52 protein-coding genes (1 of these 52 only partly in view) are annotated in these 56,751 nt (G+C 71.6%); 24 read left to right on the top strand and 28 right to left on the bottom strand.

The genetic code is table 11. The annotated features are described in order from the left end of the window. On the top strand, positions 1-431 hold a 431-nt coding region (locus ACFPP6_RS12030; RefSeq protein ID WP_382040161.1), incomplete at its 5' end, for an acyl-CoA carboxylase biotin carboxyl carrier protein subunit. Positions 432-542: 111 nt separating this feature from the next. Further along, positions 543-1,145 carry a TetR/AcrR family transcriptional regulator gene (locus ACFPP6_RS12035; protein ID WP_382040163.1) on the top strand — a complete coding sequence of 201 codons (603 nt, stop codon included), beginning with the start codon at positions 543-545 and terminating at the stop codon, positions 1,143-1,145. Between the two features lie 156 nt (positions 1,146-1,301). Here the strand turns inward: ACFPP6_RS12035 and ACFPP6_RS12040 are convergent, their stop codons facing one another. Further along, positions 1,302-2,378 carry a DeoR/GlpR family DNA-binding transcription regulator gene (locus tag ACFPP6_RS12040; RefSeq protein WP_382040166.1) on the bottom strand — a complete coding sequence of 359 codons (1,077 nt, stop codon included), beginning with the start codon at positions 2,376-2,378 and terminating at the stop codon, positions 1,302-1,304. A 121-nt stretch (positions 2,379-2,499) separates the two neighbouring features. Continuing rightward, positions 2,500-3,948 (bottom strand): NAD(P)H-quinone dehydrogenase, encoded by a 1,449-nt coding sequence (locus tag ACFPP6_RS12045; RefSeq protein ID WP_382040169.1) that lies wholly within the window; start codon positions 3,946-3,948, stop codon positions 2,500-2,502. A gap of 165 nt (positions 3,949-4,113) precedes the next feature. Between ACFPP6_RS12045 and ACFPP6_RS12050 the strand changes: the two genes are divergently transcribed. The 3 genes from ACFPP6_RS12050 (at position 4,114) to ACFPP6_RS12060 (ending at position 7,549) form a co-directional block, all read left to right on the top strand. After that, a complete protein-coding gene (locus ACFPP6_RS12050; protein WP_030369994.1) occupies positions 4,114-4,551 on the top strand; it encodes a gamma-glutamylcyclotransferase family protein in 438 nt (145 codons plus the stop codon). Positions 4,552-4,666: 115 nt separating this feature from the next. Next, complete coding sequence (locus tag ACFPP6_RS12055; RefSeq protein ID WP_179082353.1) at positions 4,667-5,488, top strand: purine-nucleoside phosphorylase; 822 nt, start codon at positions 4,667-4,669, stop codon at positions 5,486-5,488. Between the two features lie 384 nt (positions 5,489-5,872). Further along, positions 5,873-7,549: a phospho-sugar mutase gene (locus ACFPP6_RS12060; protein WP_382040173.1), complete on the top strand. Its 1,677-nt coding sequence runs from the start codon at positions 5,873-5,875 to the stop codon at positions 7,547-7,549. 110 nt (positions 7,550-7,659) lie between these two features. On the opposite strand, the gene ACFPP6_RS12065 is transcribed toward ACFPP6_RS12060, so the two are convergent. After that, positions 7,660-8,220 carry a PH domain-containing protein gene (locus tag ACFPP6_RS12065; RefSeq protein ID WP_382040176.1) on the bottom strand — a complete coding sequence of 187 codons (561 nt, stop codon included), beginning with the start codon at positions 8,218-8,220 and terminating at the stop codon, positions 7,660-7,662. Between the two features lie 148 nt (positions 8,221-8,368). Here ACFPP6_RS12065 and deoC point away from each other — a divergent pair, with 148 nt between their 5' ends. Genes deoC through ACFPP6_RS12080 form a run of 3 tightly spaced genes read left to right on the top strand, consistent with a single transcriptional unit; the run spans position 8,369 to position 11,665 of the window. Next, positions 8,369-9,352 carry a deoxyribose-phosphate aldolase gene (gene deoC, locus ACFPP6_RS12070; RefSeq protein WP_382040978.1) on the top strand — a complete coding sequence of 328 codons (984 nt, stop codon included), beginning with the start codon at positions 8,369-8,371 and terminating at the stop codon, positions 9,350-9,352. A gap of 5 nt (positions 9,353-9,357) precedes the next feature. After that, complete coding sequence (locus ACFPP6_RS12075) at positions 9,358-10,788, top strand: aldehyde dehydrogenase family protein (RefSeq protein WP_382040179.1); 1,431 nt, start codon at positions 9,358-9,360, stop codon at positions 10,786-10,788. Continuing rightward, complete coding sequence (locus tag ACFPP6_RS12080; protein WP_382040182.1) at positions 10,781-11,665, top strand: aldehyde dehydrogenase family protein; 885 nt, start codon at positions 10,781-10,783, stop codon at positions 11,663-11,665. The genes ACFPP6_RS12075 and ACFPP6_RS12080 overlap by 8 nt, the downstream gene beginning before the upstream one ends. Before the next feature lie 75 nt (positions 11,666-11,740). On the opposite strand, the gene ACFPP6_RS12085 is transcribed toward ACFPP6_RS12080, so the two are convergent. Then, the gene (locus tag ACFPP6_RS12085; protein ID WP_382040184.1) at positions 11,741-12,214 is read right to left on the bottom strand and encodes a hypothetical protein; all 474 of its coding nucleotides are present in this window, start codon (positions 12,212-12,214) and stop codon (positions 11,741-11,743) included. Between the two features lie 47 nt (positions 12,215-12,261). Between ACFPP6_RS12085 and ACFPP6_RS12090 the strand changes: the two genes are divergently transcribed. Then, positions 12,262-12,966 (top strand): ATP-binding protein, encoded by a 705-nt coding sequence (locus ACFPP6_RS12090; protein WP_382040186.1) that lies wholly within the window; start codon positions 12,262-12,264, stop codon positions 12,964-12,966. Positions 12,967-13,154: 188 nt separating this feature from the next. Here the strand turns inward: ACFPP6_RS12090 and ACFPP6_RS12095 are convergent, their stop codons facing one another. Continuing rightward, positions 13,155-13,907 carry a SigE family RNA polymerase sigma factor gene (locus ACFPP6_RS12095; protein WP_168091958.1) on the bottom strand — a complete coding sequence of 251 codons (753 nt, stop codon included), beginning with the start codon at positions 13,905-13,907 and terminating at the stop codon, positions 13,155-13,157. Positions 13,908-14,100: 193 nt separating this feature from the next. Between ACFPP6_RS12095 and afsQ1 the strand changes: the two genes are divergently transcribed. The 5 genes from afsQ1 to ACFPP6_RS12120 all read left to right on the top strand — a co-directional run bounded on the left by afsQ1 (position 14,101) and on the right by ACFPP6_RS12120 (position 17,913). Beyond that, on the top strand, positions 14,101-14,778 hold the full coding sequence (gene afsQ1 / locus ACFPP6_RS12100) for a two-component system response regulator AfsQ1 (protein ID WP_382040189.1): 678 nt from the start codon (positions 14,101-14,103) through the stop codon (positions 14,776-14,778). Between the two features lie 38 nt (positions 14,779-14,816). Next, on the top strand, positions 14,817-16,322 hold the full coding sequence (locus ACFPP6_RS12105) for an ATP-binding protein (RefSeq protein WP_382040981.1): 1,506 nt from the start codon (positions 14,817-14,819) through the stop codon (positions 16,320-16,322). Continuing rightward, positions 16,319-16,900 (top strand): hypothetical protein, encoded by a 582-nt coding sequence (locus ACFPP6_RS12110; RefSeq protein ID WP_382040192.1) that lies wholly within the window; start codon positions 16,319-16,321, stop codon positions 16,898-16,900. Before ACFPP6_RS12105 ends, ACFPP6_RS12110 begins: the two co-directional genes overlap by 4 nt. A 119-nt stretch (positions 16,901-17,019) precedes the next feature. Further along, positions 17,020-17,574, top strand: a complete 555-nt coding sequence (locus ACFPP6_RS12115) for a VanZ family protein (protein WP_382040983.1) — start codon at positions 17,020-17,022, stop codon at positions 17,572-17,574. 117 nt (positions 17,575-17,691) lie between these two features. Beyond that, positions 17,692-17,913 carry a PspC domain-containing protein gene (locus ACFPP6_RS12120; protein ID WP_058045947.1) on the top strand — a complete coding sequence of 74 codons (222 nt, stop codon included), beginning with the start codon at positions 17,692-17,694 and terminating at the stop codon, positions 17,911-17,913. A 135-nt stretch (positions 17,914-18,048) separates the two neighbouring features. Here ACFPP6_RS12120 and ACFPP6_RS12125 read toward each other — a convergent pair whose 3' ends face one another. Both ACFPP6_RS12125 and ACFPP6_RS12130 read right to left on the bottom strand, forming a co-directional pair. Then, positions 18,049-18,459, bottom strand: a complete 411-nt coding sequence (locus tag ACFPP6_RS12125; RefSeq protein ID WP_382040195.1) for an ATP-binding protein — start codon at positions 18,457-18,459, stop codon at positions 18,049-18,051. A 185-nt stretch (positions 18,460-18,644) separates the two neighbouring features. Next, a complete protein-coding gene (locus ACFPP6_RS12130; protein WP_382040198.1) occupies positions 18,645-19,760 on the bottom strand; it encodes an adenosine deaminase in 1,116 nt (371 codons plus the stop codon). 103 nt (positions 19,761-19,863) lie between these two features. On the opposite strand from ACFPP6_RS12130, the gene ACFPP6_RS12135 reads away from it, so the two are divergent. Next, positions 19,864-20,670: an alpha/beta hydrolase family protein gene (locus tag ACFPP6_RS12135; RefSeq protein ID WP_382040201.1), complete on the top strand. Its 807-nt coding sequence runs from the start codon at positions 19,864-19,866 to the stop codon at positions 20,668-20,670. A gap of 6 nt (positions 20,671-20,676) precedes the next feature. On the opposite strand, the gene ACFPP6_RS12140 is transcribed toward ACFPP6_RS12135, so the two are convergent. Next, positions 20,677-21,681, bottom strand: a complete 1,005-nt coding sequence (locus ACFPP6_RS12140; RefSeq protein ID WP_382040203.1) for a LysR family transcriptional regulator — start codon at positions 21,679-21,681, stop codon at positions 20,677-20,679. Between the two features lie 44 nt (positions 21,682-21,725). On the opposite strand from ACFPP6_RS12140, the gene ACFPP6_RS12145 reads away from it, so the two are divergent. Then, positions 21,726-23,024, top strand: coding sequence for an MFS transporter (locus ACFPP6_RS12145; RefSeq protein WP_382040206.1), 1,299 nt, complete (start codon positions 21,726-21,728; stop codon positions 23,022-23,024). Positions 23,025-23,097: 73 nt separating this feature from the next. Here the strand turns inward: ACFPP6_RS12145 and ACFPP6_RS12150 are convergent, their stop codons facing one another. From ACFPP6_RS12150 to ACFPP6_RS12210, 13 genes are all read right to left on the bottom strand, one after another. Then, complete coding sequence (locus ACFPP6_RS12150; RefSeq protein WP_382040209.1) at positions 23,098-23,958, bottom strand: hypothetical protein; 861 nt, start codon at positions 23,956-23,958, stop codon at positions 23,098-23,100. An 11-nt stretch (positions 23,959-23,969) separates the two neighbouring features. Then, positions 23,970-24,533 carry a papain-like cysteine protease family protein gene (locus ACFPP6_RS12155; RefSeq protein ID WP_382040211.1) on the bottom strand — a complete coding sequence of 188 codons (564 nt, stop codon included), beginning with the start codon at positions 24,531-24,533 and terminating at the stop codon, positions 23,970-23,972. Between the two features lie 262 nt (positions 24,534-24,795). Next, positions 24,796-26,079, bottom strand: a complete 1,284-nt coding sequence (locus tag ACFPP6_RS12160; protein WP_382040214.1) for a thymidine phosphorylase — start codon at positions 26,077-26,079, stop codon at positions 24,796-24,798. A 95-nt stretch (positions 26,080-26,174) separates the two neighbouring features. Continuing rightward, entirely contained in the window at positions 26,175-26,570 is a 396-nt protein-coding gene (locus tag ACFPP6_RS12165; RefSeq protein WP_382040217.1) for a cytidine deaminase, read from the bottom strand. Then, a complete protein-coding gene (locus ACFPP6_RS12170) occupies positions 26,567-27,859 on the bottom strand; it encodes an ABC transporter permease (protein ID WP_382040219.1) in 1,293 nt (430 codons plus the stop codon). The genes ACFPP6_RS12165 and ACFPP6_RS12170 overlap by 4 nt, the downstream gene beginning before the upstream one ends. Beyond that, entirely contained in the window at positions 27,856-28,962 is a 1,107-nt protein-coding gene (locus tag ACFPP6_RS12175; RefSeq protein ID WP_382040222.1) for an ABC transporter permease, read from the bottom strand. Before ACFPP6_RS12175 ends, ACFPP6_RS12170 begins: the two co-directional genes overlap by 4 nt. Continuing rightward, positions 28,959-30,641: an ABC transporter ATP-binding protein gene (locus ACFPP6_RS12180; RefSeq protein WP_382040986.1), complete on the bottom strand. Its 1,683-nt coding sequence runs from the start codon at positions 30,639-30,641 to the stop codon at positions 28,959-28,961. Before ACFPP6_RS12180 ends, ACFPP6_RS12175 begins: the two co-directional genes overlap by 4 nt. A gap of 267 nt (positions 30,642-30,908) precedes the next feature. Beyond that, positions 30,909-31,940, bottom strand: a complete 1,032-nt coding sequence (locus ACFPP6_RS12185; protein ID WP_382040225.1) for a BMP family lipoprotein — start codon at positions 31,938-31,940, stop codon at positions 30,909-30,911. A gap of 344 nt (positions 31,941-32,284) precedes the next feature. After that, positions 32,285-33,520, bottom strand: a complete 1,236-nt coding sequence (locus tag ACFPP6_RS12190; RefSeq protein WP_382040989.1) for an amidohydrolase — start codon at positions 33,518-33,520, stop codon at positions 32,285-32,287. 113 nt (positions 33,521-33,633) lie between these two features. Beyond that, entirely contained in the window at positions 33,634-34,881 is a 1,248-nt protein-coding gene (locus tag ACFPP6_RS12195) for a hypothetical protein (RefSeq protein ID WP_382040992.1), read from the bottom strand. A gap of 82 nt (positions 34,882-34,963) precedes the next feature. Further along, positions 34,964-35,905, bottom strand: coding sequence for an N-acetylneuraminate synthase family protein (locus ACFPP6_RS12200; RefSeq protein ID WP_382040228.1), 942 nt, complete (start codon positions 35,903-35,905; stop codon positions 34,964-34,966). Positions 35,906-36,003: 98 nt separating this feature from the next. Next, on the bottom strand, positions 36,004-37,284 hold the full coding sequence (locus ACFPP6_RS12205; RefSeq protein ID WP_382040230.1) for a cytidylyltransferase domain-containing protein: 1,281 nt from the start codon (positions 37,282-37,284) through the stop codon (positions 36,004-36,006). Between the two features lie 69 nt (positions 37,285-37,353). Beyond that, positions 37,354-38,679, bottom strand: a complete 1,326-nt coding sequence (locus ACFPP6_RS12210; protein ID WP_382040233.1) for a DUF6716 putative glycosyltransferase — start codon at positions 38,677-38,679, stop codon at positions 37,354-37,356. Positions 38,680-38,866: 187 nt separating this feature from the next. Here ACFPP6_RS12210 and ACFPP6_RS12215 point away from each other — a divergent pair, with 187 nt between their 5' ends. From ACFPP6_RS12215 to ACFPP6_RS12225, 3 genes are read left to right on the top strand one after another with little or no spacing between them, the layout of a single operon-like run. Beyond that, entirely contained in the window at positions 38,867-39,880 is a 1,014-nt protein-coding gene (locus tag ACFPP6_RS12215; protein ID WP_382040236.1) for a glycosyltransferase family 2 protein, read from the top strand. Continuing rightward, a complete protein-coding gene (locus ACFPP6_RS12220; RefSeq protein WP_382040239.1) occupies positions 39,880-41,271 on the top strand; it encodes a polysialyltransferase family glycosyltransferase in 1,392 nt (463 codons plus the stop codon). The genes ACFPP6_RS12215 and ACFPP6_RS12220 overlap by 1 nt, the downstream gene beginning before the upstream one ends. Next, the gene (locus tag ACFPP6_RS12225; protein ID WP_382040241.1) at positions 41,268-42,428 is read left to right on the top strand and encodes an acyltransferase family protein; all 1,161 of its coding nucleotides are present in this window, start codon (positions 41,268-41,270) and stop codon (positions 42,426-42,428) included. Before ACFPP6_RS12220 ends, ACFPP6_RS12225 begins: the two co-directional genes overlap by 4 nt. Here ACFPP6_RS12225 and ACFPP6_RS12230 read toward each other — a convergent pair. After that, the gene (locus tag ACFPP6_RS12230; protein WP_382040244.1) at positions 42,378-43,058 is read right to left on the bottom strand and encodes a TetR/AcrR family transcriptional regulator C-terminal domain-containing protein; all 681 of its coding nucleotides are present in this window, start codon (positions 43,056-43,058) and stop codon (positions 42,378-42,380) included. The two genes, ACFPP6_RS12225 and ACFPP6_RS12230, sit on opposite strands and share 51 nt — an antisense overlap. A 139-nt stretch (positions 43,059-43,197) precedes the next feature. Between ACFPP6_RS12230 and ACFPP6_RS12235 the strand changes: the two genes are divergently transcribed. Continuing rightward, positions 43,198-44,814 carry an FAD-dependent monooxygenase gene (locus ACFPP6_RS12235; protein WP_417801533.1) on the top strand — a complete coding sequence of 539 codons (1,617 nt, stop codon included), beginning with the start codon at positions 43,198-43,200 and terminating at the stop codon, positions 44,812-44,814. Between the two features lie 96 nt (positions 44,815-44,910). Here the strand turns inward: ACFPP6_RS12235 and ACFPP6_RS12240 are convergent, their stop codons facing one another. The 3 genes from ACFPP6_RS12240 to ACFPP6_RS12250 all read right to left on the bottom strand — a co-directional run bounded on the left by ACFPP6_RS12240 (position 44,911) and on the right by ACFPP6_RS12250 (position 47,678). Further along, complete coding sequence (locus ACFPP6_RS12240; RefSeq protein WP_382040249.1) at positions 44,911-45,588, bottom strand: signal protein; 678 nt, start codon at positions 45,586-45,588, stop codon at positions 44,911-44,913. 109 nt (positions 45,589-45,697) lie between these two features. Continuing rightward, positions 45,698-47,095: a GntP family permease gene (locus ACFPP6_RS12245; RefSeq protein WP_382040252.1), complete on the bottom strand. Its 1,398-nt coding sequence runs from the start codon at positions 47,093-47,095 to the stop codon at positions 45,698-45,700. Between the two features lie 67 nt (positions 47,096-47,162). Beyond that, a complete protein-coding gene (locus ACFPP6_RS12250) occupies positions 47,163-47,678 on the bottom strand; it encodes a gluconokinase (RefSeq protein WP_382040253.1) in 516 nt (171 codons plus the stop codon). A gap of 127 nt (positions 47,679-47,805) precedes the next feature. On the opposite strand from ACFPP6_RS12250, the gene ACFPP6_RS12255 reads away from it, so the two are divergent. The 3 genes from ACFPP6_RS12255 (at position 47,806) to ACFPP6_RS12265 (ending at position 50,307) form a co-directional block, all read left to right on the top strand. Beyond that, positions 47,806-48,507 carry a FadR/GntR family transcriptional regulator gene (locus tag ACFPP6_RS12255; RefSeq protein WP_382040256.1) on the top strand — a complete coding sequence of 234 codons (702 nt, stop codon included), beginning with the start codon at positions 47,806-47,808 and terminating at the stop codon, positions 48,505-48,507. Between the two features lie 84 nt (positions 48,508-48,591). Continuing rightward, positions 48,592-48,792: a hypothetical protein gene (locus ACFPP6_RS12260; protein WP_382040258.1), complete on the top strand. Its 201-nt coding sequence runs from the start codon at positions 48,592-48,594 to the stop codon at positions 48,790-48,792. Between the two features lie 591 nt (positions 48,793-49,383). Continuing rightward, positions 49,384-50,307, top strand: coding sequence for a DUF6000 family protein (locus ACFPP6_RS12265; protein ID WP_382040261.1), 924 nt, complete (start codon positions 49,384-49,386; stop codon positions 50,305-50,307). Between the two features lie 8 nt (positions 50,308-50,315). Here ACFPP6_RS12265 and ACFPP6_RS12270 read toward each other — a convergent pair whose 3' ends face one another. The 3 genes from ACFPP6_RS12270 to ACFPP6_RS12280 are packed head-to-tail and all read right to left on the bottom strand — an operon-like array spanning position 50,316 to position 56,367. After that, positions 50,316-55,181, bottom strand: a complete 4,866-nt coding sequence (locus ACFPP6_RS12270) for a putative T7SS-secreted protein (RefSeq protein ID WP_382040264.1) — start codon at positions 55,179-55,181, stop codon at positions 50,316-50,318. Further along, a complete protein-coding gene (locus ACFPP6_RS12275; protein ID WP_382040266.1) occupies positions 55,181-55,894 on the bottom strand; it encodes a hypothetical protein in 714 nt (237 codons plus the stop codon). Before ACFPP6_RS12275 ends, ACFPP6_RS12270 begins: the two co-directional genes overlap by 1 nt. Further along, positions 55,891-56,367, bottom strand: a complete 477-nt coding sequence (locus ACFPP6_RS12280) for an SseB family protein (RefSeq protein ID WP_382040269.1) — start codon at positions 56,365-56,367, stop codon at positions 55,891-55,893. The genes ACFPP6_RS12275 and ACFPP6_RS12280 overlap by 4 nt, the downstream gene beginning before the upstream one ends. A gap of 98 nt (positions 56,368-56,465) precedes the next feature. Between ACFPP6_RS12280 and ACFPP6_RS12285 the strand changes: the two genes are divergently transcribed. Then, a protein-coding gene (locus ACFPP6_RS12285) for an amidase (RefSeq protein ID WP_382040272.1) crosses the window boundary here: on the top strand, positions 56,466-56,751 show its beginning. Its footprint extends 1,175 nt past the window's final position; 286 of the gene's 1,461 nt are visible here — the first part of the coding sequence; its start codon is at positions 56,466-56,468; the stop codon falls past the right edge of the window.

Below are 56,751 nucleotides of genomic sequence, written 5' to 3' on the forward strand. Positions count from 1 at the left end.
CCGAGTTCGTCAACACCATCGAGCCGTTCGCCGGAGCGGCGGCCGAGGAGGAGGGCGAGGAGGCCGGCCGCGAGACCGTCGTCGTCGAGGTCGGCGGCAAGCGCCTGGAAGTCTCCCTGCCCTCCTCGCTGGGCATGACGCTGGCGCGCACCGCTGCTGCGGGCGGCGCCAAGCCGAAGCGCCGCGCGGCGAAGAAGGCCGGCTCGGCCGCGTCCGGTGACGCGCTGACGTCGCCGATGCAGGGCACGATCGTCAAGGTCGCGGTCGAGGAGGGCCAGGAGGTCGCCGAGGGCGAACTGATCGTCGTCCTCGAAGCGATGAAGATGGAGCAGCCCCTGAACGCGCACCGCGCGGGCACGGTCAAGGGCATCACCGCCGAGATCGGCGCCTCCGTCTCCTCCGGCGCCGTCATCTGCGAAATCAAGGACTGACGCAGCAGCCGTTGAATGCCTGTGGGCCCCCGCCGAGCACTCGGCGGGGGCCCACAGGCTTGTCGGTGGCATCCTTGGCAGACGGGGAGAGAGAGGGAGGACTCGGCAGCCATGGCCACGGAGAGCACACAAGCGTCACCGCGCCCCATGCGGGCGGACGCCCGGCGCAACTATGAGCGGCTGCTCACGGAGGCCCGGACCGCGTTCACCGAGCACGGCACGGAAGCCTCCCTGGAGGACATCGCCCGCCGGGCCGGGGTCGGCATCGGCACGCTCTACCGCCACTTCCCCAACCGCACGGCGCTGATGAGCGCCGTCTTCCAGGGCGAGGTCGACGGGCTCCTCACCCGCTCCCGCGAACTCCTGGCCTCCCCCGAGCCGTGCCGGGCCCTGGTGGACTGGCTGCGGGCCTGCGTCGCGCACGCCAGCACGTACCGGGGGCTCTCGCGAGCCCTGCTGGCGGCCCAGGCGGACGAGGCGTCCGCGATGTCGCGCTGCAGCCTTCCCCTGCGGGAGGCGGGGAGCGTGCTGCTCGCGCGGGCACAGGCGGCGGGGGCGGTCCGCGCCGGCGTCGACATCGCCGACGTCATGCAGCTGACGAACGCGATCTCGCTGGCCGCGGAACAGTCCCCCGACGACCCCCAACTCCCGGACCGCCTTCTGTCGCTGACGCTCCAGGGCTTGGCCACGAAGCCCTGCCCGGAGGGGCCCTGACCCCTGACCCCTTACGTCCGTCTCGGCACCGCCGGACCACACCGCCGTGGCACCTCGCCGCCGCGGCGGAAGTAGGCGGGACAGCCCCAGCTGAATGACTCCGCCGCAACGGCGGAAGACGGAGGCAGCCTCGCCGCGGCGGAACCGAAAAGTTGCCTACCTCCGCCTGGGCGCCAAGTCCGCCACCCGCGCCGTAGTCGTCGGAGGCTCAGCGCCCAGCGAACCCGCGCTGCGCAGCTGCGGGGACGAGGCGCCTCCCCCGGAGGAGCCCGGGGGGCCGGGGGGCAGGTGGTGGCCCCCGTGCGTGCGGCGCTGGCCCGGCAAGGGCGGGACGTCGCGGCGGCGCTGCTGCGGCGGCACCTGCTCGCCGCCGCCCGACACCGCTCCCGTCGGTCCGGACCCCGGCCCCTGGCCCGACCCCGCGCCGGGCCCGGCGACCGAGATGTGGACGCCCTGGTCGGCGAGGGCCTGCAGCTCCGTCGCCGCGCGGTCGTCGTGCGACGGCGGCTCGTCCGTCACGAGCCGCGTGATCACGTCCGTGGGCACGGTCTGGAACATCGTGTCCGTACCGAGCTTCGTGTGATCGGCGAGCACGACCACCTCCGCCGCCGCCTGCACCAGCGCCCGGTCCACGCTCGCGGAGAGCATGTTGGACGTGGACAGGCCACGCTCGGCGGTCAGCCCGCTCCCCGACAGGAACGCCCGCGTCACGCGCAGCCCGTGCAGGGACTGCTCCGCGCCGCTGCCCACCAGTGCGTAGTTGGATCCTCTGAGCGTGCCGCCCGTCATGACGACTTCGACCCGGTTGGCGTGGGCGAGGGCCTGGGCGACGAGCAGGGAGTTGGTGACGACGGTCAGTCCCGGTACGCGCGCGAGCCGGCGGGCCAGCTCCTGCGTGGTCGTACCGGCGCCGACGACGACGGCTTCGCCTTCCTCGACGAAGCTCGCCGCGAGATCGGCGATGGCCGTCTTCTCGGCGGTCGCTAGATGGGATTTCTGCGGGAATCCGGACTCTCTGGTGAAGCCTCCCGGCAGCACCGCACCGCCGTGCCGGCGGTCGAGCAGTCCTTCTGCCTCCAGTGCGCGCACGTCCCGCCGTACGGTCACTTCGGAGGTCTGGACGACGCGGGCGAGCTCACGGAGCGAAACCGCCCCGTTGGCCCGCACCATTTCGAGGATCAATTGACGACGTTCTGCAGCGAACACGAAACCGACAGTAACGCCAACGACCATCCGTTTTCAGCAGGTTGCAGCAATTAACGGAAGTTGTCCGCTGTGGAACGCTCAAAGTGGTATAGGAGGCCCGGGCTCAAGGCCAAAGCCCCCCCGACCACTCAGCGCAACAATCCAACCCCTAAGCCTCGCGCTGCGTCTTGCGCGAGTGGAGCTGCCGGGCGACCTCCGCCAGCGAACCGGACAGCGACGGGTAGACGGTGAACGCGTTGGCGATCTGCTCGACCGTCAGGTTGTTGTCGACCGCGAGGGAGATCGGGTGGATGAGCTCGCTCGCCCGCGGGGCGACCACGACGCCGCCCACCACGATGCCCGTGCCGGGCCGGCAGAACAGCTTCACGAAGCCGTCCCGGATGCCCTGCATCTTCGCCCGCGGGTTCCGCAGCAGCGGCAGCTTGACCATGCGGGCGTCGATCTTCCCGCTGTCGACGTCGGCCTGCGTGTAGCCGACGGTCGCGATCTCGGGGTCGGTGAAGACGTTCGCCGAGACCGACTTCAGGTTGAGCGGCGCGACCGCGTCACCCAGGAAGTGGTACATGGCGATGCGTCCCTGCATCGCCGCGACCGACGCGAGCGCGAGCACGCCCGTGCAGTCACCGGCGGCGTAGACGCCCGGCGCGCTGGTGCGCGAGACCCGGTCGGTGTGGATGTGCCCGGACTCCTTGAGCCGGACCCCGGCCTCCTCCAGCCCTATCCCGGCCGTGTTCGGAATGGAGCCGACGGCCATCAGGCAGTGCGTACCGGTGATGACGCGGCCGTCCGCCAGCGTGACCTCGACCCGGTCGCCGACGCGCTTGGCGGACTGCGCCCGCGAGCGCGCCATGACGTTCATGCCGCGGCGCCGGAAGACGTCCTCCAGGACGGCGGCCGCGTCCGGGTCCTCACCGGGCAGCACCCGGTCCCGCGACGACACCAGCGTCACCTTGGACCCCAGCGCCTGGTACGCACCGGCGAACTCGGCACCGGTCACACCCGAGCCGACCACGATGAGCTCCTCGGGGAGCTCGTCCAGGTCGTACACCTGGGTCCAGTTCAGGATGCGCTCGCCGTCCGGCAGCGCGTCGGGGATCTCGCGCGGGTGCGCACCCGTGGCGACCAGCACCGCATCCGCGACGAGCGTCTCCTCGGAACCGTCCGCGGCCGTCACGATCACGCGGCGCGAGCCGTCCGGCGCCTGGTTCGGCTCCAGCCGCCCCCGGCCGCGCAGCACGCGTGCACCCGCCCGGGTGACGGACGCCGTGATGTCGTGCGACTGCGCGAGCGCCAGCCGCTTCACCCGGCGGTTGACCTTGCCCAGGTCCACGCCGACGACCCTGGCCGCCTGCTCGATGTGCGGCGTGTCGTCGGCGACGATGATCCCGAGCTCCTCGTACGAGGAGTCGAAGGTCGTCATCACCTCGGCCGTCGCAATGAGCGTCTTCGAGGGGACACAGTCGGTGAGCACCGACGCCCCGCCCAGACCGTCGCAATCGACGACGGTCACCTCCGCACCGAGCTGCGCGGCGACGAGCGCCGCCTCATAGCCGCCGGGTCCGCCACCGATGATCACGATCCGAGTCACGTACTCCATTGTCCCGCACCCGTCGAAGGGACTTCTCCCGGGGCCTCCCCAGCGGATCCGTACCCGTATGCATACGGCAATCCGTGCGAGAACCGGCAGGAGGTTCCGGACGAACCTCCCTTCGAGACTGCCATCCCAAATGCCGTCGCGCCTCACTCCCGTACCCTCGAAACCATGTCGCTCTACGCCGCGTACGCCGGCAACCTCGACGCGCGGCTGATGTCCCGCCGCGCACCCCACTCGCCGCTGCGCGGCACGGGCTGGCTCGCCGACTGGCGGCTGACCTTCGGCGGCGAGCAGCTGGGCTGGGAGGGCGCGCTCGCGACCGTGGTCGAGGCACCCCGCTCCCAGGTCTTCGTCGCCCTCTACGACATCGCCCCGATGGACGAGGACTCGATGGACCGTTGGGAGGGCGTCGGCCTCGACATCTACCGCCGGATGCGCGTGCGCGTGCACACTCTGGACGGCGAGGAGCCCGCGTGGATCTACGTCCTGAACGGTTACGAGGGCGGCCTGCCCTCCGCCCGCTACCTCGGCGAGATCGCCGACGCCGCGGAGTCCGCGGGCGCGCCCCACGACTACGTGATGGAGCTCCGCAAGCGCCCCTGCTGACGCGGCGCGCCGGGGAGTGACGATTGCATCTCGTCACAACCCACAAAGCAACAATCGGAACACCGTGAGCAGTGACATCTACGCGCGTAGGCGATAAGCGGCTACCCTCGTCCGCGTGAACGCATCAGTTACTCCCGACATCCAGGCCGACCCGTACGCCGCGGCGGACGCCGCCGCCGCCCGTCTGCGCGAGCTGACCGGCGCCGAGACCCACGACGTCGCCCTGGTCATGGGCAGCGGCTGGCTCCCCGCGACCGAGGCGCTCGGCGCTCCCGAGGCCGAGTTCCCGGTCACCGAGCTCCCCGGCTTCACCGCGGCCGCCGTGGCGGGCCACGCCGGCACGGTCCGCTCGTACAAGATCAACGACAAGCGCGCCCTGGTCTTCCTCGGCCGCACGCACTACTACGAGGGCCGCGGCGTCGCCGCCGTCGTCCACGGCGTGCGCACCTCCGTCGCCGCCGGCTGCAAGACCGTCGTCCTCACCAACGGCTGCGGCGGCCTCCGCGAGGGCATGCGCCCCGGCCAGCCCGTGCTGATCAGCGACCACATCAACATGACGGCGACCTCGCCGATCGTCGGCGCCAACTTCGTCGACCTCACCGACCTGTACTCCCGCCGCCTGCGCGCGCTGTGCAAGGAGGTGGACGAGACCCTCGAGGAGGGCGTCTACGTCCAGCTCCCCGGCCCGCACTACGAGACGCCGGCCGAGATCCGCATGGTCCGCACCCTCGGCGGCGACCTCGTCGGCATGTCCACCACGCTCGAGGCCATCGCGGCCCGCGAGGCCGGTGCCGAGGTCCTCGGCATCTCCCTCGTGACGAACCTCGCCGCGGGCATGACGGGCGAGCCCCTCAACCACGAAGAGGTCCTCCAGGCCGGCCGCGACTCCGCGTCCCGCATGGGCCAGCTCCTGGCCCAGGTCCTCCCGAAGCTCTGACCCAGCCGGTACGGCGCCGTTCCCCACACCCGGGTGCGGCGCCGTTGGCGTTCCCCGCGCGCCTCCGGCGCGCGACACGCCCGCCCACCCGCCCGTTACTGATAGCGCAAGGGTTCGCTACCGGAAACGGCGGCCCGAGCCGGCCCGCAGCTGCGCACGTGCGGGAGGGGGCGGGGTGGGCCGGGGCTGGCAAGGGGCGTAAAGCGTGATTTGTGGGCCCTGCTTCCGGGCACCCAAAGCTCAGGCCAGAGGGCCCGTAAATCATGCAGCCCCGGAAGCCCCGGCCCACCCCGCCCCCGACCCACGGACGGCCGGCCCGTGGACAACCGGCCGCACCACCCGGACCCCATATCCCCTATCCCCGAACCCTCCGTAGGAGACACCGTGGAGCGAGACGACGCCCTCATCGCCCAGGCCAAGTCCTGGCTCGCCGAGGACCCCGACCCCGACACCCGCGAGGAGCTCGCCCGGCTCATCGACGCCGGGGACACCGCCGAGATCGCCGCCCGCTTCGCCGGCACCCTCCAGTTCGGCACCGCCGGCCTCCGCGGTGAGCTCGGCGCCGGCCCCATGCGCATGAACCGCTCCGTCGTCATCCGCGCCGCCGCCGGCCTCGCCGCGTACCTCAGGAAGCAGGGCCACACCGGCGGCACGGTCGTCATCGGCTACGACGCCCGCTACAAGAGCGCGGACTTCGCCCTCGACACGGCGGCCGTCATGGTGGGCGCCGGCCTGAAGGCCGCCCTCCTCCCCAAGCCCCTCCCCACGCCCGTCCTCGCCTTCGCGATCCGCCACCTCGGCGCCGTCGCCGGCATCGAGGTCACGGCCAGCCACAACCCGCCGCGCGACAACGGCTACAAGGTCTACCTGGGCGACGGCTCCCAGATCGTGCCGCCCGCCGACGCCGAGATCGCCGCGGAGATCGCCGCCGTCCGCAGCCTGGACGACGTCCCCCGCCCCTCCGCCGGCTGGGAGACCCTGCGCTACGAGAACATCGTCGGCGCCTACCTGGAGCGCACGGACGCCGTCCTGACCGGCGGCTCCGCCCGCGACGTGCGCGTCGTCTACACGCCCATGCACGGCGTCGGCCGCGACGTCCTGACGGCCGCCTTCGAGCGCGCGGGCTTCCCCACCCCGACGGTCGTCGCCGCCCAGGCCGAGCCGGACCCGGACTTCCCGACCGTGGTGTTCCCCAACCCGGAGGAGCCGGGCGCCATGGACCTGGCGTTCGCCACCGCCCGCGAGGCCCAGCCGGACATCATCATCGCCAACGACCCGGACGCGGACCGCTGCGCCGTCGCCGTGCCCGACGCGGACAGCGTCGAGGGCTGGCGCATGCTGCGCGGCGACGAGGTCGGCGCGCTGCTCGCCACGCACCTGGTGCACAAGAGCGCCCGCGGCACGTTCACCACGACGATCGTCTCGTCCTCCCTCCTGTCCCGCATCGCCGCCGCGAGCACCGGCACGCCGTACACGGAGACGCTGACCGGCTTCAAGTGGCTGGCCCGCGTCGACGGCCTGCGCTACGCCTACGAGGAGGCGCTCGGCTACTGCGTGGACCCCGAGGGCGTCCGCGACAAGGACGGCATCACGGCGGCCCTGCTGGTCGCCGAGCTGGCCGCGGAGCTCAAGGAGTCCGGCCGGACGCTGACCGACCTCCTGGACGACCTGGCGGTCGAGCACGGCCTGCACGCCACGGACCAGCTGTCGGTGCGCGTCCAGGACCTGTCGCTGATCGCGGACGCGATGCGCCGCCTGCGCGAGCAGCCGCCGGCGGTGCTCGCCGGCCTGCACGTGACGTCCGCCGAGGACCTGGCGAAGGGCACGGAGTCCCTGCCCCCGACGGACGGCCTGCGCTACCACCTCGCCGGTGACGAGTCGGGTGCCGTCTCCGCCGCCCGGGTGATCGTCCGGCCGAGCGGCACGGAGCCGAAGATCAAGTGCTACCTGGAGGTCGTGGTCCCGGTCGCCGACGCGGCGGCCCTCGCCGGCGCCCGCGCCAAGGCGAGCGCGGTCCTGACCGAGATCAAGGCCGACCTGTCGAAGGCCGCGGGCATCTGAACCCGTGAAAGCGGGCATCCGAACCCGTGAAATGTGAAGGGCCCGGGGCTGACGCCCCGGGCCCTTTCCCGTTTCCCGTTTCCCATGGAAAGGGAAAACAAGAACAGCCGTCAGCCGACCACCAGCAACACCACGAACAAGACCAACCCCACCCCCGCCGGCACCAGCACCTCGTACGCCCACCGCACGACGGCGTCCCCCTGCGCGTCCTCACGCGAAGCGTTCCGCTCGGCGAGCTCCTGCAGCTCCGCGACGGTCTGGTCGGCGGGAGCCGCATCCGCCCCGCCCCGGGCCGCCCGCTTCCGCTTCCTCAGCGACACCGGCACGGACCACAGCTGGTAGGTGGAGCCCCCGGCCAGCACCTCGCTGGAGTAACCGGCGCGCACCGCGTCCACCGCGCCCCACGGCAGCGTGATCGTCCGGAACGGATTGCGCACCAGCAGCCGCGAGGCCCCGGCGAAGACGGCCGGCCGCAGCGTGAAGGCGATGATCAGCGGCACGACGCACAGCAGCCCGGCCAGCGCGAGCCAGGGCGTGCGGCCCTCTCCGCGGACGGCGGCGTCGCCGCCCAGCCAGCCGGCGAGGGCGAGCATCAGCACGCCGCCGGCGATGCCGGCGGGCGAGCGGTAGCGCCTGTCGGCGTATTCCTGTTCGGGGCTAGGGCTCGTCATGGGCAGATTGTGCCTGACGCCTCCCACAGGGCCGCCGGAGACCGGGCCGCTCCCGCGGGAGGGGGCGGCCGGAGAGCGAGCCGAAAACCGCCCCGCACCAGCGGGGGTGTACACGCGCTACGCGCGTAGATATGCTCATCTGGTGACCATGCCCACCACAGTTTCCGCACACGGCAACGACGCCGCGGGGCGGCTGAAGGAGCTGGCGGACGCCACCGCCTCCGACAGTGCGCTGCGCCGCTTCCTGCACGGACTCCCGGGGGTCGACGCGGTCGGGCTGGAGGCCCGCGCCGCCTCGCTCGGCACCCGCTCGATCAAGACCTCGGCGAAGGCGTACGCCATCGACCTGGCGATCTCGATGATCGACCTCACCACGCTCGAGGGTGCCGACACCCCGGGCAAGGTCCGGGCCCTGGCCGCCAAGGCCGTCAACCCCGACCCCACCGACCGCACGACGCCGCGCACCGCCGCCGTCTGCGTCTACCCCGACATGGTGGCGACGGCCAAGGCCGTCCTCGCCGGCACGGACGTGAAGGTCGCCTCCGTCGCCACGGCGTTCCCGGCCGGCCGCGCCGCGCTGCCGGTCAAGCTCGCGGACACCCGCGACGCGATCGAGGCCGGCGCCGACGAGATCGACATGGTCATCGACCGTGGCGCCTTCCTCGCCGGCCGCTACATGGACGTCCTGGAAGAGATCCGCGCCGTCAAGGCCGAGTGCGGCGACAAGGCCCGCCTCAAGGTGATCTTCGAGACGGGCGAGCTGTCGACGTACGACAACATCCGCCGCGCGTCCTGGATCGGCATGCTCGCGGGCGCCGACTTCATCAAGACCTCGACCGGCAAGGTCGCGGTCAACGCCACCCCGGCGAACACCCTGCTGATGCTGGAGGCCGTGCGGGACTTCCGCGCGCTGACCGGCGTCCAGGTCGGTGTGAAGCCCGCCGGCGGCATCCGCACCACCAAGGACGCGATCAAGTTCCTGGTCCTGGTCAACGAGACCGTGGGCGAGGAGTGGCTGGACAACACCTGGTTCCGCTTCGGCGCCTCCAGCCTCCTCAACGACCTGCTGATGCAGCGGCAGAAGCTGAGCACCGGGCGTTACTCCGGTCCCGACTACGTGACGGTGGACTGACCGACATGGCATTTGAATACGCTCCCGCACCCGAGTCGCGCGCGGTCGTCGACATCGCCCCGTCCTACGGCCTGTTCATCGACGGCGAGTTCACCGAGGCGTCCGGCGGCAAGGTCTTCAAGACGATCAGCCCCTCCACCGAGGAGGTGCTCTCCGAGGTCGCCCAGGGCTCCGCGGAGGACGTGGACCGCGCGGTGAAGGCCGCCCGCAAGGCCTTCGAGAAGTGGTCGGCGCTGCCCGGCGCCGAGCGCGCCAAGTACCTGTTCCGCATCGCCCGGATCATCCAGGAGCGCAGCCGCGAGCTGGCCGTCCTGGAGACCCTGGACAACGGCAAGCCGATCAAGGAGACCCGCGACGCGGACCTCCCGCTGGTCGCCGCGCACTTCTTCTACTACGCCGGCTGGGCCGACAAGCTCGACCACGCGGGCTACGGCGCGAACCCCCGCCCGCTGGGTGTCGCGGGCCAGGTCATCCCGTGGAACTTCCCGCTGCTGATGCTGGCGTGGAAGATCGCCCCGGCGCTCGCCACGGGCAACACGGTCGTCCTCAAGCCGGCCGAGACCACCCCGCTGTCGGCGCTGTTCTTCGCGGACATCTGCCGCCAGGCGGGCCTGCCCAAGGGCGTCGTCAACATCGTCACCGGTGACGGCACCACGGGCGCCGCGCTCGTCGCGCACGAGGGCGTGAACAAGGTCGCGTTCACCGGCTCCACGGCGGTCGGCAAGGCCATCGCCCGCACGGTCGCGGGCACGGACAAGAAGCTCACGCTGGAGCTGGGCGGCAAGGGCGCCAACATCGTCTTCGACGACGCGCCCATCGACCAGGCCGTCGAGGGCATCGTCAACGGCATCTTCTTCAACCAGGGCCAGGTCTGCTGCGCGGGCTCGCGCCTGCTGGTCCAGGAGTCGATCCAGGACGAGCTGCTGGACGCCCTCAAGCGCCGTCTGTCCACGCTGCGCCTCGGCGACCCGCTGGACAAGAACACCGACATCGGTGCGATCAACTCCGCCGAGCAGCTGGCCCGGATCACCGAGCTGGCCGACAGCGGCGAGGCCGAGGGCGCCGAGCGCTGGGCCCCGGCGTGCGAGCTGCCGGAGAACGGCTTCTGGTTCCGCCCGACGCTGTTCACGGGCGTCACCCAGGCCCACCGGATCGCCCGCGAGGAGATCTTCGGCCCGGTCCTGTCGGTGCTGTCGTTCCGTACCCCGGGCGAGGCGGTCGCCAAGGCGAACAACTCGCAGTACGGCCTCTCCGCCGGCATCTGGACGGAGAAGGGCTCGCGCATGCTGGCCGTCGCGAGCAAGCTGCGCGCGGGTGTCATCTGGGCCAACACGTTCAACAAGTTCGACCCGACGTCGCCGTTCGGCGGCTTCAAGGAGTCGGGATTCGGCCGCGAGGGCGGCCGCCACGGCCTGGAGGCGTACCTCGATGTCTGAGCGCTTGACTGTCTTCAAGACCTACAAGCTGTTCGTCGGGGGCAAGTTCCCCCGGTCCGAGAGCGGGCGGGTGTACGAGGTGACCGACTCCAAGGGCAACTGGCTGGCCAACGCCCCGCTGTCCTCGCGCAAGGACGCCCGTGACGCGGTCGTCGCGGCCCGCAAGGCCGTCGGCGGCTGGTCCGGCGCGACCGCGTACAACCGCGGCCAGGTCCTCTACCGCGTCGCCGAGATGCTGGAGGGCCGCCGCGACCAGTTCGTCGCGGAGGTCGCCGAGGCCGAGGGCCTGTCCAAGGCGAAGGCCGCGGCCCAGGTGGACGCCGCGATCGACCGCTGGGTCTGGTACGCGGGCTGGACCGACAAGATCGGCCAGATCACCGGCGGGACGAACCCGGTCGCGGGCCCGTTCTTCAACGTCTCCTCCACCGAGCCGACCGGCGTCGTCGCCGTGCTCGCGCCGCAGGAGTCGTCGTTCCTGGGCCTGGTGTCGGTGATCACCCCGGCGATCGCCACGGGCAACACCGTGGTCGTGGTGGCCTCGGAGAAGGCCCCGCTGCCCGCCCTGTCGCTCGGCGAGGTGCTGGCCACGTCCGACGTCCCGGGCGGCGTCGTGAACGTCCTGTCGGGCCGTACGGCCGAGATCGCGCCGTCGCTGGCCGCGCACCAGGACGTCAACGCGATCGACCTCGCGGGGGCGGACGCCGGCCTCGCCAAGGAGCTGGAGATCGCCGCGGCGGACAACCTGAAGCGCGTGCTGCGTCCACAGGCTGTGGACTGGGCCGCGACCCCGGGCACGGACCGCATGACGGCCTTCCTGGAGACGCGGACGGTCTGGCACCCCACGGGTTCGCTGGGCGCGGGCGGCTCGTCGTACTGAGCCGGAGCGCACCGGGCCGACGTGCCGGAGGCCGGAGCGGGTTGCGACCCGCTCCGGCCTCCGGCGCGTCCGGGCTCAGTGCGCCTTGGGAGCCGCCGCCGGCCGTCCAGTCGGCAGCAGCGACGTCAGGTTCCCCGCCACCGGCAGGTCCGTCAGGCTGCCGCCCTTGGAGATCGGCTGCGTGGCCGGCTTGGTGGTGACCGGCTGCATGTTCCCCACCTTCGTGCCCACCGTGTTGTCGAACGGGTCGACGGGCGTGCCCGCGAAGGGGTTGGTGCGCAGGCTCTTCGCCGTGTCGAAGATCGCCTCCGCTCCCGCCCCCAGGCCCTGGTTGGCCCCTTCGATCGCGGCGGGGATGTTGGTCTCGCCGAACTGGGCGCGGGCCATGCCGGTGCTCGTACCGCCGGTGTCGGCGCTCGCGGAGGCCGCACCGCCCGCCGCGAAGGCCGCACCCGCCGATACGGTCAGCCCTACGCGCAGGAGCATCCGGCGCCGGAGCGCCCTCGACTCCTTGCTGGCGGAGCGTGCGTGTCGAGCGTGCGAAGCCATGGCCACCTGCCGGGGTCGTGAAGGGCGGACGAACGACAACGCACAGTATGCGAGTGGTGACGCTGCGCGCACCATGCAACCCATGGGGATCCCCCATCCGGCCCAATGCCTCACACTGGTGTCCCGTGACTCCCCACTTGACCCCCGCGCGCGTCATCCTGCTGACCGGCCCCTCCGGTTCCGGTAAGTCGTCCCTCGCGGCCCGCACCGGGCTGCCCGTCCTCAACCTGGACGACTTCTACAAGGAGGGCACGGACCCGACGCTGCCGCTGCTCGCCGACGGCTCGGGCACCGACTGGGACTCCCCGCTCTCGTGGGACGCGGACGCCGCCGTCGCCGCGATCGACAGCCTGTGCCGGACGTCGCGGGCGGACGTGCCGCTCTACGACATCTCCAGCAGTTCGATCACCGGGGCGAGCGTTCTGGACATCGGGCGCACCCCGCTGTTCATAGCCGAGGGCATCTTCGCGGCCGACGTCATCGACCGCTGCCGTGACCTGGGCGTGCTGGCGGACGCCCTGTGCCTGCGCGGCCGCCCCTCCACCACCTTCCGCCGCCGCCTGGTGCGCGACCTGCGCGAGGCCCGCAAGCCGGTGCCGTACCTGGTCCGCCGCGGCCTGCGGCTGATGCGCGCCGAGCGCGGCATCGTGGCCCGTCAGACGGCGCTGGGCGCGTACGCGTGCGGCGGGGAGACGGCGATGGGCCGGATCGCGGCGGCGGCAGCGGGCCACCGCGAGACCATCAAGGTCTAGCGGCGCACCGGTGCACTCCGGGGCGCGCGGCAGCGGGCCCCGGACGCGCGGAAACGGGTCGGGACAGGCCCCCCGGCTGTCCGACCCGCTTCCGCTCCCCCACGGCCCTGTCCGCGCTCCCCCGAGCGCCCCCCCCGTTCAGGGCCCTTGTCGTCCGTGTCGTGCTGCGTCCTCGCCGTGCCCCGCCCTCAGGCGACGAGCTCGCCGAAGGACTCCAGCTGGTCCCGGCCGGAGCCGATGACCTCGTCGTCGCGCAGGCGGCGCAGCGAGCGCCAGATGCTGCTCTTGACCGTGCCCACGCTGATGTCCAGGATCTCCGCGATCTCCGGGTCCGTGCGGCCCTCGTAGTAGCGCAGGACGAGCATCGTGCGCTGCAGCTCGGGCAGCCGGGCGAGGGCCTGCCAGAGGACGGCGCGCAGCTCGGTGCCGCGCATCGCGTCGCCCTCGCCGGGCATCTCCGGCAGTTCCTCGGTCGGGTACTCGTTGAGCTTCCGCCGGCGCCAGGCGCTGATGTGCAGGTTCGTCATGGTGCGGCGCAGGTAGCCGCCGACGGCCGCCTTGTCGGTGATCCGGTCCCAGGCCCGGTAGGTGGAGAACAGCGCGCTCTGCAGCAGGTCCTCGGCCTCGTGCCGGTCGCCGGTCAGGTGGTACGCGGTCGCGTACAGGGAGGCCCGGCGCTCCTGGACGTAGGCGGTGAACTCCGCCTCGGCCCTGGACGCCCCCTTGCTCTCCCCCGATGCCCCCGGAGCCGCCCCCGCAGCTCCCTTGGGCTCCCCGTACGTGACCGCGTCGATCGCCACCATGTAGGGCGGCCGCACACGTCCGGTGCCGCGGGCGCACCCCCGCCCGCCCACGGCACCGGACTTCTCCGGGCCCCGTCCGGCGTCGTGCAGGCGCGTGCGAATGACTGCGCTGGTAGTGGTGCTGTGCAGTGTGTTCATCTCGCGCCCCCCGTCGGTGGAGCCAGCCTCGGTCCGATTTCCGTACCGGGCTCCGCTGCCCGATGACCAAAAGCCTGCCGGGCCAGTTTCATCGCGTTGTCCGCCGACTGTCACAGCCCTGCAACAGGTGGCGGGGGCGAGTGCGGAGGGCGGCGGTCGAACCACCTGCCCGTCGTAGGCCAGAATGACCACCGTGCCTTCCCTGTTGCTGATCGAGGACGACGACGCCATCCGCACCGCTCTCGAGTTCTCCCTGTCCCGTCAGGGCCACCGTGTGGTGACCGCGGCGACGGGCGAGGACGGCCTGAAACTGCTGCGCGAGCAGCGGCCGGATCTGATCGTGCTGGACGTGATGCTGCCCGGTATCGACGGTTTCGAGGTGTGCCGGCGGATCCGCCGCACCGACCAGCTGCCGATCATCCTGCTCACCGCGCGCAGCGACGACATCGACGTCGTGGTGGGTCTGGAGTCCGGTGCCGACGACTACGTGGTCAAGCCCGTGCAGGGCCGGGTGCTCGACGCCCGGATCCGTGCGGTGCTGCGCCGCGGCGAGCGCGAGACCAACGACTCGGCCGCGTTCGGCTCGCTGCTCATCGACCGCTCCGCGATGACGGTCACCAAGAACGGCGAGGAGCTCCAGCTCACGCCGACCGAGCTGCGGCTGCTGCTGGAGCTCAGCCGCCGGCCCGGCCAGGCGCTCTCCCGGCAGCAACTGCTGCGGCTGGTGTGGGAACACGACTACCTCGGCGACTCCCGGCTGGTCGACGCCTGTGTGCAGCGGCTGCGGGCCAAGGTCGAGGACGTGCCGTCGTCCCCGACCCTGATCCGCACCGTGCGCGGCGTCGGTTACCGCCTGGACGCTCCGCAGTGACCGGACGCGCACGACGCTGGACGGCCGCCCGTAACGTGATGAAGCTGAGCCTGCGCCGGATAAGCCTGCGGCTCCGGCTGATGCTCGTCTTCGCCCTGGTCGCCCTGGCCGCGGCCGTCTCCGCGTCGGCCATCGCCTACTGGCTCAACCGCGACGCGGTGCTCACCCGCACCCAGGACGCGGCCCTCGACGACTTCCGCAAGTCCCTGCAGGACAACACCGGCACGCTGCCGCTCGGGCCGACCTGCCAGGAGCTGCAGGCGGCGGCGGAGCGGATGGCGGCCACCTCGCAGAAGTACGAGGTGCTGCTGATCGACACCGGCGAGGGCGGCCGGGCCTGCGCCGCGCCCTCCGACCGCGATCTGTTCTCGCTCAAGGTCGTGCCGAAGTCGCTGCAGGCGGCCGTCAACCGCGAGCGGCGCGTCGACGACTCCAACCGCTACTCGTACCACCTGTACTGGCAGCGGATCACGCTGGACGGCAAGCCGTACCTGGTGGGCGGCGCGAAGGTGATCGGCGGCGGCCCGACGGGCTACCTGCTGAAGTCCCTGGAGAACGAGCGTGCCGACCTCAACTCGCTGGCCTGGTCGCTGGGCATCGCCACGGCCCTGGCGCTGATCGGCTCCGCGCTGCTCGCGCAGGCCGCCGCCTCGACCGTGCTGCGGCCCGTGCAGCGGCTCGGCGACGCGGCCCGCCGGCTCGGCGAGGGCAAGCTGGACACCCGGCTGCACGTGTCGGGCACGGACGAGCTGGCCGATCTGTCGCGCACCTTCAACAAGACCGCGGAGTCGCTGGAGAAGCGCGTCGAGGAGCTCAGCGCCCGGGAGGCGGCGAGCCGCCGCTTCGTCGCCGACATGTCGCACGAGCTGCGGACCCCGCTCACGGCCATCACGGCCGTGACCGAGGTGCTGGAGGACGAGGCGGACAACCTCGATCCGATGATCGCCCCGGCGGTGCAGCTCGTGGTGAGCGAGACCCGCAGGCTGAACGACCTGGTGGAGAATCTGATGGAGGTCACCCGCTTCGACGCGGGCACGGCCCGGCTCGTGCTGGACGACGTGGACGTCGCCGACCAGGTCACCGCCTGCATCGACGCCCGCGCCTGGCTGGACGCCGTCGAGCTGGACGCCGAGCGCGGCATCGTGGCCCGGCTCGACCCGCGCCGCCTGGACGTCATCCTGGCCAACCTCATCGGCAACGCCCTCAAGCACGGCGGCTCGCCGGTGCGCGTCTCGGTCCGCACCGAGGACGACGCGCTGCGCATCGACGTGCGCGACCACGGCCCCGGCATCCCCGAGGAAGTGCTGCCGCACGTCTTCGACCGCTTCTACAAGGCGAGCGCGTCCCGTCCGCGGTCGGAGGGCAGCGGCCTCGGCCTGTCCATCGCCCTGGAGAACGCCCACATCCACGGCGGCGAGATCACCGCGGCCAACTCCCCCGAGGGCGGCGCGGTCTTCACCCTGACCCTGCCGCGGGACGTCTCGGGCCTGGAGGAGCAGCCGGCCGGCGACCGCGACGGCGGCGACGGGGAGGGCGGCCGGTGAGAAGGACCCTGCGCGGCACCGCCCTGGCGCTGGCCCTGCTGGGCACGGCCACGGCGTGCGGCATCCGCGGCACCGCCGTGCCGGTGGACGCGGGCGGTGCGCCCTCCCGCGCGTCGTGCGTCGTGCGGCCCGAGCACGCCATCCCTTCGGGGGCCGCGACCGTGACCGTCCAGCTGGAGTGCACCTCGCAGCTGGTGCCCGTCACGCGCGCGGTCGCCGAGACCTCCGAGGACGGCGTGGCCGTCGCCCGGGTGCTGCTGGAGGAGCTGCGCGAGGCGCCCGCGAGCGAGGAGGCCGAGGCGGGGATGTCCACGGCCGTGCCGCAGCGGCTGACCGTCGCCGGGCAGCGGCCCGGCGACCCGGCCGGGACGCTGCGGCTGAGCCGGGAGCCGGGCGAGCTGCCGCAGGTCGGCCTCGCCCAGCTCGTGTGCACGTACGCCGGGACGGCCGCGGCCGACGGCAAGCGGTCGGTCATCCTGGGCGGGCCCGCCGACGAGCCCCCCAAGAGCTTCGCCTGCACCGACGAGCTCAGGGTTCACCCGGACAGCGCGGACATCACGGGAACCCCTGTTTCCTAGGGCCGCGGCGGGCCCACGGGCTCCGCATCCACCGGTGACGCTCCGTGTCCGCGCTCCGTCGCCACTCCCCGTCGCCGTCGGCCGGAACCGTGCGACCGGCGCACCGCGTCATGTGGGGCGTGCAGGGTCATGGTTACGGCGGCACGCCCGCCCTCCGATACCGCTACCGCGTCGCGGGCTGCGTGTTGCTCGTCGCCCATCTGCTGGCGGTCGTCTGGCTCGCCCTGCGCCCGCTGACGGTGCCCTGGGTGTCCGCCTCCCACCTGGAACCGCTGGCCACGATCCGGGCCGACCTCGCCCTCGGGCCGTGGGAGGCCACGCGGGCCATAGGGGCCGGGGTGCTGCCGCTGGCCCCGCTGGGCGTGCTGCTGCCCTGGGCCAGGGGCCGGGTGGCGGCGTCGTCGCTGGGTTCGCTGACCCGCACCGTCTTCACCGGCGCGATGGTGTCGCTGGCGCTGCAGGTGGTGCAGAGCGGCGTCGTGGGCCAGGTGCTGGACGTGGACGCGCTGCTGCTGAACGTGACGGGGGTGGCGGCGCTGCACCTGGCCGTCGTCCCCGCGGTCAGGGCCCGTCTCCGTCGCAGGGGTGAGGGACCGCGCCCGGAGCCCATACGCCGGGAGGAGACCCCTCAGGGTGTCACCCCGACGATCCCCAGGGTCGGGATCGCCCCTTAGGCCGACGTTCCGGCCGGGCCCGCGGACATAACGTGGAGTCATCGGGAAGCCGACGGGAGAGACGGGAAAAACGTTCCCGCGCCGTATCGGTCCCCCGTGAGACGAGGAGTCGCCGCCATGTCCGCCAAGCTGGTCCGTCCCCGCAACCACAGGATGATCGCCGGGGTGTGCGCCGGTCTGGCCGAGCGCTACGGAATGTCCCGCACGACGATGCGGGTGATCTTCCTGCTCTCGTGCCTGCTGCCCGGCCCTCAGTTCCTGCTCTACATCGCCCTGTGGATCCTGCTGCCCTCGGAGAAGTCGCACCAGGGCCACGGCGGGGCGGCGCATTCCTGGTAAAGGATCCCGGCAGGGGTTCCCGGTAAAAGCCTGAAAAGCCTTCGGTACGAAAAACGGCGGGCCGTCTCCCGGACATCGCGTCCGGGAGACGGCCCGCCGTCGTACAGCTCGAACGAGCGGAAGGTCCCGCGAGGATCAGCCGCCGATGCCCGACACCGGCAGGCTGCCGAGCGGCAGCCCGGACAGGGGCGCCAGCAGGCCGCCGTTGCCCTTGTTGTCGGCCGGGGCCGCGGCCTTGGTCGCGGTCTTCGGCCCGAGCTCCTGCGTCGGGAGCTGCGGCGCCACGGCCTTGTCCACGGCCTGGGCCGGGGCCTGCAGCATGCCGCTCTGGATCGCGCGGTCCGCCGCGGAGACGACCGGCCCGCCCGCGGGGGCGACCTGGGCGACCTGCTGGATGGGCAGCCCCGCCGTCGTGGTGCGGGCGGTGGTCGTGAGCGATTCGACGGCACCGGCGCTGCCGGCCGCCTGCGCGCTCCCCGCCGCGGCGGCGGCGAAGGCGACTCCGAGGGCGGCGGCACCGAGAGTCCTGAAGGTTCCGAGCTTCATCTGAATTCTGTCCTCGCGACGGGGATTCTTGAGCGGCACTGAAACCTAGCCACGACTTCCCGGCCGCCGCAATCAGTGACACGGCCGGGACTCGAAAGTCCCGGCCGCCGCACGGTATTCCCCGCAAATTCACCGTCCGTTGCGGCCGGTGAAGACTTCGCTGGTCAGAAAGGGCCCGCCCGGGCCTACTGGAAGAGCCATTCCGACTTGATCTCGGCGTAACCCGGCTTGATCACGTCGTTGATCATGGCCAGACGTTCGTCGAATGGGATGAATGCGGACTTCATCGCGTTGACGGTGAACCACTGGATGTCGTCCAGCGTGTAGCCGAACGCCTTCACCAGGTGCTCGAATTCACGGCTCATGCTGGTGCCGCTCATCAGGCGATTATCGGTGTTGATGGTCGCCCGGAAATGCAGTTTACGGAGCAGTCCGACCGGGTGCTCTTCGTACGAGCTGGCCGCACCGGTCTGCAGATTCGAGGTGGGGCACATCTCCAGCGGAATGCGCTTGTCCCGGACGTAGGAGGCGAGACGGCCCAGCTCGGCCTTCCCGTCCTCGCCGATCTCGATGTCGTCGATGATGCGCACGCCGTGGCCGAGCCGGTCCGCGCCGCACCACTGGAGCGCCTGCCAGATCGACGGCAGGCCGAACGCCTCGCCCGCGTGGATGGTGAAGTGGTTGTTCTCGCGCTTGAGGTACTCGAACGCGTCCAGGTGGCGGGTGGGAGGGAAGCCCGCCTCGGCGCCCGCGATGTCGAAGCCGACGACGCCGGAGTCGCGGTAGCGGTTGGCGAGTTCTGCGATCTCCAGGGCGCGGGCGGCGTGCCGCATGGCGGTCAGCAGCGCCCCCACGCGGATGCGGTGGCCGTTGGCCTTCGCGCGGCGCTCGCCCTCGCGGAAGCCCTCGTTGACGGCCTCCACGACCTCTTCGAGGGTGAGGCCGGCCTCCAGGTGCTGCTCCGGTGCGTAGCGCACCTCGGCGTAGACGACGCCGTCCTCGGCCAGGTCCTCGGCGCACTCCGCGGCGACCCGGACGAGGGCGTCGCGGGTCTGCATCACGGCGCAGGTGTGCGCGAAGGTCTCCAGGTAGCGCTCCAGCGAGCCGGAGTCGGCCGCCTCGCGGAACCAGACGCCCAGCTTGTCCGCGTCGGTCTCCGGCAGACCGGTGTAGCCCGTCTCGCGGGCCAGGTCCACGATCGTGCCCGGGCGCAGGCCGCCGTCCAGGTGGTCGTGCAGCAGGACCTTGGGGGCGCGGCGGATCTGTTCGGGGTTCGGTTGGGAGTTGGTCTCGGTCGTCATTTCGGCACTCTAGCCCCTACGCGCGTAGATATCGGCGAACGATACGGAACGGTGACCCGTCGGCGGGGTGGACACCACCGGTCCTTCTGCCATCGTTTCTGCCATGGCTCAGCAAGCGTTGCCTCAACGGGACCCGGAAGGAACGCACGGACGGCCGAACGCGCCGCGGAAGAGCGGGGATACGGCGCGGCTGGGAAAGCCGCTCGGCGCCGGACGCACGGTGCACGGAGTCGCCCTGCTGCTCCCCGGCGGCCGCGCCGAGGGCACCGGCCGGCCCTCCGCACTGACCTTCGCGGCGCAGCGGCCGCTGGCCCGCCGGCTGGCCCGGGCGTGCGATGAGGACGGTCTGGTCACGCACGTCGTCCACTACCGGCGGCGCGGGTGGAACGGTTCGGCGGCCGACCCGGTGCGGGACGCCGGCTGGGCGGCGGACGAGGTGGTGCGGCGCTACGGCGACGTGCCCGTGTGCCTCGTCGGCACCGGCATGGGCGGCCGGGCCGCGCTGCAGGCCGCGGGGCACCCGGCGGTGGCCGCGGTGCTGGCGGTCGCGCCGTGGCTGCCGGAGCCCCAGGAGCTGCTGGAGCCGGATCCGGTGCGGCAGCTCTGCGGGCGGCGGGTGCTGATCGTCCACGGCACGAACGACGAGCTCACGGACCCCGACCTGTCCTTCCGGCTCGCCCAGCGGGCGAAGAAGGCCAACCGCGACGTGTGCCGGTTCGAGGTCCACTCGGACGGGCACGGGCTGCGGCAGCACCGGGCGGAAGTCCAGGCGCTCGTGGTCGACTTCGTCCGGGGCACGCTCTTCGGCCACCACTTCGCCCGCCCGGTGGCGGACGCCCTGGCGGCCCCGCCGCCCCTGGGCCTGCGGATGCCGCTGGCCTCGGGGTTCGGGGCGAGTCTGGGGTACTGAGGGGCTTCAGCGGGGCAGCAGTTGCCCCCTGCGCGAGAGCAGGAAGCGTTTGAAGGCCGCCACCGGGGGTGTGTCGGGGTGGCCGTCCAGCCAGGCCACGCCGATCTCGCGGAAGGCGCGCGGCGCGGTGACCGTGAGCTCGGCGACGCCGGGGCGCGGGACGGCGGGCGGGGGCAGCAGGGCCACGCCCAGGCCCGCCGCGACGAGGCCGCGCAGCGTCTCCGCCTCCTCGCCCTCGAAGGCGATCTTCGGGGTGAACCCGGCCTCCGCGCAGACCGCGTCGGTGATGCGCCGCAGCCCGTACCCGGGTTCGAGGGTGACGAAGAGCTCGGAGGCGGCCTCGGCGAGGCGGATGCGCTTGCGGGAGGCGAGGGGGTGGTCGTCGGGGACGACGAGGCGCAGCTTCTGCTCGTCCAGGCGGCGGGAGACGAGGTCCGGGGCGTCGGGCACGGGCGAGGTGAGGCACAGGTCGAGCTCGCCGTCGCGCAGGCGTTGCAGCATGGACTCGCCGTAGTTCTGCACGAGCTGGAACCGGACGCGCGGATGGTCGGTGCGGAAGGCGCGGATGAGCTCGGGTACGGTCTCGGAGCCGAGGGTGTGCAGGAAGCCGAAGGCGACCTTGCCGGCGGCGGGGTCGGCGTCCGCCCGGACGGATTCCGCGGCGCGGTCGACCTCGGACAGGGCGCGCTCGACGGTGGCGAGGAAGGTGCGGCCGGCCGCGGTCAGGGAGACCGTGCGCCCGTGGCGGGCGAACAGGGCGACGCCCAGGTCGTCTTCGAGGCGGGCGACCGAGCGGCTGAGCGTGGACTGCGGCATGCCGAGCTGCTGCGCGGCGCGCGTGACGTGCTCGTGGCGGGCGACGGCCACGAACTGCGCGAGCCGCGGAGTGAGGGTGACCGCCCAGGAGTCGGCCTCGACATCGGCTGTTACGGGGATGTCTTTTTCGTTGCCGCCCGGTGACAAGGACCGCCGCGACCTGTACTCATGCAACACAGGATCGATTATCGCCATTCTGTGCATTGGACGCATCAGCCCAGGGTGCCTACGGTTTTGGCATGCCTCCTGCCGATACCGGGGCATCCAGCGTCATCGTGCGCTCGGGTGCCTCTGTTCTGTCGTCCCTTCACTCCTCTCACTCCGATGACACCCGGCTGGATCCGGGCGGCCCCGGCTACCGCCGGATGAGCTTCGCCCTCTTCGCCGCGGGCGTCGCCACGTTCGCCCTCCTCTACTCCACGCAGGCGCTGCTGCCGGCCATCTCCGCCGGCCTCGGGGTGACGGCCGATCAGGCCAGCTGGACGGTCTCCGCCGCGACGGGCGGCCTCGCCCTCGCGGTCGTCCCGCTCAGCGCCCTCTCCGAGCGCTTCGGCCGCCGCACGATGATGACCGTCTCGCTGTGCGTGGCCGCCTGTGTGGCCCTGCTGGTGCCGCTCGCACCGAGCCTGGGCTGGCTGGTCGCGCTGCGCGCGGTGCAGGGCGCGGCGCTGGCCGGTGTGCCGGCGTCGGCGATGGCCTACCTCGCGGAGGAGGTCCGGCCGAAGGCGCTGGTCGGCGCGATCGGCCTGTTCGTGGCGGGCAACAGCATCGGCGGCATGACGGGCCGCATCCTCGCGGGCTGGGTGGCCCAGGCGTGGGGCTGGCGCGCGGGCCTGGCCGCGGTGGGCGCCCTCGCGGTGGTCTGCGCGCTGACCTTCCGCGTGATGATCCCGCGGGCGCGCCACTTCCGGCCGGCGGCGGTGTCGCCGCGCGGCCTGGCCCGGACGGTGGGCGGCCACCTCTCCGACCCGCTGCTGCGCCGCCTGTACGCGATCGGCGCGCTCTTCATGACGGTCTTCGGCGCGGTCTACACCGTGATCGGCTACCGGCTGGCGGAGGCGCCGTTCTCACTCCCCCAGGGCGTCGTGGGCTCGGTCTTCCTGATCTACCTGGTGGGTACGGCGTCCTCGGCCGCGGCCGGGACGCTGGTCGGCCGGCTGGGCCGCCGCGGGGCGCTCTACCTGGCGGTGGGCACGACGACGCTGGGCCTGCTGCTGTCGCTGTCGTCGTCGCTGCTCGCGGTCCTGGCGGGCCTGGTGCTCATCACGGCGGGCTTCTTCGCGGGCCACGCGGTGGCGTCGTCCTCGGTCAGCCGGGCCGCGAAGACAGGCCGCGCCCAGGCGTCGGCGCTCTATCAGACGGCCTACTACCTGGGCTCGTCGGTCGGCGGCACGCTCGGCGCGATGGCCTTCGGCGCGGCGGGCTGGGACGGCACGGTGGTCCTCGGCCTGCTGGCGATGGTGGGCGCGGCGTCGATCACGCTGTACGCGACGCGCAGGGCGCTCGTCGAGCGCCGCCGGACGGCCGTCCGGGCGTGACCGGACCGGGAACCGAAGGGGCCGCCCCACCACCTGTCCTGGTGGGGCGGCCCCTTCGTCGTGCGGCGGAGGTTCAGCAGGAACCGGCGGCGCGCCGTCGGCGCCGCAGGGCGAAGGTGCCGCCCGCGAGGGCGAGCGCCGCGCCGGAGCCGCCGATGATCAGCGGGGCCGGGGACGGGGAGCGGTGGGCGGGGGCGGTGGGCGCATAGCCGCTGGAGAAGCCCTTCGTGTCGTACTCCGAGCCGGGCAGTTTGTCGGCGTAGCGGCCCTTCACCAGGTTCTGGTAGTCGGCCAGGGACGCCGACGGCCTGCCGTCGAGACCGGCCTTGGCCGCGTCGTTGAGGGGCTCGACGGTGTTGTCGAGCTTCAGCTGGTACCAGGCGTGGAGCTGCGGTTCGGAGAACACGGTGGCCCCCGGGGCGCCCTTGGTGGGGAAGGTGCCGTCGCTGTCGCTCTCGCGCACCCCGGCCAGGTGCCATCCGCCGCCCCGGGTGGCGGCCAGCAGGACGGTGGCGCTGCGTCCGCTGCCGCTGTCGGGGCTGACCGGGGAGACCACGTAGGCGATCCGGAGCGCCTCGGCGAGGACCGGTCTGGCCGTGCCCGCGGCGAAGGCCGGGGTGACCTCGTACAGCGCGGCCGGGAGCTTGACGGTGAAGGACGGGATGCCCTGGCACGGGTCGGGCCGGGCGGGGATCGTCTGTGCCCCGCGGGGGCCGCCGTCCGGCAGCGGCACGCCGAGGAACCGGCAGATGGCGTTGTGGGTGGCCTGCGACCTCACCGCGTCCACGGCCGCCTGGTAGTCGGGGATGTCGACGGGGGCGGGGGCGGCGAGGGCCGGCCCGGTCGCCGCGGTCAGCAGCGCCGAAGCGCCCAGGGCCAGGCCGAGGGAGAGGCGAGCGGCCCTGCGTGCGCGGGGCATTCCGGTGTCACGCATGGTGCTCCTCCTCAGCCCTGGATCTTCTCGCGGCTGTGCGTCCACTTGAACGAGCTGTTGCTGACGTAGTCGTTGTAGTTCCACCACGTGTACGTCTGGGTGTCCGGCCACGGGTCGCCGACGCCGATGGTGTTGTCCGACTCGTCGTAGCCGTAGACGAGGTTCATGTGGCCGCCGCCGGACGTCCACCCGATGCGCACGGCCATGGGCCGGCCGGCGTTGACCTCGCTGGAGACCTCGTTGAACGACAGCGAGCTGCCGACCCCCACGCCGGTGTTGCTGAATCCCATGCGCCCCCAGGCGCCCGCCATGTCACCGAGCGTGGCCGGCTGGTTGTTGCAGCTGACGCCGGTCGCGGCATGGGCGAGGTCGCAGAACTGGGTCTGGGTGTAGTTGTAGCCCCAGTACGCGGCGATGGTGTTGCCCGAGGCGTTCCAGCACCACTGGGTCTTTTCCTGCTTCTGCATGTTGATGTCGTCGTAGGCGGCCGCCTGGGCCGTTCCGGCGGCGGCCACGAGGAACCCTGCCGCGGTCAGCGCGAGGGCCGATGCGGCGGTGAGCCTGTTTCTGCTCATCTTCCCTTCCTTTCCGAGGAGTTGACTGTTCGGACGGTCAGACGTTCAGGCATTCCGGCAATGCTTTACGGTGACGCGATCAGGACTCGGGAAAAGGAACGCGGGCAAGAGGTGACGCTGTTCTGCCAGGACACTGCCGCGCGTCAACCCCAACCAGGGGTCACGCAAGAACTTCACCCGGACGAGTGGCGATTGGCGAGTGGCGGGATGAAAAGGAAAGGCCCCCGCCGGAGCGGGGGCTTTTCTCGACGACCGGCCGCGCTTACGCGATGCGGTCCAGCACGATCGGGTTCGCCGTGAACGACGTGCCCTCCGGAGCGATCTCGACGCCGCCTTCCAGAGCGGAGAGGGCGTAGTCGAACTTCTCCGGCGTGTCCGTGTGCAGGGTCATCAGGGGCTGGCCCTCGGTGACCTGCTCGCCCGGCTTGGCGTGCATCTCGATGCCCGCGCCGAACTGGACCGGGTCCTCCTTGCGGGCGCGGCCCGCGCCGAGGCGCCAGGCGGAGACGCCGACGGCGTAGGCGTCCAGCTTGGTGAGGACGCCGGAGGCGGTCGCCTTCACGACGTGCTGCTCGCGAGCCACCGGAAGCGTAGCGTCCGGGTCGCCGCCCTGGGCCTGGATCATGCGGCGCCAGTGGTCCATGGCGGTGCCGTCGCGCAGGGCCTTCTCCGGGTCCGCGTCGGGCAGGCCGGCCGCCGTCAGCATCTCGCGGGCCAGGGCCAGCGTGAGCTCGACGACGTCCGCCGGGCCGCCGCCGGCGAGGACCTCGACCGACTCGCGGACCTCCAGGGCGTTGCCCGCGGTGAGGCCGAGCGGGGTGGACATGTCGGTGAGCAGGGCGACCGTCTTGACGCCGTGGTCGGTGCCGAGGCCGACCATCGTGGAGGCCAGCTCGCGGGCGTCCTCGATGTTCTTCATGAAGGCGCCGGAGCCGACCTTCACGTCGAGGACGAGCGAGCCCGTACCCTCGGCGATCTTCTTGGACATGATGGAGGACGCGATCAGCGGGATCGCCTCGACCGTGCCGGTGACGTCGCGCAGGGCGTAGAGCTTCTTGTCGGCCGGGGCCAGGCCGTCGCCGGCGGCACAGATGACGGAGCCGACGTTGCGCAGGACGTCCATCATCTCGTCGTTCGAGAGCAGGGCGCGCCAGCCGGGGATGGACTCCAGCTTGTCGAGGGTGCCGCCGGTGTGGCCGAGGCCGCGTCCGGACAGCTGCGGGACGGCAGCGCCGCAGGCCGCGACGAGGGGGGCCAGCGGCAGGGTGATCTTGTCACCGACGCCACCCGTGGAGTGCTTGTCCGAGGTCGGCACGGACAGCGACGAGAAGTCCATGCGCTCGCCGGACTTGATCATCGCGGCGGTCCAGCGGGCGATCTCGGCACGGTCCATGCCGTTGAGCAGGATGGCCATGGCGAGCGCGGACATCTGCTCGTCGGCGACCTCGCCGCGCGTGTACGCGTCGATGATCCAGTCGATCTGCTCGTCGGTCAGTCGACCGCGGTCGCGCTTGGCGCGGATCACGGAAATGGCGTCCATCAGCACATTTTCCTTAAGTTCGTAGTCCTCAGGTCTTCCCGGGGCCGGAAAGTGACCCGGAGGGGTTGTCGCAACAACCCCTCCGGCGCTTAGGGACATCTTTAACGATTCAGGTCAGCGGGCCCAAACGCATCCGGCAGGAGCTCCGCCAGGGGGCGGATGCCGGTCGTCGTGTCCACGGCCAGCTCGGGGCCGCCGTGCTCCCACAGGAGCTGGCGGCAGCGCCCGCAGGGCATGAGGACGTTGCCGTGCCGGTCGCAGCAGGTGAAGGCCACGAGCCGGCCGCCGCCCGTGGCGACCAGCTCGGAGACCATCCCGCACTCGGCGCACAGGGCGACGCCGTAGGCCGCGTTCTCCACGTTGCAGCCGGTCACGGTGCGGCCGTCGTCCACGAGGCCCGCCGCGCCGACGGGAAAGCCGGAGTACGGGGCGTAGGCCCGGGACATCGCGTCCCGGGCCTGCCCGCGCAGCTCCTCCCAGTCGGGGGAAGAGGTCACTTTCCTTGGCCCTTCCGGTAGGGCTTGCCGTTCGCCTTCGGCATCCGCAGGCGTTGCGAGGACACCGACAGGACCAGCAGCGTGGCCACGTAGGGAGTCGCGACGACGAGCTCCAGCGGCACGGTGTCGGTCGTGGCGTACCAGACGACCAGCAGGGCGCCGATCACACCGGCGATGACCGCGGCACGCATCTTGCCGACCTTCAGGCGCCACGCGGCGACGCCGATCAGGAGCACGGCCAGGAGCAGCAGCAGCGCGTGGACGGTCGGGCCGCCGGCGCGCAGCTGGAGGCTGTCCATGAAGCCGAACAGACCGGCGCTCATGGCCACGCCGCCCGGCCGCCAGTTGCCGGAGATCATGGTCGCGAGACCGATGTAGCCGCGGCCGGCGGTCTGGCCGTCGGAGTACATGTGCGTGCCGATGGCGAGGAACGCGCCGCCGAGGCCCGCGAGGGCGCCGGAGACGACCACGGCCGCGTACTTGTACTTGTAGACGTTGACGCCGAGGGACTCGGCGGCCACCGGGCTCTCACCGCACGAGCGCAGGCGCAGGCCGAAGGCGGAGCGCCACAGCACGAAGAAGGTGAGGACGAAGAGCAGTCCGGCGACGATCGTCAGCCAGGACACGTCGGTGACGAGGCCGTCGAGGATGCCGGCGGCGTCGGAGACCAGGAACCAGTGGTGCTTCTCGATGTCGTTCAGCCAGCCCGACAGGCCGGGGATCGAGAAGTTCGGCATGTTCTCCATGACGGGCGACTGCTTGTCGTTGCCGCCGGCCTGCTGGGCCTCGCTGCCCTCCGCGCCGAACCACAGCTTGGCGAGGTACTGCGTGACGCCGAGGGCCAGGATGTTCATGGCCACACCGGAGATGATCTGGTCGACGCCGAAGGTGACGGTGGCGACGGCGTGCACGAGGCCGCCGAGCGCACCGCCGACGATGCCCGCGAGCGCCGCGGCCCAGGGGCCGTGCTGCCAGCCGATCCAGCCCGCGCAGAAGGTGCCGAGCATCATCATGCCTTCGAGGCCGATGTTGACGACGCCCGCGCGCTCGGCCCACAGCCCGCCGAGGCCGGCGAGGCCGATCGGCACGGCGGCGGCCAGCGCGGAGCTGTACTGGCCCGAGGAGGTCAGGTCGTTGGCGTCCGTGATCATCCGCAGGGCGGAGAGCAGGAGCAGGGCGCCCGCGATGATCAGGAGGACGACGGGGTAGGAGAGCTTGCGCCGCTCCTTGCCGTCCTTGTTCTTGCCGCTCAGTCGCCCGGCGAGGGCGGCGGTGAAGGTGGTGCTCACGCGGAAACCTCCGCCTTGTCGCTCTTACGGGCCTGGGCGGCGAGCTCCTCGCCGACCTTGCGCTGCTGCATCTTGAGGCCGTACCGGCGCACGAGCTCATAGGCGATGACGACGCACAGGACGATGACGCCCTGCATCACACCGACGATCTCCTGGGCGTAGCCCTCGAACTCCAGCTGGGTGCTGGTGCGGTCCAGGAAGCCCCACAGGAGGGCGCCGGCCACCATGCCGATGGGGTGGTTGCGGCCCAGGAGGGCGATGGCGATACCGGTGAAGCCGATGCCGGTGGGGAAGTCGGTGCCGTAGTTGTACGAGACGCCGAGCAGGGTCGGCATGCCGACGAGGCCGGCCATGGCGCCCGAGAGCAGCATGGCGGTGATCACCATGCGCTTGACGCTCACGCCGGAGGCGTGGGCGGCGGACTCGGACTGACCCACGGTGCGCAGGTCGAAGCCGAAGCGGGTGCGGCCGAGCACGAACCAGTAGGCGAGGCCGGCCAGCGCCGCGACGACCACGAAGCCGTAGATCGGCTTGGGCTGGGTCGGGATCTCGAAGAAGTGCGCCGCGTCGGGCAGGTAGGGCGTGTGGACCAGGTTGCCCTCCTTCTCCGCGAGACGGCCGTCCTGCAGGAAGTAGGCGATGACCGAGGCGCCGATGGCGTTCAGCATGATCGTGCTGATCACCTCGCTGACGCCCCGGGTGGTCTTCAGCAGACCGGCGATGCCCGCCCAGAGGGCGCCCACCAGCATCGCGACGATGATGATGACCGGGATCTGGATGATGCCGGGCAGCGTGAGCGCGCCACCGACGACGGCGGCGAAGAAGGCCGCGATGCGGTACTGGCCGTCGACGCCGATGTTGAAGAGGTTCATCCGGAAGCCGATGGCGACGGCCAGCGCGGACAGGTAGTACGGGGTGGCCTTGTTGATGATCCAGACCTGGCTGTCGCTCTTCGAGCCGTAGTCGACCATCACCTCGAAGGCGTGGAACGGGTCCTTGCCGGTGGCGGCGATGATGATCGAGGTGAGCACCAGGGCGGCCACGACCGCCAGGACCGGGGCGGCGAAGCCCAGGATCAGCTTGTTCTTGTCGAGCTTCTTCACTTCTGGTCACCCTCCCCCGAGGCCTCGTCGGTGGCGTTCTCTTCGTCGCCGGCGGCGCTGGTGTCGCCCTCGGCAGCGGTCTTCTCGCCGCCGGTGGCGGTCTCCTCGCCGTCCTCGGTGTGCTCGAGGTGGCCGGTTGCGGCGCCGGTCATGGCCGAGCCCAACTCCTCCGGGGTGATCGTGGCGGGGTCGGCGTCGGCGACCAGGCGGCCGCGGAACATCACCCGCAGGGTGTCGGAGAGCCCGATCAGCTCGTCCAGGTCGGCGGAGATCAGCAGCACCGCCAGGCCCTCGTGGCGCGCCTCGCGGATCTGGTCCCAGATCTGCGCCTGCGCGCCGACGTCCACGCCCCGCGTGGGGTGCGCGGCGATGAGCAGCTTGGGCGCGTGGCTCATCTCGCGGCCGACGATCAGCTTCTGCTGGTTGCCGCCGGACAGGGAGGCCGCGGTGACCTCGATGCCGGGCGTGCGCACGTCGTACTCGCGCACGATGCGCTCGGTGTCGGTGCGGGCGGCCTTGTTGTCGAGGACGCCGCGCTTGCTGTTGGGCTTCTCTGTGACGTGGCCGAGGATGCGGTTCTCCCAGAGGGGAGCCTCCAGCAGCAGGCCGTGGCGGTGGCGGTCCTCGGGGACGTAGCCGATGCCGCCCTCGCGCCGCTTGCGCGTCGGCACGTGGCTGATGTCGGCGCCGTCGAGGGTGATCGTGCCGCCGTCGGGGTCGCGCATGCCCATGATGGCCTCGACGAGCTCGGCCTGGCCGTTGCCCTCCACGCCGGCGATGCCCAGGACCTCGCCCTTGTGGATGGTCAGCGAGATGCCGTCGAGCACCGCGCGGACCACGCCGTCGGGGTCGGTCGCCGACAGGTGCAGACCGTCCACCTTCAGCATCTCGACGTCGGTGACCGTCGACTCGCGGGTCTCCGGCGAGGGCAGCTCGCTGCCGACCATCAGCTCGGCGAGCTGCTTGGGGGTGGTCTCGCTGGGGACCGCGGTGCCGACGGTGGTGCCGCGGCGGATGACGGTGATGTCGTCCGCGACGGAGAGCACCTCGCCGAGCTTGTGCGAGATGAAGATGACCGTGAGGCCCTCGGACTTGAGCTCGCGCAGGTTGTCGAAGAGCGCGTCGACCTCCTGCGGGACCAGCACCGCGGTCGGCTCGTCGAGGATCAGCGTGCGGGCGCCGCGGTAGAGGACCTTGAGGATCTCCACGCGCTGGCGGTCGGCGACGCCGAGGTCCTCCACGAGGACGTCGGGGCGCACTCCCAGGCCGTACGCGTCGGAGATCTCCTTGATCTTCGCGCGGGCCTTGCCGCCGATGCCGTGCAGCTTCTCGGCGCCCAGGACGACGTTCTCCAGGACGGTGAGGTTGTCGGCGAGCATGAAGTGCTGGTGCACCATGCCGATGCCGCGCGCGATGGCGTCGCTCGGGCTGTGCAGGGTGACCTGCTCGCCGCCCAGCTTGATGGTGCCCTCGTCCGGCTTCTGCATGCCGTAGAGGATCTTCATCAGGGTCGACTTGCCGGCGCCGTTCTCACCGCAGAGGGCGTGGACGGTGCCGCGGCGGACCGTGAGGCGGATGTCGTGGTTGGCCACGACACCGGGGAACCGCTTGGTGATGCCCTCGAGTTCTACTGCGAGGGCCTGCGTACCTGCGGCTTCGGTACTGGTGGACGCTTTGATGGCGCACTCTCCTCGGGGAAGGGAGCGGGAGGAAGAAGAGGAACCGCCCGGGCGGGGACCGGGCCGAGCTCCTTGGGGCGGGGGCGACGCTACACGCGTCAACGGGATGCTACGCGCGTAGCGTTGGCCGCAGCGCCCCCAGCCGGGGGCCGGGGGCGTGTGTACGGGCCCGGTGGAGAGGTCCTCTCTCCGCCGGGCCCGAGGCCTTGCGGTCCGGCCGGTCGCGGGGACCGGCCGGACTGGTGCCGGTCAGGGACCGGCACCGCGTCACGGGGTGGACTTGACCTTGACCTTGCCGTCCACGATCTCCTTCTTCTTCTCCTCGATCTTGGCCTTGATGTCGTCGATGAAGCCACCCGAGGTGGACAGCGAGACGCCGCCGTCCTTCAGCAGGTACTGGTGCGTGCCGGTGAGCGGCTTGCCGTCCTTGACACTCTTGATCATGTCGAAGACCGCGACGTCCACGTTCTTCACGACCGAGGTGAGGATGTGGTCCTTGTACTTGGCCAGACCCGGCTGCTGGTACTGGTCGGAGTCGACACCGATGGCCCAGGCGTCCTTCTTGCCGGCGACGGCCTCGGCGGAGCCGTTGCCCGAGAGGCCGGCCGCCGTGTAGATCACGTCGATGTCGCGGTCGAGCATGCCCTTGGCCTTGTCCTTGGCGGCCGCCGGGTCGTTGAAGCCCTTGTCGGTGTTGCCGAGGTACTCGGGAGAAACCTCGATCTTCGGGTTGGTGTCCTTCGCGCCCTGGACGAAGCCCGCCTCGAACTTCTTGATGAGCTCGTTGTTCACACCACCGATGAAGCCGACCTTGCCGGTCTTGGACTTCAGGGCGGCGGCGACGCCCGCGAGGTAGGAGCCCTCGTGCTCACCGAAGGTGATGCTGTCGACGTTGGGGCTGTCGACGACCGAGTCGACGATCGCGAAGCTGGTCTTCGGGAACTCCTTGGAGACCTTCTCGATCGACTTCGCGTAGTTGAAGCCCACGCCGATGACCGGGTTGTAACCCGCGTCGGCGAGGGAGCTGAGGCGCTGCTCGCGCTCGGCCTCGGTCTCGCCGTTCTTGGCGGTCATCATCTTGCCCTTGACGCCGAGTTCCTTCTCGGCCTTGTCCAGGCCACGAGCGGCGGACTCGTTGAAGGAGTGGTCGTCACGGCCGCCGACGTCGAAGGCGAGACCGACGCCCTTGCCGTTGCTGCCGCCACCCGATTCGGTGGAGGACTCACCACAAGCGGTGAGGGTGAACGCGAGAGCCGCGGTGGTGATACCCGCGGCAGTGATTGTGGATACCCGGCGCACGAGGGGCCCCTTCACTCGAAGCGCCTCCATTGGCGCTGGACGCCGGAATCGTAACGCGCGTAGATGGACTGAAAAGGGGTACATCAAAGCCGTTATCGGATCGTCGCGAACCACTAATGACCCGATTGCGCCGGGGATCCATCCATCCAGCCCAGTCAGGCCTGGGATCGGCCGTCGACGGCCCCGATGGGTTTTACGTACAACGTGATCTGACCCCGAACCACCAGGTTTTACGTACAACGTGACCTGGAACTCTCGAACCGGACCCGAGTCCGGCATCAACACGCCCAATGTGCACGCCTATGTGCAATCAATACACACCCAAAAGCCGGTGCTTGCTACAGCTAAATCCGCTGTCCGTCCAGCAATGCGGCGGCGGTGAAGAGTTCCACGCCGGCGGTGATGGAACCCTCATCCACGTCGAAATCACCGCAATGCAGGTCACGCCGGGTCGTGTCGCCCACCGGGCGGACGCCCAGCCGGGCCATCGCGCCGGGCACGTGCTCCAGGTACCAGGAGAAGTCCTCGCCGCCGAGGCTCTGCTCGGTGTCCTCGACGGAGGCGGGACCGCGGCGGGCGGCCATCGCGCGCCGCAGCAGGCCCACGACCTCGGCGTCGTTGACCACCGGGGGCACCCCGCGGACGTAATTGATCTCCGACTTGGCCCGGTGGAGCGTCGCGACCTCGTCGATCGCCGCGTGCACCAGGTCCGGGGCGTCCCGCCAGGCGTGCAGGTCCAGGCAGCGGACGGTGCCGGAGAGCTCGGCGTGCTGCGGGATCACATTGGGGGCGTGGCCCGTCTCCATCCGGCCCCAGGTGAGGGAGAGGCCCGAGCGGGCGTCCACCCGGCGGGCCAGCACCGCGGGCACGTCGATCGCGATCCGGGCGGCGGCGGTCACCAGGTCGGTGGTGAAGTGCGGGCGGGCGGTGTGGCCGCCGGGGCCGCCCAGGGTGACCTCCAGCCGGTCGCACGCGGAGGTGATGGGGCCGACCCGCAGGCCGATGCGGCCGACCTCGACCTTGGGGTCGCAGTGCACCGCGATGATCCTGCCGACACCGTCCAGCGCCCCGCACTCGATGGCGTCGAGGGCGCCGCCGGGCAGCACCTCCTCGGCGGGCTGGAAGATCAGCCGGACGGGGTTGGGCAGCAGGCCCTGCTCGGCGAGGTCGGCGAGGACCAGGCCGGCGCCGAGGACCGCGGTGGTGTGCACGTCGTGGCCGCAGGCGTGCGCCATCCTGGGGACCGTCGAGCGGTACGGGACCGTCTTGGTGTCCGGGATGGGCAGCGCGTCGAGGTCGGCGCGGAGCGCCAGCATGGGCTGGGCGGGCACGCCCGGCTCCCGCCCCACGTCGCAGAACAGCCCCGTGCCCGTGGACAGCGTCCGCGGGGAGAGGCCCGCCCGCTGCAGTCTCGCCTTGACGGCCGCGGTGGTCCGGAACTCGCGGTTGCCCAGCTCGGGGTGCATGTGCAAATCCCGCCGGAACGCGATGAGTTCGTCGCGCAGCCCCGGGGGGAGCGTACCGGCGAGCACCCCCTCGCCCGTCCCCTGAGAAGTGGCAGTCCCGGCGTCGCAAGGCATCAGATGGTTCACGCAGGGAAGAGTAGAGCCCCCACCCGGGCAACTGCCCCCCGATCAAGAAAAGTTCAGCCGCATGGATGGCTCACCTGAGGGGTATGACCAGTCTTTACGGCTCAGGGAGCCGTCAGCGGGCTGGCCGGAAGTCGCCGCACATCCCGGGCCGTGTCCGTCACCTCGGCCAGGAATCCCTCCGCCCGCGGAGAGGCGTGCTCGGTGAGCCAAACGGGGTCGATGTCGCAGACCGCGACCGTGATCCCGGTGCCCGCGAGGGCCAGCGGCAGCGTGTGCACCACGGTCGAGGGGAAGCTCAGGACCGTGCGGCCGACCGGTCCGCGGCGGGCGACGATCTCCAGCGGGAGCTCGGGACGCACGACTTCCAGCCCCACCGCGTCCGCTATCCGGCGCAGCTTCTCCGCGCTCTCCCGGCGGTGGGCGAAGTAGCGGGTGGCGCCGTGGGCGCGGGCGAGGGACGCTACGGCCCCGAGGTAGCGTTCCGGGTCCACGACCCCGGTCTCCACCAGGGAAGTGCCCACGAGGTCCGTGCCGCCGGTGAGCCGGGGCGGGCCGAAGGCGGCGCGCGTCCAGGCGAAGTCGTTGGCCCGGACGTCTACGCCGGGTGGCGGTTCGACCGGCATCGAGGTGAACACCTCTACGCTCCGGCGATCGTTGGGCGTCAGCATCCGGCGCGCTGAAGCAGAGACCGGCGCGAAGATAAGATCGCGCGCCCCTTTACTGCCGCGCCGGTGCCACCGTACAAGGCTTTCGCCCCGGCCGAGTTGGGCGACGAACTCCATGGTGGCCGTGCCGTCGTCCACCACCACCAGCTCCCGGGCGCGGGTGATCGTCAGCAGCAGCTGGACGTAGCGCGAGAACGGGTCGCCGATCACGATCCGGTGGGCCCGGCGCAGCGCGCCCGCGAGGCCGCCGACCGTGGCCACCGGCGCCGTAGGCCCGCCCCGTGCCTCCTCCCAGCGCACCTGGTGCCCCTGGTCGCGGGCGAGCTCGGCCATCCGGCGCAGCTGGCCGCGCGACATCGGGTCGTGGGGCGCGAGGACGACGACCAGGAGCCCGCTGGGTTCGGGCCGGACGGGTGACGCCCCCGGCCCGGCGCCGGCGTCCTGGTCGCGCGGCCCGGGCTGCCGGGGGACGCCGCACGCCAGGGGCGGGCCGGGCAGGCCGGGCAGGAGGGGTGCTGTGGCGGGCGGCCGGGGCCGCTGCCCGTCCGCCCCCGTCGCGTACGCCCATTCGAGGACGTTGAGGAGCTGGACGGGGCTCTCGACGAAGGCGAGGGTGCGGGCCGGGGCCACGGGCGGGCCTGGGGCCGGGCCCGGGGCCGGGCGCGGGCCTGCGGCCGGGCTCAGGGAGGGGCCTGGGGATCGGCCTGGGGCCGGTTCCGGTGGGGGGCCGCCCTCGGGGGCGGGGCTCGGGGTCACCGGGGGCCCGTCAGACCGTGGCCGGCTCGCGGTCGCCGCCCTCGGCGACGACGCCCGCGACCCGGCGCAGCTTGCGCATCGGGCCGAGCTCGCTGTCGTAGACGCGCTTCACGCCGTCGCCGAGGGACTCCTCGACGACGCGGATGTCGCGCACGAGCCGCGCCAGGCCGCCGGGCTCGACGGAGGCGGCCTGGTCCGAGCCCCACATGGCGCGGTCGAGGGTGATGTGGCGCTCGACGAAGGCGGCGCCGAGGGCGACGGCGGCGAGGGTGGTCTGCAGGCCCGTCTCGTGGCCGGAGTAGCCGATCGGCACGTTGGGGTACTCGGCGCGGAGGGTGTGGATCACCCGGAGGTTGAGCTCGGCGGCCTTGGCGGGGTAGGTGGAGGTGGCGTGGCAGAGCAGGATGTTCTCGCTGCCGAGCACCTCGACGGCGTGCCGGATCTGCTTCGGGGTGGACATGCCGGTCGAGAGGATCACCGTGCGGCCGGTGGCGCGCAGGGCGCGCAGGAGCTCGTCGTCGGTGAGGGAGGCGGAGGCCACCTTGTGGGCGGGGACGTCGAACTTCTCCAGGAAGGCGACGGCCTCGGTGTCCCAGGGCGAGGCGAACCAGTCGATGCCGCGCTCGCGGCAGTGGGCGTCGATGGCGCGGTACTCGTCCTCGCCGAACTCCACCCGGTGGCGGTAGTCGATGTAGCGCATCCGGCCCCAGGGCGTGTCGCGCTCGATGTCCCACTGGTCGCGCGGGGTGCAGATCTCGGGGGTGCGCTTCTGGAACTTGACGGCGTCGCAGCCCGCGTCGGCGGCGGCGTCGATGAGGGCGAAGGCGTTGGCCAGGTCGCCGTTGTGGTTGATGCCGATCTCGCCGGTGACGTAGACGGGCCGGCCGGGGCCGGCCGTCTTGGCGCCGAGGGTCCGGACGGGGGTGTACGGGGCGGTGAGCACGGAGTTCATGCGGGCGATTCCTTCGCGGTACGGGGGCGGGGACTGGGGCGTGGACGGCGGTCGTGAACGGGGAACGGGGACGGGGGAGGTCGTGAACCCCGGCGGGCTCAGGGCATGGCCAGGCCGGGGCCCAGCAGCCAGGTGGCGATCTCGCGCAGGGCGCCGCTGCCGCCGCGCGCGGCGGTGACGGCCCGGGCCGCGCCGCGCACGGTGTCGTGGGCGTCCGCGACCGCGACCGGCCAGCCGACGAGCCCGAGGCAGGAGAGGTCGTTGACGTCGTTGCCGACGTAGAGCACGCGGTCGGGGGCGACGCCCTGCTCCTCGCACCACTGCTTGAGCGCGCGGTCCTTGCGGTCGACGCCGTGCAGGACGGGCACGCGCAGCTTGCGTCCGCGGGCGGCGACGACGGCGTTGGCCTCGGTGGAGAGGATGAGCAGGCCGAGCCCGGCGCGACGCAGGGCGGCGATGCCGAGGCCGTCGCCGCGGTGGACGGCGACGAGTTCGCGGCCGTCGGCGTCGATGAGGACGCGGTCGTCGGTCTGGGTGCCGTCGAAGTCCATGACGACGGCGTCGACGTCGGCGCGTGTGGGGCGGGCGGCGGGGTCGGGGCCGTCGAGGAGGGGCGCGAGGGCGCGGGCGCGGGCGAGGTCGTGCGGATCGTCGACTTCGAGGACGCGGGCGGCCTCGGAGCGGACGAGCTCGGTACGGCCGAAGAACCGGTGCCGGGCGGCCCGGAAGCCGTCGGCGCGCATGGCGTAGGCGGCACCGGTCTCCAGGAGGTCCTGGGGGCGGTCCTGGCGGCGGGGGCGGTACGCCTTGTCGTGATTGACACCGAGGGCGCCGGAGGGGGGCGGACCACTGGGAGAGGCGGGGGTGGCGGCGTCGTCCTCGCGCCATACGAAGCCGTGGAACGGCGCCACCGTCAGGGCGCTGTCCGCGCCCCCTTCGACGACTGCCGCGGCCACGCCGTCGACGTCCCCGCTGGTCAGGAAGGGGCTCGTGCACTGCACGAGCAGGACCGTGCCGACCCCGGTCCCGTGCAGCGCCTCGTACGCGTCCATCGCGTGCAGGACGGCGGCCTCGCTGGTGGCGGTGTCACCGGAGAGGGCGGCGGGGCGCTGGACGACGACGGCTCCGGCGCCGCGCGCGGTGGCCGCGATGCCGGGGTCGTCGGTGGAGACGACGACGTCGGTGACGAGGCGGGCGGCGCGGCACGCGCGGACGGCGCGGGCCACGAGGGGCACGCCGCCGATCGCGGCGAGGTTCTTCGCGGGCACGCCCTTCGACCCGCCGCGGGCGGGGATGACGGCCAGGACGGCCGGGGCGGCCGGTTCAGCCGGGGCGGCCGGTTCGGCCGTGTCAGCCAGGTCGGCCGGGGCGGCTTGCATGACGGGCTCCTTGCGTGTCCGGGGGTTCGGGGTGTCCGGAGCGGCGGCGGGACGGTGCCGCTCCGGCGGTCACAGCTCCCCCGCCCGGCGGATCAGCGGAGCCACCCGCTGGACGCCGTGGCGGTAGGCGCCGCGGGCCGCGTCGCGCAGGGCGGCGCGGCCCGCGCGGCGCAGGGCGCTCTCCTCGCGGGGTGCTCCCGCCCGGCCGGGAAGGGGCCGGCCCCGGTGGTCGAGGCCGTGGCGGGCGAGGACGGCGGGGAGGTACCCGGGTGCGGTGGCTGCGGTGTAGTAGGGGTCGAGGGGCGGGAGGCCCGGCCGGGCGGCAAGCTCCGCGACGCGCTGCCGGGCGGCGGCGAAGACGGCCTCCCCGGAGCCGTCGGAGGGCACGCCCTGGCGGGCCGCCCACTCCGGGTCGGCCTCGGGCAGGTGGCCCGCGTCGAGCCGGTCCCAGGAGGCGAGGCATCCCGAGCCGAGGAAGTGGTGGTTGCCGAGGGACTCGCGGATGCCGAGGTCGGTGAGGACGGCGGTGGGGATCCCGCGGTGGAGGGACTCCAGGGCCGCGGTGGAACTCACGGTGACCAGGAGGTCCGTGCGGTCGAGCACCTCGCCCATGTGCCCGTAGACGAGGCGGCAGTTGGACGGGAGCCCGCCGGGCACGCGCAGGGCGAGCTTCTGGTACGGGAGTTCCTCGATGTGGGTGGTGTGCTCTCCGGGCTTGCTGCGGAGTTTGATGAACACCTCGCGCTCCGGGTGCGCCCGGGCGTGCGCGACGGCGCGCCGCAGCAGATAGGCGCGGTCGGCGCGGCCCTCCGGCACGGAGGGCTGGGCGGCGAACACGACGGTGAACGGGCGCACTTGATCGCGGGCTGGGCCGTTCCGGTCGCCGAGGAACGGCAGCGCCCATGCGGTCACGCACGACGCGTCCACCCCCACCCCCTCGTAGACCTCGCGGAAACGGGCGGCGTCGTACGGCGAGTTGGCGAGGACGAGGTCGGCGCCGTGGCGCAGCAGCAGCCCGTCGGCGAGCTTCTCGTAGACGACGCCCACGTAGCCGGTCACCACGACGGGCCTGCGGGCCTCCCCCTCCCAGGCCGCGGCGAGACCGTGCACCATGGCCTGGACGGCGCCGCCGACGCAGGCGAGCACCACGACGTCGCAGCGGTCGCGGCCGGCCGAGCGGACGAACTCCGTCCCGGTGACCTCGGCGATCTCCGCCGCGGCCACGCCCACCTCGGTGAGCTGGCGGGCGGTGGGGGTCGCGCGGCCTCTCAGGAGGCGCCCGTCGAGCCGTGCGCCCGGGGCGAGGCGGTGCGCGGTGAGCGCCCCCCATTTCCACCGGGTGTCGGAGTCGGCGAGCACGGCGATCCGCAGCGGAGGTTCGGTACGTGATGGCACGTCGCCGACGATAGAAATCCATTCCGTTTCGTTGCCCAACGCGAGGGCAACAGCCGGTAAACAGCACACCGACGATCGGCGAATCGGCCCGGGGACGGGGCGGGTTCATCATTCCGCCGCGCTTCGTTCACCTCCGCGCCCGCCCGTGGCCAAGACGAATGCCGGGGGGCCGCCTAATGTCGCCGGGGTGGTCAAGCTCTCCGTCATCGTCCCGTTCTTCAATGTTCAGACCTTTGCGCCCGATGTGCTGAGAAGTCTGCGTGCGAACGCCCGTGAGGATTTCGAATTCATTCTCGTGGACGACCGTTCGACCGACGGCACGCCGGCACTCCTGGAGCGCGCCGGGCGCGAGCTGCCGGGCGCCGTGGTCGTGCGCCACGAGCGCAACGGCGGCCTCGCCACCGCCCGCAACACCGGGCTGGACGCGGCGCGCGGCGAGTACCTGACCTTCCTCGACGGCGACGACTGGCTGGCCCCCGGCTACTACGCGCAGCTCGTCGCGTTCATCGAGGAACTGGACGTCGACTTCGTCCGCACGGACCACGTGCAGTGCACGGGCCGCACCCGCACCGTGCAGCGCGTGCCGCACGGCCGCCGCGGAGTGGTCCTCGACCCCCGCGGCACGATCCTGCCGGCGGACCGCTCGACGTCCGTCGACTACCCGTACGCCTGGGCCGGCATCTACCACCGGCGGCTGCTGGACGCCGGGCTGCTGCACTTCACCGACGGCCTGCGGACCGCCGAGGACCGGCCCTGGATCTGGCGCCTGCACCGCGAGGCGCGCACGTTCGCCGTGGCCGGGTTGCTGGGCGTCTTCTACCGGCGCGGGGTCGCGACTTCGCTCACCCAGATCGGCGACGTGCGCCAGCTCGATTTCCTGCGCGCATTCGATCAGGTCATCGAGGAGACGGCCCGGGACCGGAACGCGGAGGAATTCCTCCCGAAGGCCGTTCGAACATATTGCGCAATCATTGCCCATCATCTGACGAATATCGAACGTTTTGAGCCGCAGGTGGCCCGCGCATTGCGTACGAAGAGCGCGGCCGCGCTGCGCCGACTGCCACCGGAACTCGTCAAGGACGCCGTGAATTCCATGGACTACGACCGTGCGATCCGCTTGCGGAGGCTGAGGCGACGGCCGGGCGGGACGGGAGCCGGGACCGGAGCCGGGGCCTCGGGCGCTGCCGGAGCGGCCGCCTGATGCCCGCCCTCCCGCCCCCCGCGCGCCACCGCACACAGATCTTCCTCGCGTCCACGCTCTACGGAGCCGCGACGCTCGCCGCCGCCCTGGACGCCGGTTGCTTCACCCCCGCCGACCGCCGGCTGCTGCTCGTCGCCAACACCGCGGCCGTCCCGGAGACCACCCCGGCCCTGGACGAAGCCCCCGGCTTCGAGCGGCTGCGCAGCCGCTTCGACGGCGTCCTGTCCTGGAACGAAGCGATCCGCCCCTTCCACCCGTCCGGCTGGTCGCCGAGACCGGACGACGCGCCCCTGTGGGAACGGCACTTGAGGCTGCTGTGGGACCTGGGCGACGACGACGTCTCGCTGGCCGTCGAGTCCCTCCAGGTCAGCCCCGCGCTCGCCATCGTGCAGTGCTTCCCCGACGCCCCGCTCGACGTCTACGCCGACGGGCTCATGAGCTACGGCCCCACCCGCAACAAGGTCGACCCGCTGATCGGCACCCGCGTCGGGCGTCTGCTCCACCTCGACCTCGTACCCGGGCTGCGGCCGCTGCTGCTCTCGGAGTTCGGCGTCGCGCCGGAGATCGTCCCCACGGAGGTCTTCACCAAGGTGCTGGCCGAACTCGCCGACGCCGCACCCGCCCTCGACGCCCCCGAAGGCGCCGCGCTGCTGCTCGGGCAGTACCTGTCGGCGCTCGACATCCTCACCCCCGAGGAAGAGGAACAGCTGCACGTGCGGATGCTGCGCGGCGCAGCCGGGCGCGGCCACCGCGAGCTCGTCTTCAAGCCCCACCCGGCGGCACCGGCCCGCTGGTCGCAGATGCTGGAGGAGGAGGCCGGCCGGCTCGGCGTCACCCTGACCGTCCTCGACACGCCCGTCCTGGCCGAGGTCGCCTACCAGCGACTGCGCCCGGCCCTGGTGACCGGCTGCTTCTCGACGGCCCTGCTGACGGCGACGACCTTCTACGCCCTCCCGGCAGCACACACGGGCACGGACCTCCTCCTGGAACGCCTGAGCCCGTACCAGAACAGCAATCGGGTGCCGGTGACGCTGGTGGACGCCACGCTGCCTGCGCTTGAGAGCGCGTCCCGGACCGGCATTCCGCAGGGCGGAACCGACCTCAACGACCTCCTGGCCGCCGTCGGCTTCGCGATGCAGCCCCAGATCTACCCGAACCTCCGCCCCGCCGCGGAGCGCTACCTCACCACACACCTCACCCCCCACACCCGCCGCTACTTCAAGCGCCGCCGCCTCACCGCCCTGGCACTGCCGGGCGGGATCCCGTCGCAACTGGGGTTCCTGCCGCGCAACCCGACCGTACGGAAGGTGGCCCGGAGGGCGCGGGCTCTGCAGCGGCGGCTGTCCAAGGCACGGGCAGCAAAGGCGACGAAGGCGACGGTGACCACGTGACGGCCCCGGCCCAGCCGCGCCTGCGCCGAAAGGCGCCCTTGGAGCGGCCGGCGCCGTCAGGGGAACCCCACGCCGGCAACCGCCTCCGCGCCCTGGACGCCCTCCGCATCATCGCCGCCCTGATGGTGGCCCTGTATCACTACGGCGGACGCGACGGCGACGTGAGCCGCGCATGGGGCGCCTCGCCGCGGCACGAATTCCCCACCCTGTCGGGCGCGTTCGCCTACGGCTGCCTCGGCGTCGAGATCTTCTTCGTCATCAGCGGCTTCGTGATCTGCATGAGCGGCTGGGGCCGCCCCCTGCGCTCGTTCTTCGCCTCCCGCGCGGCCCGCCTCTACCCCGCCTACTGGGCGGCGATCCTGCTGGTGACCGTCGCGTTCGCGCTGCCGTGGGTCGCGTACAGGACGGTCTCGTTCAGTGACGCGCTCGTGAACCTGACGATGCTGCAGCAGCCGGTGGGCGCGCAGCGCGTACTGGGCGTGTGCTGGACGCTCTGGGCGGAGCTGCGGTTCTACGCGCTCTTCGCGCTGTTCGTGGTGCTGCCGGGGGCGACGCGGCACCGGGTGGTGCTGTTCTGTGCGGTGTGGACGCTGACGACCGTGGTGACGACGGCCTCGCACGTGGAGTTCCTGCGGGTCGTGGTGATGCCGGAGTACTCGTCGTACTTCATCGGCGGCATCGGCCTGTACCTGGTCCACCGCTTCGGGCACGATCTCCTGCACTGGGGGATCGTCGCCGTGAGCTTCCTGGTCGGGCAGCACTACGCGGTGGCGGGGCTGTGGCACCCGCCGAACCCGAACTACTTCTCGTACCGCTCCCCGTACGTGATCGTCGCCGTCCTGGCGCTGGGTTACGCGGCGGTGGCGGCCGTGGCCCTGGGCAGGTTCCGCTGGGCGGGCGGGCGCCGGCTGACGGTCGCGGGCGCGCTGACGTACCCGTTCTACCTCGTGCACGAGCACCTGGGGTGGGTGGTGATCGGCGTCCTGCACCGGAGTCTCGGCATCCCCTCGTACGCGACGCTCGGCCTGACCGTCGCCCTGATGCTGGGCCTGGCCTGGCTGCTGCACCGCTGCGTGGAGCAGCGGCTCACGCCCGTACTGCGCAGGTCACTCGACCCCGGGGGAATTACCGGCGGATCCCCTGAGGGGCGGCGGTAGCAGGGTCGCCTCGATACCGGCGACGACGGCGTGCAGGCCGTCCTCGAAGCCGGCGTCGAGATCGCTGAAAAACACCTCTCCTGCCTGTATGGCCAGGGGGTAGCCCTCCAGTTTCCGGGCGCGCTCCTCCAGTTCGTACGCGGGGTCGCGCTCGCCGCCGGGGTCGGGGTAGACGGACTGCTCCTCGATCACGTACCCCATCGTGTACGTGTTGATCGTGAACCAGGCGCGGGCGGCGGCCTGCGGGGTGAAGCCCGCGTCCACGATCACCCGCATCATCCCCTCCACCGGGCTCGCGTAGCCGAGGTCGGTGAAGCGCGTGCCGCTGAAGACCTTGGCGCCGTCGCGGTAGCCGAGCAGGAATTCGCGGATCACGCGGGCCGCGCCGGTCAGGAACTCCTGCCACGTGCTGGTGTCGACGGCGGCGAGGGATCCGGACATCCGCCGGAACATCTCGGTGGCCACCTCGTCGAGCAGCTCCTGCTTGTTCTTGAAGTGCCAGTAGAGCGCCGGGGCCTGGACGCCCAGCTCCTTGGCGATCCTGCGCAGGGTCAGGCCTTCGAGGCCCACCTCGTTGAGCAAACGGAGGGCGGTTTCGGCCACTTGGGCGCGGTCGATGCGAGTTGCCACCTTGACAGCTTAACAACGTTCAGTTCACTCTGGGAGGGCAACGCACTTAACGACGTTAAGGGGGGCGGATCGCATGGCTACGACCACGCCTGCATCCACTGACACATCAACTGACGCATCCACCGGCCCGTCGGCCGACGTGTCCGCCGAAACCGAAGTGCTCATCGCCGGAGCCGGGCCCACCGGCCTGGTCCTCGCCATCGACCTGACGCGGCGAGGCATCCGCCACCGGCTCGTCGAGCGGGACGGGCGCGGATTCCCCGGCTCGCGCGGCACGGGGATACAGCCGCGCAGCCTGGAAGTGATGGACGACCTGGGCACCGTGGCGGCCCTGCTGGCCTCCGGCGGCCCCGTCCCGCCGATGCAGACGTGGGAGGGCACCGAGCGCATGCGCGAGTGGGAACTCGTCGAGCCCGGCGATCCCTCCCCCGGCGTGCCCTATCCCCATGTGCTGATGTGTCCCCAGTGGCGCACGGTGGAGGTGCTGTACGCGCGCCTCGAAGAGCTGGGCGGCCGGGTGGACTTCAATACCGAGCTGGTGGGATTCACCCAGGACGAGGACGGCGACGAGGACGGCGCCGGTGTCACGGCCGAGCTGCGGCATGCCGACGGCACGGTGGAGACGGTGCGGGCGGCCTATCTCGTCGCGGCGGACGGGGGGCGCAGCACCGTCCGGAAGGCGCTCGGCGTGCCCTTCGAGGTCGAGGCCGTCGACGCGCGCCCGGCGCTGATCGCCGACGTGCGGATGACAGGCTTCGAGCAGGCGGGGATCGACCGCGACCACTGGCACATGTGGCCCACGGCGCCCGGCGGGCTCATCGGCCTGCGCCCGCTGGAGGCCTCGGCGGACACCGTCCAGATCATGGCCTTCTGGTCCGACACCGCCTACGAACCGCAGCCGGAGCGCGACGCCGCCCCCGAGGCCCTGGCCCGGCTCATCGCGGAACGCACGGGCCTCACGGGCCTCGTGCCGGAGGAGACCGTCTGGGCCTCGTCCTTCCGGCCGAAGGCCGGCATGGCCGAGCGCTTCCGCACGGGCCGGGTCTTCCTCGCCGGGGACGCCGCGCACATCCACTCCCCCGCCGGCGGGCAGGGCCTCAATACCAGCGTGCAGGACGCCTACAACCTCGGCTGGAAGCTGGGGGCCGTCCTGCGGCACGGCGCGCCGGACGCCCTCCTCGACACGTACGACGCCGAGCGGATGCGGGTGGCCGCCGATGTGCTGGCCCTGAGCACGCGCATGCATACGCAGGACCGCACCCTCGGCGTCGAGCGCGGCCTGTCGCGGCGCGGCAAGGAGACCCACCAGCTCACCCTCGGCTACCGGACGGGCCCGCTGGCGCGCGAGCTGCGCCGGGGGCTGCCGGAGGGGGCGGACAGCTCGGAGGACGTCCTGCGGGCGGGTGACCGGGCGCCCGACGCGCCCTGCACCGACGCCTCGGGCGCGCCCTTCAGCCTCTTCGACGCCTTCCGGGGCCCGCATTTCACCCTGTTGGACCTCACCGGGTCGGATGCCGAGGGCGAGCCGGCCGCGGCCGCGGTGGCGGACGTGGAGTGGGTCCGTACGTACCGGATCGGTGGTGCCGCGCCGGACCTGATCGATGCCGGCGGGCACGCCAAGGCGGCGTACGGCACGGGGTTGTTCCTGGTCCGCCCGGACGGCTATGTCGGGCTGGCCACGGACGACGCGGCGGACGTCCGGGCGTATCTGGCGGAGGTCTCGGGGACAGGGGCGGTACCGGAGATACGCCCCTGAGCGGTGGTACGGGCCGGGCCTGCGACGTACGGGCCCAGGCGGTCGGACGGAGACGGCCGGGCCGTCAGGCGGTCAGGCCGCCAGACGGTCAGGCGGTCAGGCGGCGTCGTGGTCCGTGGCCGACCCGGCCGCCGGGACCTTGAGCGTGTAGTCGACCGAGACGGTGAAGCGCCCGGAGGATCCCCGGATCTGCAGGGTGTGGTTGCCGGGGCGCAGCGGCTCCATCTGCACCCACAGCCCGCAGGCGTGGGTGCGGAAGCTGCCGCCGCCGTCGGTGAGGGGGTTGCCCTCCTCGGCGGTGACCCGTACGGGCGTGGCGTCGTAGCGCTCGGCCCGCAGGGGCTTGCCGTCGAGGGTGGCGGTGCCCTTGGCGGGGGCCATGAACTCGGAGCAGCCGGCCTGATCGCTCATCAGGTTCACCAGCGGGAACGCCACCCGCCGCCCGGCCGGGACGGCGCACGTGCGCTTGGCGCGTTCGCCGAAGGTGCCGGCCAGGAACCAGACGCCGTCCTTCTGGCCCCGGTCGCACAGGCTGCCGTCCCGGTCCTCGACCGGGTTGGAGCCGCTGGGGCTGGAGGACGCCCAGGTCCACCAGCGGCCCTGGAGGTCGGAGGCGCCGAGCGGCCCCGCCGCCGCGTCGGGGGACGCGGGGGCGGTGGCGCCGCCGTTCGGGGTGCTCTTCGCATCCGCGTGTTTCGGGGAGGGGCTGCTCGTGCAGCCGGCTGCCAGCAGGGAGGCGCCGAGCAGCACGGCGACAGGTCTTCCGATGCGCATGTGCGAAGCCTAAGGTCCGATATGCCCATCGGAGCGGCAGCAACGCAGAGCGGGCGGTGCAAGCACGGCCGAGAGGAGCAACGGACCGGGGGCCGAGGCCCCCGGCGCGTCAGAGGACCAGCGACAGCAGCAGCACGAACACGAGGGAGACGACGGAGATCACGGTCTCCATCAGCGACCACGTCTTGATCGTCTGCCCGACGTCCATGCCGAAGTATTCCTTCACCATCCAGAACCCGGCGTCATTGACGTGGCTGAAGAACAGCGAGCCGCCGCCGACGGCCAGGACGAGCAGCGCGGCGTGCGTCGTGCTCATGTCGGCGGCCAGCGGGGCGACCAGGCCCGCGGCCGAGATGGTGGCGACCGTCGCCGAGCCCGTCGCGAGCCGGATGGCGACGGCGATCAGCCAGGCCAGCAGCAGGGCCGAGACCGACCAGTCCTTGGAGAAGTCCAGGATCATCCGGCCGACGCCCACGTCGATCAGGGTCTGCTTGAAGCCGCCGCCGGCGCCGACGATCAGCAGGATGCCGGCGATGGGGACGAGGGACTTCTCCACGGTCACGGCGAGCCGGTCGCGGCCGAAGCCGGCGGCCCGGCCGAGCGTGAAGAGCCCGACGAGGACGGCGGCAAGCAGGGCGACCAGCGGCGAGCCGATGACGTCGGTGACGCGCTGGACGTGGTCCTCGGGGTCGTCCACGACGATGTCGACGAGGGCCTTGGCAAGCATGAGGACGACCGGCAGCATGACGGTGGCGACGGTGACGGCGAAGCTGGGCCGCCGCTCCAGTTCGGCCGACGGCCGCTGGGGTATCAGCTTCTCGGGCGGCATGACGTCCACCCAGCGGGCCGCCAGCCGGGAGAAGAGCGGTCCGGCGATCACGGCGGTGGGCACGGCGATGAGCACGCCCAGGGCGAGGGTGACGCCGAGGTTCGCGCCGATGGCGTCGATGGCGGCCAGCGGGCCGGGGTGCGGGGGCACCAGGCCGTGCATGACGGACAGTCCCGCGAGCGCGGGGATGCCGATCCGCATCAGGGAGTGGTTGCCGCGCTTGGCGACGAGCAGCACCACCGGGATCAGCAGGACGATCCCGACCTCGAAGAAGAGCGGCAGGCCGATGACGCCCGCGATCAGCACGATCGCCCAGGGCATCGAGCGCGGCCCCGCCTTCGCCAGGATCGTGTCGACGATCTGGTCGGCGCCGCCGGAGTCGGCCAGGAGCTTGCCCAGGATCGCACCGAGCGCGATGAGGACGCCGACACCGGCGACGGTCGCCCCGAGCCCGGTGGTGAAGCTCGCGATGGCCTTGTCCAGGGGCGCGCCCGCCACGGCTCCGAGCACCAGCGAACCGATGGTCAGGGAGAGAAAGGCGTGCAGCTTGAGGCGGGTGATGAGGAGGACGATGACGGCGATGCCGACGAGGACGGCGATCCCCAGCTGTGCGTGACCCGCCGAGGTGATCGGTTCGGCGGGGGCCGCGGCCAGCATCTCGACGCTGAGAGTGCTCACGGGGCTTCCTTGGAGGGGGGAGGGAGGAAGAGGGAGGGGGAGGAAGGGGAGGAAGGGGAGGGAGTGATCAGAACTGCCGCAGGCCTTGGACGGCCCGTTCGGCGATGACCTCCGGCCCGGGTTCGACGTCCACGTCGACGCCCGCCTCGTCCGCGCCGAGCGGTTCGAGGGTGGCGAACTGGGAGTCCAGCAGCCGGGTGGTCATGAAGTGGCCCTTGCGGGCGGCCATGCGGCCGGCGATCAGGTCGTGATCGCCGGTGAGGTGGAGGAAGACGAGACCGGGCGCGGCTGCGCGCAGCCGGTCCCGGTACGCGCGCTTGAGCGCGGAGCAGCTGACGACCCCGCCGCGGCCGGCCCGGCCCGCGGCCCACGCGCCGATGGCGTCGAGCCAGGGGGCCCGGTCGGCATCGTCGAGGGGGGTCCCGGCGGACATCTTGGCGATGTTGGCGGCCGGGTGGAAGTCGTCGCCTTCGGCGTAGGGGACGCCGAGGGCCTCCGCGACGAGCGGGCCGACGGTGGTCTTGCCGGTGCCGGCGACGCCCATCACGACGACGACGTGGGGGTATGCCGGACGGCTGCTCATCGGGGCCTCACTGTCTCCGTTGACGGGGGGTGCGGACACTGAAACCCATTACGTACGACATATTCAAGACTCTGTGACTCAAACGTCATACTTAATTTGCCGCGACGGAGGACCGTAGGCTTGCCCCATGGAAAACCAGGGGCAGGGGCTGCACGGACGCGTGCTGGAGTCCCTCGGGCCCGCGATCACCGCCGGTGCGTACCCGCCGGGCAGCGTGCTGCGCACCGACGAGCTGGAACAGCGCTTCGAGGTCTCGCGCACGGTGATCCGCGAGGCGATACGCGTCCTGGAGTCCATGCACCTGGTCACCTCCCGGCGCCGGGTCGGCGTGACCGTCCGCCCCACCGAGGAGTGGAACGTCTACGACCCGCAGGTCATCCGCTGGCGTCTGGCCGGCGCCGACCGGCCCCGGCAGCTGCGCTCCCTCACCGTGCTGCGCTCGGCCGTCGAGCCGGTGGCGGCGGGCCTCGCGGCCCGCCTCGCGACAGCGGAGCAGTGCGAGGAGCTGACCCGCCACGCCCTCGGCATGGTCGCCACGTCCCGCGGCCAGCAGTTGTCCGCCTATCTGGTCCACGACGTGGCCTTCCACCGGGTGATCCTGCGCGCCTCCGGCAACGAGATGTTCGCCCGCCTGGGCGACGTCGTCGCCGAGGTCCTCACCGGCCGCACGGAGCACCAGGTCATGTTCACCGACCCCGACCCGGCCGCCGTCACCCTCCACGTACGCGTCGCCGAAGCCGTACGGGAACGGGACGCGGCCCGCGCGGAGGCCCTGACCCGCGAGATCACGGCGGGCGCGATGGCGGAACTGGACATCCTCGCCCCATAGCCCGGATGTACCAGCCGCGCCACAAAACAACAGGGGTGCGACAAAATGATCGCCACATCGAACTGCCGTCCGTAGCCTGACCCTATGCGCCCCGAGAACGACCACGCCGGCGATCACGACCGCGACCGCGCCCCCGCCGGCGACGACCAGCCCCTCTTCATGCGCCAGCGCTACGGCACCCGCTGGGTCTACAACCACCGCAACCCGATGGGCCTCGCCCTCATCGTGATCACCCCGATCATCGCCATCGGAGCGCTGCTGCTGATGACACGGGGCGGCCGGTAACGCCTCGCCTCCGGCGGGGGTGACCACTGCTTGTGCGCTGCATCGGGGCACGGTTTCCTACCGATGCCGGCCGAGGCCCGGCGGAAAAGCGCGCCCTCATGCGCGCGACGCATCGACCGGCATAACAACGGATGTTGATCCGCAGCCACGGCCGAGCTCGCACAACAGAGTGATATATCCGCCGAGTTGAGTCGGCGGGCTGACCTCAGTACACCAATGAGGCGCCGCAGGAAGCCGAAGCCGCCGATCCGCAAGCTCCGAGGACGGAGGGGCCGACAGCGCCCCTGTACGACCCTGCCGCAGTCACGGTTGGCAATCCGCGCACTCGATCACCTACGAGATCGACTACATACCGATCCGCTTCACCTGCCACCTCGACAACAAGGAGACCTTCACCGTCGGCGTCCCCTCCTACGTCAACCCGTCCGCCGCAGGCTTCGCAGTGGACGCTGCCACGCTGGCCATCAGCGCAGGCTGGATGTCGGAGCGCCAGGCCCGCAAGAACCCCAAGTGATCCGCGAGCGATAGCCGATACGGCTATTGGTACCTCAGTCGACATGCCGGGGTGGCGTACGTCAAGATGTTGTCGTGATGCCTAATGATAGCGTCGACACCCTTGCAGCTGTCCGACGATATGTCATGCCCAATCGACGTTATGGGAAGCTTCAAGGCTGGGCCCTGAAGAACGCTGACGAACGAGTGCGAAGCGAATTTGGCCGAGCCCTCTCCGAGGATTCAGCCCATGCCGCCTACTCAGATTTCATCCCCCTCCTTAAAGCGGACTGGCGGGCTCGCCTGACAGCTACGTGGATGATTTCAATGGCAAGGCGAACCGAATTTCGCCCACTTCTCTGCACCTTGCTCGAGGAAGAGGGATCACGAGAAGCGGCAAATGGATACTGCCTCGCACTATCGATTTTTGGATCACAAGATGATGCGGAAATTCTAGCCGCATACTTGGATCGGTCACTGGTGGCCGGTGAACCACATTTCGCCCAAGCGTGGGCGTTCGGTTCACTTCTCTGCCTTGATTCCGACTTGGGCACCTCCTATTCAAATCGCTTCGACCGACCTGATGGGCCCTGGGCCGAATGGTCCGGATCGAGTCAAGCGCCGAACGAACGCGAGCTGATCGACTACCTTCGCGGGTTCGTAAGGTTGCACTCCCGTAAATTGACCGCCTCATTCAAGGTCGCCAATCCCGCAGACCTCGCATATGCGTACGAGGTCTGGCGGCCCACTTCATTGCCCGAAAACTGGCGCATCATGGAGATAGAATCAGAGCGCAAATCCTTTGATGAGCAACTTCGCTCGACCCTGAGTGAAGGTAACCCCTTGCTTCCACTGCACCCGCTTTCCGTCGCTGCATGCCAACACTGCGGGGCGGTCATCTATAGCCTAGGTCCCGGCCCCATTCGCTGGCTGGTCGCGAATCCAGGCGGCGGGCCAAGTGGCCAAAATGAAGTTTTCCCGGACCGGCAAAAGCTGCAAGAATACCTAATGTCGCATGCGTGACAGTTCCTTCACGGCCTCATCCATGGGCCGCCACCAATGCTGATCTCCGCGCCTCCGACGACCCCCCGTATCGTGACCTCGGATTCGTCATAGGGGTAGTGGACTCCAGGCACGCGAGAATATCCCGCACCATCCCCATTGGGGATTCTCAGTACAATTCCAGGACCATTTCCGTAAGTGCTGGCTTCGCGTGCGACGTCCTCCAGGTCGGTAGTCCATGATGTGAAAACACTGTCGGTCCCCTCATCGCCACCGACATGCCGTTGAACGTCATCGTGCCCGCCTCTCGGGAGTGCCCGCCCCGCTTGCGCATTCTCATAGGCTTCCACCCAGTGGGCCGGCTGGGAGCCGTCTGCGTAGCTGATCCCTCGGTATAGGTATGGAGCCTCATCCGGGTCCCAACTACCGCCGTTGACGCCTCCACCGTTCTTTGGGCACGGCGCAAGCCCCAGCGGGTCCATCCACGTATGGGGATTGTGGACATACGTCGCCGGATTCGGGGCAGGGGCCAGGCCCAAGGGGTCCGGGGTGGTGTAGCGGGCCGTTTCCGGGTCGTAGTGGCGGTGGTAGTTGTAGTGGAGGCCGGTTTCCGGGTCGAAGTATTGGCCCGGGAAGCGGAGCGGGGTGTACGTCGTGCCGTTGCGTGACCACGCCGTCGTGCCCCAGAGGGTCGAGCGGGTGCGCCACGCCGTTCGGCCGGTCTCGTCGACCAGCTCCGTCGGTGTGCCCACCAGGTCGGTGACGATCGCGAAGAAGCGGCGGTCCACCTCCCTTTGGGGCGCGTCCGCCGCCGATATGCGTTCGGTCTGGGCTATCGGGTGGAGGCCGTTGTGGTCCCAGGTCAGGGTTATGGGGTTCGGCCACTCCACGGATGTGGTGGTCTGCTCGGTGAGCGTCGCGCCGTCCCACGTGAAGTCCAGGCGTTCCGCCACCTCGCCCGTCGCCGTGAGGCGTTCCTTGGATATGCGGCGGCCCAGCGGGTCGTACGCGTAGCGCCATTGCGTGCCGTCCGGGGTGGTGACCCCGGTCAGGCGGTCCTCCGCGTTCCACTCGTAGCGCCATGTGTCCGGTTTCCGCGAGAGGCGGGTCTTCCGGCGGAGGATGACGCGGCCTTGTGCGTCGTGTTCGTAGCGGATTCCGCCCGCGCGGGATATTCGCGTGCCCGTGTACGTGCGGGCGCCTTGCGCCTCGGCGCCCGGGTGGGTCGCCGGCCACGTCGCCTCCGTCTGGTTTCCGGCTTCGTCGTAGACGTAGCGTTCGGTCCAGTCCGGGGCGTGGACGGCCGTGACCCGCCCCGCCGTGTCCAGGTCGAAGGTGCGGGAGCCGGTGGTGGTGTCCGTGATGCCGGTGAGGTGGCCGTCGCGGCGGTAGGTGTAGGCGCGGTGCTGGAGCAACTCGCCCGTGCCTTCCAGCCCCTGTGACACCAGGCGTCCTACCGCGTCCCACGCCGACGACAGGGTCACCCCCTCCCCGAAGCGCCGGGCCACCTCCCTGCCCGCCGCGTCGTGCTCGACGTCGATCACGCGCCCCGACGCGGTCAGCGACGTGCGCCGCCCCGCCGCGTCGTACGTCCACGTGCTCACCGCCCCGCCCGGCGTCACCCGGCGCGTGCGCCGCCCGAGGGCGTCGTACGCGAAGGTCAGCGTCCGGCCGTTCGTCGTCTCGGACTTGACGCGGCCGAGGCGGTCGCGGCTGTAGACGAGCGTCGCGCCGGGCCCCGCGGCTTCCATCAGGCGGCCCGCCGCGTCGTGGACGTACGTCGTCTCCGCGCCCGCCGCGACCTTGCGCACCACCCGCCCCAGCGCGTCGTGCTCGTACGTGATCGTCTCGCCCGTCCCGTCGGTACGGGACACGAGCCGGCCCGCCGGGTCGTGCGCGTACGTCAGCGTGCGGCCGTCGAAGTCCGTCTCGGCGGCCGGGCGGCCCGCCGGGTCGTAGGCGTAGTCCCAGGTCAGGCCCTGCGGGTTGGTGACGCGGGTGAGCTGGAGGCGGGTGTCGTGCGTGAACTCGTGCCGTACGCCGTCCGGCCCGGTCCGGGCGGTCATGACGTCGAAGGGGCCGTACTCGTAACGCGTCACGCCGCCCAGCGCGTCCGTGTACGCCGTGCAGTTGCCCTCGCCGTCGTACGTCCAGCGCTCCTCGGCGCCGTCCGCGGAGATGCGGCGGGCCAGTCGGCCCTCGACGGTCCAGGTGAGGCGGGTCGTGGAGCCGAGCGGGTCGATGACGGTCGTCACGCGGCCGAAGGAGTCCCGGCGGTAGCTGGTGACGGCCCCCAGGGGGTCGGTGATCTCGACGGGCAGACCGGCCCTGTTGCAGGTGAGACGGGTGGTGCTGCCCAGGGCGTCCGTCACCGAGGCGAGGTGGCCGGCGCCGTCGTAGGCGTACGTCGTCACGGCGCCCGCCGGGTCCGTCGTCGACGTGCGGTTGCCCGCCGCGTCGTACGTGTGGCGCCAGAGCGTCCCGTCCGGGCCGGTCGTCGTCCCGGGCAGGCCGAGCGCGGTGTACGTGGCCGAGACCCGCCGCCCGTCCGGACGGAACACCGACACCAGGCGCCCGTCCTCGTCGTAACGGAACTCCGTCCTGTGGCCCAGGGGGTCCGTGCGCGAGAGGAGACGGTCGTGGCGGTCCCACGTGGACAGCGTCGTGGCGCCCGTGGGATCGGTGACGGCGACGATCTGCGAGCGCCGGTTGATGGTGAAGGTGTTGGTGTTGCCGAGGGCGTCGGTCACCTTGGTGGTGCGCACGCCGGTGCCGGGGTCAGGGCTCCCGTATTCGAGGGTGTTGCGCATGTGCCCCTCGGTCCCCGACTGGAAGACGCAGCGGTCCCGGTCGTCGTACTCGTACGCGTAGTGCGTATCGTTCCGGTCGGTCCACGACGTCATCCGGCCGCGCTCGTCGTACGCGAAACGCAGCGGCCGACCGGACGAGTTGACGACCTCGGTCAGGTTGCCGCCCCCGCCACCTTCCTCGCTCCCGGCCTCGGACCCGGACCCGGACCCGTCCCCGTACCCGTAGCGGATCAGTTCCGTGTCCGCCAGGTGCAGCGCGGTGATGCGGCCCGCGTCCGGATCCGTGGTGATGCGGATGCGGTAGCCGGAGTCGTGGGCGATCGCTGTCGGCGTGCCGCCGGCGTCGTACTCGAAGGCGATCCAGTGGCCGTTGCGGTCGCTGAGCTGGCGCAGAAGCGCCTGACCGCCGTCCCCGTCCCCCTGAAGACCGTGGGAGTGGGGGGCGAAGTACCTGGTGCGACCCGTTTCCGGCTCGGCCACGCTGTACGTGCCGTCGGGCTCGATCGTCAGCGGCCACCGCGGGCCCTTCGCCGGGTACGTGGCGACGCCCGGAACCGGATGCGGGTACTCCAGCAGCCGCGCCTGCTCGTCGACGAAGATCACGCCCTCGTCGTCGATCTCCAGCCGCTGGTCCACGGTGCTCGCCCACGACGGGCCGAACCACCGGCCGCAGTCGTAGCCGGACTTCACATGGCGGGAGAAGACCAGGGGCAGCGCACCGGGGAGGGTGACGTCCGTCTGCGGGAGGAACATGCGGCCCGTGACGATGTCCACGGGGTCCGTCTCACAGACCTCGACCTCCTTGGGGTCCTTCTTCGGCTCCTGCCGTTCCTCCTTGGCCGCCCGCCGCGCCGCGCTCTCCGCCCCCTCCTTCCCGGCGTCCCGGGCCCCGGCCTTCGCCCCGGCCCGCGCCCCCGCTCGCGCCCCGGCCTCCGCACCCCGCCCGGCCGCGCCCGCGCCCACGCGCGTGCCCGCCCCGGCGACGCCGCCGCTGGTGAGGCCCATGAGGAAGTTGCCGGTGAGGCGGCCCGCGGCTTCGGAGGGGTCGGAGCCCCAGCCGGGGCCGAGCAGCGTTCCCGGAATGCGCTCGGGGTGTGACGCGAGGGAGACGAGACCAGCAGCGGTGTTGTTGATGCCGGTGACGTATTCCGCGGGGTGCGTGATGTTGTACGGGTCGAGCGGATCGAGGCTGCGGGTGAACTTCACCAGATCCGTACCGGCCCGGAAGACACCGCCGCCGAAGTGGAGCAGCTCGACGTTCGAGGCCGCCGCGAAGTCCTGGATGTCGCCCTTCATGCGGTTGTGGAAGGCCGGTTCCTTCGGGGCGAGTTCGACGGCCTTGTCGATCCGGGCCTTCGCCTCGCCCGCCGCCGTGTTCCGCTGCTTGCGGGCCTCGCCCAGGATGCGGTGCGCCTCCTTGATGTCGGCGGCGCCGGGGTCCTCGAAGGTGCCGGGCCGCGCGCCCGGGTCCTCGCCCGCCTTCAGCTTCGCGTTGTACGCGTCGACCTTGTCGTTGTAGGCCTTGGTGGCCTTCTCCGTCGCCTTCGTGCCCTGCTTGTAGAGGCGGAGGGCCTCCATCGCCTGCTTCTGGGCCCAGCGGACGGTGTGCGCGTACGCGGTGAGCGCGCTCGCGGCGCTCTCGCACGCGTCGGCGGCCTGTGCCCACTTCTTCGGCTCCGGCGCGAAGTGGGTGTCGAACCCCTTCGCGCCCTCGCCCTTCCACTCCCCGGAGTGGACCCGCTGGAGGCCGGAGTGCGTGGTGTCGAAGGCCTTGTGGAAGGCCTGCAAGTGCTTGGCGGCGGCCTCGATGCCCCAGGGTTCACCGTGGACCAGGGCCAGCGGGTTCTCGGTCTGGCCGAGCTGCTGTTCCTTGATCTCGGCGCCGAGCTCCGAGGCCGTGCGGTCGCCCAGGTACCTGACGGCGAGCGCCTCGTCGTGGGCGCCGATCCTGTCCAGCCCCTTGGCGGCCTTGTCCGCGCCCCACTCGACGGCCTCACCCGCCTTCTTCTCGATCTTGTCGAGGCCCTTTTCGGCGGCTTCGCCGACCTTGTCGAGGCCCTTGACCAGGGGATCGAAGACACCCATCAGTCGCGGCCCTCCGGCTCGCCGGCGCGCTCACCTGCGTGCACACCGGGGTGCCCGCCCGGGTGCTCTCCGGCGCGCCCTCCGTCGAGCTTGTCGGCGAGTCTGTTCGCCGCCTCTGTGCCCTGGCGGCCGAGCGGTCCCTTGCCGTAGCCGTTGGCGGCGCCGGTGGAGGCGTCGCGGGCGGTGTCGGCCCAGACCCGGCGGATGTTCCCGTCCGCCTTGCGGAACGATTCTGCGCTGTAGTCCGGGTGGCTGAAGTCGTTCACGGGGTTGTCGGCGAGGATCTCGGACATGGACTTCTTCTCCACGTCCTCCTCCAGGAGGTGCGGGTTGCCCATCACGGCGTTCACGCCGACCTTGAACGTGTCCCGGATGTACGCGTCCTGCTCGTGGTAGTAACCGGCGGCGAGCCCCACGCGCTGCGCGAACTGGCTGCCGTCGTGCACCAGGGCGCGCACCCCCCAGTCCCACCGGGAACAGAAGGTCTTGAACGCTGCCGCCAGTCCCTCGTGTCCCAGCTCGACGCCGCTGAGGGCGAGCTCGTCGAAGCCGCGGCCGACCGCCGCGTCGCCGGGCGAGCCGATGGACTTGAGTTCGCCGATGGCGCCGTTGATGCCCTTGGCTATGTTGCCGAGTGCGGCGGAGTCGGCCGCGAGGCCGTCGCCGGGGCCGCTGCCGCTGCTGCTTCCGCTGGCGCCGCCACTGCCGGTCATGCGGTGCCCTCCGCGATGCCGATGCCGATGCCGCGCCCGATGCCGATGTCAGTGCCGGTGCCGGTGCCCGCATCCGTATTGACGGCGTACGCGTCGGGCACGATCCCGGCCACCGGCGGGAACAGCATCGGATGCTCACTGCCGACGTCGAGAGCGACACCGGCCGGTACGCCGACGGCCGGCACGACCACGTCCAGCAGCCGCGCGCCCAGCACCGTGCGGTACGCCCAGTCGGTCGTCCCGTCCGCACGGGGCGCGGCCCCTCGGGCGAGGGCGAACCGCCCGAGCGCCGCCTCGTCCGTGAACGCGCAGATCCAGCGGATCCCGCCGTACTCGACGGACCACAAACCGTCCTGACCGTCCGACGGCACCAGCACCGCCGACCTGCGGAACCGGCCGACCAACGCAGCCGGCCGCCCCTCCTCCGCATGCAGTGCGCGTATTTCGTCCGTCAACGCCGTCGATGACGTCACTCTCGCCTCCCCAAGCCAGAGGAAGGGTACAAAATGAGGCCAGAGGTGCACTCACGGTATTCGGAACGAAGAGTTCCGAACCACGGGGGAGGAACCCGATGGCAGACACCACGGGCTTAACGGATCTGACGGGCAGTGGACTGGTCGAGCAGGTACGGGCACTGGCCGCAGGTGACGTCACGTCACGCGCACTCGTAGAGCGCTCGCTGGCCCGCATCGCGGAGACACAGCCGCTGCTCAACGCGTTCCGCCGCGTACGGGCCGGGGCGGCGCTCGCCGAGGCCGACGCGGCGGACCGGCGGCTGGCGGCCGGCGAGGCCGGGGAGCGGCTTCCGCTGCTCGGCGTCCCCGTGGCGGTGAAGGACGACGTCGACGTCGCGGGCG

Source organism: Streptomyces aureoversilis, from assembly GCF_042657885.1.
Taxonomy (GTDB): Bacteria; Actinomycetota; Actinomycetes; order Streptomycetales; family Streptomycetaceae; genus Streptomyces; species Streptomyces aureoversilis.

Bases quoted from the DNA above. Each gene is read 5' to 3' on its own strand.
- ACFPP6_RS12035 (WP_382040163.1), top strand. From the start codon at position 543: ATGGCCACGGAGAGCACACAAGCGTCACCGCGCCCCATGCGGGCGGAC.
- ACFPP6_RS12040 (WP_382040166.1), bottom strand. From the start codon at position 2,378: ATGGTCGTTGGCGTTACTGTCGGTTTCGTGTTCGCTGCAGAACGTCGT.
- ACFPP6_RS12045 (WP_382040169.1), bottom strand. From the start codon at position 3,948: ATGGAGTACGTGACTCGGATCGTGATCATCGGTGGCGGACCCGGCGGC.
- ACFPP6_RS12050 (WP_030369994.1), top strand. From the start codon at position 4,114: ATGTCGCTCTACGCCGCGTACGCCGGCAACCTCGACGCGCGGCTGATG.
- ACFPP6_RS12065 (WP_382040176.1), bottom strand. From the start codon at position 8,220: ATGACGAGCCCTAGCCCCGAACAGGAATACGCCGACAGGCGCTACCGC.
- deoC (WP_382040978.1), top strand. From the start codon at position 8,369: ATGCCCACCACAGTTTCCGCACACGGCAACGACGCCGCGGGGCGGCTG.
- ACFPP6_RS12075 (WP_382040179.1), top strand. From the start codon at position 9,358: ATGGCATTTGAATACGCTCCCGCACCCGAGTCGCGCGCGGTCGTCGAC.
- ACFPP6_RS12080 (WP_382040182.1), top strand. From the start codon at position 10,781: ATGTCTGAGCGCTTGACTGTCTTCAAGACCTACAAGCTGTTCGTCGGG.
- ACFPP6_RS12085 (WP_382040184.1), bottom strand. From the start codon at position 12,214: ATGGCTTCGCACGCTCGACACGCACGCTCCGCCAGCAAGGAGTCGAGG.
- ACFPP6_RS12090 (WP_382040186.1), top strand. From the start codon at position 12,262: ATGCGAGTGGTGACGCTGCGCGCACCATGCAACCCATGGGGATCCCCC.
- ACFPP6_RS12095 (WP_168091958.1), bottom strand. From the start codon at position 13,907: ATGAACACACTGCACAGCACCACTACCAGCGCAGTCATTCGCACGCGC.
- ACFPP6_RS12105 (WP_382040981.1), top strand. From the start codon at position 14,817: ATGAAGCTGAGCCTGCGCCGGATAAGCCTGCGGCTCCGGCTGATGCTC.
- ACFPP6_RS12120 (WP_058045947.1), top strand. From the start codon at position 17,692: ATGTCCGCCAAGCTGGTCCGTCCCCGCAACCACAGGATGATCGCCGGG.
- ACFPP6_RS12125 (WP_382040195.1), bottom strand. From the start codon at position 18,459: ATGAAGCTCGGAACCTTCAGGACTCTCGGTGCCGCCGCCCTCGGAGTC.
- ACFPP6_RS12130 (WP_382040198.1), bottom strand. From the start codon at position 19,760: ATGACGACCGAGACCAACTCCCAACCGAACCCCGAACAGATCCGCCGC.
- ACFPP6_RS12135 (WP_382040201.1), top strand. From the start codon at position 19,864: ATGGCTCAGCAAGCGTTGCCTCAACGGGACCCGGAAGGAACGCACGGA.
- ACFPP6_RS12140 (WP_382040203.1), bottom strand. From the start codon at position 21,681: ATGGCGATAATCGATCCTGTGTTGCATGAGTACAGGTCGCGGCGGTCC.
- ACFPP6_RS12145 (WP_382040206.1), top strand. From the start codon at position 21,726: ATGCCTCCTGCCGATACCGGGGCATCCAGCGTCATCGTGCGCTCGGGT.
- ACFPP6_RS12150 (WP_382040209.1), bottom strand. From the start codon at position 23,958: ATGCGTGACACCGGAATGCCCCGCGCACGCAGGGCCGCTCGCCTCTCC.
- ACFPP6_RS12155 (WP_382040211.1), bottom strand. From the start codon at position 24,533: ATGAGCAGAAACAGGCTCACCGCCGCATCGGCCCTCGCGCTGACCGCG.
- ACFPP6_RS12190 (WP_382040989.1), bottom strand. From the start codon at position 33,520: ATGCCTTGCGACGCCGGGACTGCCACTTCTCAGGGGACGGGCGAGGGG.
- ACFPP6_RS12200 (WP_382040228.1), bottom strand. From the start codon at position 35,905: ATGAACTCCGTGCTCACCGCCCCGTACACCCCCGTCCGGACCCTCGGC.
- ACFPP6_RS12205 (WP_382040230.1), bottom strand. From the start codon at position 37,284: ATGCAAGCCGCCCCGGCCGACCTGGCTGACACGGCCGAACCGGCCGCC.
- ACFPP6_RS12220 (WP_382040239.1), top strand. From the start codon at position 39,880: ATGCCCGCCCTCCCGCCCCCCGCGCGCCACCGCACACAGATCTTCCTC.
- ACFPP6_RS12240 (WP_382040249.1), bottom strand. From the start codon at position 45,588: ATGCGCATCGGAAGACCTGTCGCCGTGCTGCTCGGCGCCTCCCTGCTG.
- ACFPP6_RS12250 (WP_382040253.1), bottom strand. From the start codon at position 47,678: ATGAGCAGCCGTCCGGCATACCCCCACGTCGTCGTCGTGATGGGCGTC.
- ACFPP6_RS12255 (WP_382040256.1), top strand. From the start codon at position 47,806: ATGGAAAACCAGGGGCAGGGGCTGCACGGACGCGTGCTGGAGTCCCTC.
- ACFPP6_RS12260 (WP_382040258.1), top strand. From the start codon at position 48,592: ATGCGCCCCGAGAACGACCACGCCGGCGATCACGACCGCGACCGCGCC.
- ACFPP6_RS12265 (WP_382040261.1), top strand. From the start codon at position 49,384: ATGCCTAATGATAGCGTCGACACCCTTGCAGCTGTCCGACGATATGTC.
- ACFPP6_RS12270 (WP_382040264.1), bottom strand. From the start codon at position 55,181: ATGGGTGTCTTCGATCCCCTGGTCAAGGGCCTCGACAAGGTCGGCGAA.
- ACFPP6_RS12275 (WP_382040266.1), bottom strand. From the start codon at position 55,894: ATGACCGGCAGTGGCGGCGCCAGCGGAAGCAGCAGCGGCAGCGGCCCC.